We start from the raw sequence: 55,499 nt of genomic DNA, 5'->3' as shown, positions 1-55,499 counted from the left end.
GACGATCAAGAACTACGTGTCCAGTCTGCTGGCCAAGCTCGGCATGGAACGGCGCTCCCAGGCCGCGGCCTACGTCGCCAGGCGCCAGGCGGAACGCGGCCGGTAGCCGCGCGCGCCCGCGCGCGCCCGCGCCACTCCCGTCCCGGCGCGCCCCTGCCGTTCCGCCGGCGCGGGCCCGGCCTCAGTCGCAGAACGCGTCCCGCACCGCCGCCGCGTTCCGCGTCCACCACACCACCAGGGCCCCGGCGGCGGGGAACTGCGGATCGGGCCTGCGGTCGGCCCGTTCGTAGTGCCAGCGCAGCATCCAGAAGTCGTTCAGCCGCTCCCACCACACCCGGTGCACGGCGGCGGCCAGCTCCGCGGATGACGCCCCCACGGCCGCCCGGTAGGCGCGGGCGTAGGCGCGGATCTTCGGCAGTTCGAGGCGGCCGTCCGGGCAGAGGTAGAAGATCGCCGCCGCCCTGACCGCCTCCTCGGCGCGCGGGCGCACCGCCAGCCGGTCCCAGTCCACGATCGCGACCGGCTCCACCGGCGGCTCGGCCCGGTACAGCAGGTTCAGCGGGTGGAAGTCCCCGTGCACCCACCCCTCGGCGGGTATCTCCCGCGCCCCGGGCCGCAGGTGCGCGTGCGCGCGCAGCAGCACCCGCCGCTCCAGCAGGCGGTACTCGGCCAGCTCGTCGAACGCGGTCCTGCGGGCGCGCGAGCGCACCCGGCGGAGCAGCTGATCGATCAGCGCCTGCGTGTCGGCCGTGCGCGCCGCCTCGCGCTCCGGCGGGCGCCTCGGCGGCGAGCGCCTTATCACGCCTTCGAGCGCCCCGTGGACCCGGCCGAGCAGCGCGCCGAGCCGCCGGCTCTCGCCGCCGTCGAGCTGCCTGCCGTGCCGGTGCCTGCCCTCCACCCACGGGTGCAGCGCGTAGGCCCGGCCGCGCAGCACCGCGACCGTCCGCCCGTCCCGCGCGGGCACCGGCGGCACCGCGGGCAGGCCGAGCCGGGCGAGCGCGGCCGTCGCGCGGTGCCGGCCGGCCAGCGGCGTCACCGTCTGCGGGTCGCCGCCGATGTGGTGCTTCAGGAAGAACACGCCGCGCGTGGTCGCCAGCCGGTAGCCGTGGTTCAGCAGCCCCTCCGCGACCCGTTCGCAGGCGACGGGCTCCCCCGCGTCGTACCGGCGCAGCAGCGCCGCCAGGGTGCGTCCGGAGAGCCCCGCCGCGCGGTCAGGGACCGCCGACACCTGGCCCCGTCGGCGGCTCCTCGCCGCCGCCGCCCGGCGCTCCGGTGTTCGTCCCGCCGTCGTCCTCATCGCCGTCGCCGCCGCCGTCACCGGGGTCCCCGGGGTCGCCGGTCGGGGGCGGAGTGGGGTCGACGGGCTGCGTGGGCTCGACCGTCTCGTCGGGCGGCGTGGGATCGACCGTCTCCTCCTGGGTCGGCTCGCCCTCCCCCGAGCCGGGCGGCCGGCCGCCGGTGTCGGGCCGCGACCAGTCATCGTCGTCGTTCTCGTACTGCGGCGGGTCGTAGTCGTTATCCGGCGCGTCCTCGACGTCGTCCTCGGTCTCCGGCGGGGCCTCCGGCTCCGACTCCTCCTCGGTGGGCCCGGTCGTCTCGGCGGTCGGCGTCGGCGCCGGCGGGTTGTCCGCGGTGTCGTCGCCGCCGAGGTTGGCCGCCACGAGCACGCCCGTGCCGATGGCCACGACGGCGAGCAGCGCGACGAGGATCATCCGGCCGCGCCGCCCGTTCCCACCGGACCCGGCCGGGGTGTCGCCGTCGCCCGCGCCGCCCTGGTTGCCCATGAGCAGCGGCGCCGCGTACTGGCTGGTCGGCGTGTCCGCGTGGGCGGCCCGCGCCGGGGCGGCCGGCGTGCCCATCGGCGGGGTGGCCCCGCCGGTGACGGACCCCGTGTTCCACAGGCCGCCGGTGTGCCCGCCGTGCTCCTGGAGCATGCGCAGCGCGTACTGCACCAGGCCGCGCATCTCCTCGGCGGACTGGAAGCGGTCCTCGGGCTCCTTGGCCAGCGAACGCATCACCAGGCCGTCCAGCTCCGGCGGCGCGTTGGAGGACACCTCGGACGGCAGTTTGGGCATGTCCTGGACGTGCTGGTAGACCACCGCGAGCGGGCTCTCGCCGATGAACGGCGGGCGCAGCGTCAGCAGCTCGTACAGCAGGCAGCCGACCGCGTACAGGTCGGAGCGGGTGTCGATGGCCTTGCCGAGCGCCTGCTCGGGGGACAGGTACTGCGGGGTGCCCATGACCATGCCGGTCTGCGTCATGGTCTGCGCCGCGCCGTGCAGCGCGCGGGCGATGCCGAAGTCCATCACCTTGACGGCGCCGGACTCGGTGATGATGACGTTGGCCGGCTTGATGTCGCGGTGGACGATCCCGTGGTGGTGGCTGTAGGCCAGGGCTTCGAGCACGCCGGAGACGATGACGAGCGACTGCTCGACGGGCGGGCCCTCGGCGCTCATCAGGAGTTCCCTGATGGTCTGGCCGTGCACGACCTCCATCACGATGTAGGGCACCACGTGGCGGCCGACGGTCTCCTCGCCCGAGTCGTAGACGGCGACGACGGCGTGGTGGTTGAGCCCCGCGACGGACTGGGCCTCGCGCGTGAAGCGGGCCTTGGACACCGGGTCCTGCGCCAGGTCGGAGCGCAGCAGCTTGACGGCGACGGGCCGGCCGAGCCTGACGTCCTCGGCGGCGAACACCTCCGCCATGCCGCCCCGGCCCAGGCGGTACGTCAGCCGGTAACGCCCGTCGCCGACCAGCCCGTTGTCGCCCCACGACTCCGGGGAGTCGGGCACGTCGCTGCCGGCCGCTCCGGGCTCGTCCTCGCCTGAGCCCGCAGCGCCTTGCTCGTGTGCCATCAGCCCTCACCGTGGTAAGCCAGGTTCTCGCGGCCATCAAACCCGCTCGGGGGCCGCGCTGACAAGTTGGCTCCGGGGCGGCCGGGGACGGGGCAACGGGCCCGGCGCGCCTTGGGAGCGCCCCGGGGCTGAGGCAGACTTGGACCGCAGGAGCAGTCCGTATTATGCGCGGCGGAGGACTCCGCGCCCTGCCGGTGCGGGGGAGCGAATCCGCCAAGGGGGAACGACCAGATGAGTGACCACGCCAGGCCGCCGGGAAACCATAGAGGGCCCTCCGTGGGGGGCGGCCGCTACCAGCTGTTGGACGTCGTCGGCAGGGGCGGCATGGCGTCCGTGCATCTGGCCTGGGACACGGTCCTGGAGCGGCGGGTCGCGATCAAGACGATGCACGCGGAACTCGCACGTGAGGACGCCTTCCGCGAGCGCTTCAAACGCGAGGCGCAGTCCGTCGCGAAGCTCACCCACACCAACATCGTCTCCGTGTACGACACCGGCGAGGACCGGATCGACGGGGCGCTGGTGCCCTACATCGTCATGGAGTACGTCGAGGGCCGTTCGCTCGGCGCCGAGCTGGAGCGGGACGTCGAGCGGTACGGCGCGATGCCGGCCGACAAGGCCCTGCGCATCACCGCGGACGTGCTGGCCGCGCTCGACATCAGCCACGAGATGGAGCTGGTGCACCGGGACATCAAGCCGGGGAACGTCATGCTGACCCGCCGCGATGTGGTGAAGGTCATGGACTTCGGCATCGCGCGGGCCATGCAGTCCGGGGTCGCCGCGATGACGCAGACCGGCATGGTGGTCGGGACCCCGCACTACCTCTCGCCGGAACAGGCGCTCGGCCGCGGCGTGGACGCCAGGTCCGACCTGTACTCGGTGGGCGTCATGCTCTTCGAACTGCTCACCGGGCGGCTGGTGTTCGACGCGGAGTCCGCGCTCGCCATCGCCTACGCGCATGTGCAGGAGGAGCCGCAGGCGCCGTCCACCATCAACGCCTCGGTGCCCCCGGCCGTCGACGCGCTCGTGGCGCGCGCCCTCCAGAAGAACCCGAACGACCGCTTCCCCTCGGCCCAGGTGTTCGCCGACGAGTGCCGGCGCGTGGCCGGCGCCCTCACCGGCGCGGCCCCGAGCATCGTGCCGGGCGCGCAGGCCCCGTCCAACAGCGGGGCCGCCGTGTCGAACGCGGTGTTCCCGCAGTTCGGCAGCCCGACGCCGCCGCCCGGCGGCTACGCCACCCCCTACGCGCCGGCGCAGCCGCCCCCGGGCGGCTACGGCTACCCGCACCCGGCGCAGAACGCCGCGCCCCCCTACGGCGGCGCGCCGCACGGCGCGACGGGCGCCGTTCCCGAGACGCGGCTCACCTCGGGCGGCGGGGACGGGCGCCGCGGCGGCTCGTGGCTGGTGGCCACGGCGGCCGTGGTGGCGACCGCGCTGGTCGCGGCGGTCGCCGTGCTGGCACTGATGAACGGCGGGGACGACGGCGGCGGCGAGGACCAGGCGGGCGGCAGCGGCGGGAGCACGGGCCAGGGCGGGGACGCGGAAGGGGCCGAGGTCTCCCAGGAACCCACGGAACGCGAGCGCCGGTACACGCCGGGCGACCCGGAGCAGGCCATCCAGCCGTCGGCGTGCGTGAGCGCGGCGAACCACTACGACCAGGAGGAGCATCCCGGCGCGCTGACCGCCCCCGACTTCTACGACTTCCACATCGACTCGGTCAAGGCGTGCCTGCGCGCGGCGGGCTGGTCCTACGACGAGGAACTGCACTACGAGGACGAGGTCATCAAGGGCGAGGGCATGGTGCTGCGCCAGAACCCCGCGCCCGGCGAGCCGTACGACCCGGAGGAGGACGAGTTCGAGCTGACCGTGTCCACCGGCAACGAGCGCGTGAGCTGAGCCGGGGCCGGACCGGTCGGCGGGCGGCCGGCGGGTGGGCGGCGTCCTCGGCGCCCCGCGCCGTGCGGTGGCCGCGGCCGGAGCGTGCGGCGTGCGCGGACGGTTCAGTGCGTCGGCGCGAACCCGTTGACGATGCGCTCGGCGAGGTCCGTGTCGCCCTCGATCCTCAGCTTGTCCGCGACCTTCTTGGCGCGCACCCGGCCGCTGGTGAGCCGCACGAACGTCTCCCAGTCCGTCGTGAACGTCACGATCGGTCCGAGCGAGGGGCTGCTGTCCACCGTGCCGTTGCCGTGCTCGTCGACGCGCACGGTGCGCAGGAACTCCACCGGGCCGCCCACGTCGAAGACCACCGCGGACTTCTTCGGCGCGCCCGCGTCCTCGGCGATCACCTTGGGCAGCCGGCCGAGCAGCACGTCGCGGGCGACGTGCGCGGCGGCGGTGTCGAGGTTCCCCGGGCGGCGCAGCGCGCGGCGCAGGTCCTGCTCGTGCGTCCACACGTCGAACACCCGCCAGTCGAGGAAGTCCTGGAGCGGCATCTTGCCGTGCAGCGGGTGCGAGACGATGTCCTCGGGCTTGCGGCGCTCGTTCCGCAGCTGGCGCGACCTGCGGATGATGGTGTACTCCAGCTCGCTGGTCATCTCCGGGCCCGTGTGGTGCCGCCTGACGTCGACCTGCACCTCCATGTACCGCGTGGTCTCGTCGGTCACGTGGTAGAGGTCGCGCGGCAGGGTGTGGATGGGGCGCGGGTCGCCCAGCGCCTCGCACTCGCCGCCGATCACGTGCGACACGACGTCGCGCACCGACCAGCCGGGGCACTCGGTGGCCCGGTTCCACTCGCCGTCCACCAGTGACGAAGCCAGTTCGGATATCGCCTCGATGGATTGTGTCCAGGCGTCGATGGACGGCTGAAGGCTCGGGTGCACGGTCACGGGACCCCTCGTGGCGGTTCGTCGCTGGTCGGGTGTGCTCACACGGTACGCCGCGTCGGCGTGGCCGGTGAATGCTTCTCGGAGACGAATCCTAGGGGGCGGGCGCAGGGGGGAGCCACTTGCGGGACCGGGCGGACCGCAGTGCAGTGCGGTGCCGCCCGGCCCCGTGAACACCACGATGACGGGCGTGTTTCACGACTCGGTGACGAGCCGTCGTCAGGGCCGCGACGGCCGGGGGGCCGGCCGGGTCCCAGGAGCGCGCCGGCCGGCGGCCGGTCAGGGGCGCAGGAACGCGGCCATCGCGTTGGCCAGGAGGAACGGGTCGACGGCGGCGCACAGTTCGCGCGCGGAGTGCATGGACAGGATCGCGACGCCGACGTCGACGGTGGCGATGCCGTGCCGCGCGGCCGTGAGCGGGCCGATCGTGGTGCCGCAGGGCACGGAGTTGTTGGATACGAACGGCTGCCACGGCACGCCCGCGCGCTCGCACGCGGCGACGAACTCGGCCCGCCCCTCGCCGTCGGTGGCGTAGCGCTGGTTGACGTTGGTCTTGAGGATGGGGCCGCCCCCGGCGCGCGGGTGGTGCGTCGGGTCGTGCCGCTCGGGGTAGTTGGGGTGCACGGCGTGGCCGGTGTCGGAGGACAGGCAGAACGACCGGGCGAACGCGCGGGCGCGGTCGTCGTAGCCGCCGCCGCGCGCGGCGACCGACCGCTTCAGCACCCGGCCGAGCAGCGGGCCCTGGGCGCCGGTGTCGGAGGTGCTGCCGTTCTCCTCGTGGTCGAACGCGGCGAGCACCGGGATGTGGTCCAGGTCGCCGGCCGCCGCGGCGGCGATGAGCGCGGCGGTCGCGGCGTGCACGGAGAGCAGGTTGTCCAGGCGGGGCCCGGCCATCAGCTCGCGGTCGCGGCCGAGGTAGGCGGGCGGCTCCACGCTGTGGGCCATGAGGTCGAAGCCGAGGACGTCGCCCGGCGCGACGCCCGCCTCGGCGGCGAGGAACTCGATCAACTCGCCCTCGCGCGGGGCGCCGAGGCCCCACAGCGGCGTCATGTGCTGCTGCCGGTCGAGCTTGAGCCCGTCGTTCACGCCGCGGTCGAGGTGGACGGCCAGCTGCGGGACGCGCAGCAGCGGCCGGTCGGCGTTCACGAGCGTGCTGCCGCCGCCGCGCAGCGTCAGCCGTCCCGAGAGGCCGAGGTCGCGGTCGAGCCACGTGTTGAGCAGCGTGCCGCCGTAGATCTCGACGGCGATCTGCTTCCAGCCGGCGCGGCCGGTGTCGGGCACCGGCTTGACGCGCAGGTTCGGGGAGTCGGTGTGCGCCCCGATGATGCGGAAGCCCGTCGCGGGCCCCGCGGACTCGGGCACGAACCACGCGATGAGCGCCCCGCCGCGCTGCACGTAACGGCCGCCGGGCGCGCCGTCCCAGGCCGCGGTCTCCTCGACCCGCCGGAACCCCGACTTCTCCAGGCGCTCCACGGCACTCGCCACCGCGTGGTACGGGGACGGCGACGCGGCGAGGAAGCCCATGAGGTCGTCGGTGTGGGCGTGGTCGAACGGTGCAGTCATGACAGCAGCATACGAACCCGCGTCCGGTGCGCGGCACGGCCGTGCCGGGGGAAGGGCCCGGCGCGCGGGGGGTACGCGCCGGGCCCGGCCTCGGGGGCGCCCGCGGGCGCCGGGCGGCCCGGCGGCGGGCGGCTTCCCCGCGCGCCGGGCCCGCCGGTCAGAACGCCGACTCGTCCAGGTCCATCAGGGACAGGTCGGTGGTCTCCGCCGTCGCCCTGACCACGGCGACGCCGGGCAGGACGGTGGCGGCGAAGTGCCGGGCGGCGGCGATCTTGCCGGCGTAGAACGCGGCGTCGCGCCCGGTCGCCTCGGGCAGCTTCGCGGCGGCCACGGCGGCGCCGCGCAGCAGCAGGTAGCCGACGACGACGTCGCCCGCGGCCATGAGGAACGACGTGGTGTTCAGGCCGACCTTGTAGAGCGAGCGGACGTCCTTCTCGGTGGCGGCGAGGTCCGTCAGCAGCACGCCGACGGTGGCCTCCAGGTCGCCCACGGCGCGGCCGAGCAGCTCGCGGGCCGCGGTCAGCTCCTGGCCGCCGGAGTCCTCGGCGAGGAACTTCCTGATCTCCTCGGCGAGCGCGGACAGCGCGACGCCCTGGTTGCGGACGATCTTGCGGAAGAAGAAGTCCTGGCCCTGGATGGCGGTGGTGCCCTCGTACAGGGTGTCGATCTTGGCGTCCCTGATGTACTGCTCGATCGGGTAGTCCTGGAGGTAGCCGGAGCCGCCCAGGGTCTGGAGGGACTCGGCGAGCTGCGCGTAGGACCGCTCGGAGCCGTAGCCCTTGACGATGGGCAGCAGCAGGTCGTTGAGCGCCTCGTCGGCCGACGCGTCCTCGCCCGCGGCCTGCTTGACCAGGATGTCGTCCTGGACGCTCGCGGTGTACAGCATCAGGGCGCGCATGCCCTCGGCGTACGCCTTCTGCGTCATGAGCGAACGGCGCACGTCGGGGTGGTGCGTGATGGTGACGCGCGGCGCGGTCTTGTCCGCGAACTGCGTCAGGTCGGGGCCCTGCACGCGCTCCTTGGCGTAGGCCAGGGCGTTGAGGTAGCCCGTGGAGAGGGTCGCGATGGCCTTCGTGCCGACCATCATGCGCGCGAACTCGATGATCTTGAACATCTGGCGGATGCCGTCGTGCTTCTCGCCCAGCAGCCAGCCCTTGGCCGGGGTGCCGTGGGCGCCGAACGTCATCTCGCAGGTGTTGGAGACCTTCAGGCCCATCTTGTGCTCGACGTTGGTGGCGTACACGCCGTTGCGCGCCCCCAGTTCGCCGGTGTCCCAGTCGAAGTCGTACTTGGGCACGATGAACAGCGACAGGCCCTTGGTGCCGGGGCCGTGGCCCTCGGGCCTGGCGAGCACGAAGTGGACGATGTTCTCGCTGAGGTCGTGCTCACCCGAGGTGATGAAGCGCTTGACGCCCTCGATGTGCCAGGAGCCGTCGTCCTGCCGCACGGCCTTGGCCCGGCCGGCGCCGACGTCGGAGCCCGCGTCGGGCTCGGTGAGCACCATCGTGGAGCCCCAGCGGCGGTCCACCATCAGCTGGGCGATCTTCTTCTGCTCCTCGGTGGCCTCGTCGTACAGGACGCGGCCGAACGTCGGGCCCGAGGCGTACATCCAGATCGCCGGGTTGGCGCCCAGCACGTTCTCGCCCGCGGCCCACACCAGCGAGCGGGGGGCGGTGAGGCCGCCCAGCTCCTCGCCGATGCTCATGCGCCACCACTCGGCGTCCATGTAGGCGTGGTAGCTGCGCTTGAACGACTCCGGCAGCGGCGCGGTGTGGGTCGCGGGGTCGAAGACCGGCGGGTTGCGGTCGGCGTCCTCGTAGGAGGCGGCCAGTTCGTTCTCGGCGAGGCGGGTGATCTCGGCGAGCATGCTCCGCGCGGTCTCGGGGTCGGTCTCCTCGAACGGACCCGTCCCGTACACCGCGTCGCGGCCAAGGACCTCGAACAGGTTGAACTCGATGTCTCGGAGATTCGACGTGTAGTGCCCCATGGCGGCGACTCCGTTGCTGGCGTGTACCGGGTAGTAGCATCCATGATGCTACCCATCGGTAATAAGAAGCAAGCGGAACGCCCGCCGAAGCGGCCCGTACTCTTTCTCACATGTACGGCTACGACCAGCCGGGCTACGCCGGCCAGCAGCCCTACGGGGTGCAGCAGCCCCCCGCCGCCGCCGGGTACGGCGGCCAGCAGCTGTACCCCGAACAGCAGTCGTCGGCCCCCGCGGCGGCGGCGCCCGCGCCTCCCTCGCTGGTGGACGCGCTGCGGGCGTACACCTCTGGCGCGATGTCGAGCGAGGAGTTCCACGACATCTTCCTCAGCGCCAAGATCTACTGCCCGCGCGGCGAGAACCCCGGATTCCTCGCGCTGCACAACACGCGGCAGCCGGTGATCCCGCTGTTCACCTCGCTGAAGGAGCTGCGCCGCTACGCGGGCAAGGAGTCGCGCTACTTCACCGTCACCGGGGGCGAGGTGCTCGACCTGCTGCCCGGCGGCTACGGCTTCGCCCTCGACATGGAGGGCGAGCACCGCCTGGTGCTCGACGCGAAGTCCGTCGAGGAGATGGTCGACTACACGATGCGCCGCCTCTACGGCTGAGCCTCTGCGGCTTCCGGGGCCGTGACGTCTCGACAGAAGTTTACTGTTCAACTATTCTGATGGTGTTCCGACGGCAGACACGCCCAGGAGGTTGCCATGCCCGCGGTCACCGTGGAGAACCCGCTCACCCTGCCCCGCGTCACCACGCCCCCGCCGCAGGCCCGCCCGCGGCCCGTCCAGGCGGTGGCCACCGCCCCGGCCGGCTTCGAGGGCGAGGGCTTCCCCGTGCGCCGCGCGTTCGCCGGCATCAGCCACCGCAGGCTCGACCCGTTCATCCTCATGGACCAGATGGGCGAGGTCGAATACGCGGCGGGCGAGCCGAAGGGGACCCCGTGGCATCCGCACCGGGGCTTCGAGACCGTCACCTACCTGATCGACGGCACGTTCGTGCACCAGGACTCCGAGGGCGGCGGCGGCGTCATCAACGGCGGCGACACCCAGTGGATGACGGCGGGCTCCGGACTGCTGCACATCGAGGCGCCACCGGAGGAAATGGTGCTCGCCGGCGGCCTGTTCCACGGCATACAGCTGTGGGTCAACCTCCCGGCCAAGGACAAGATGACCACGCCGCGCTACCAGGACATCGGCGGCGGCAACGTGCGGCTGCTGACCTCGGGCGACGGCGGCGCGGTGCTGCGCCTGATCGCCGGGGAGCTCGACGGGCACCGGGGTCCCGGCGTCACCCACACCCCGATCACCCTCGTGCACGCCACGCTCGCCCCCGGCGCCGAGGTCACGCTGCCCTGGCGGCCCGACTTCAACGCCCTCGGCTACGTGCTCGCCGGCCGCGGCAGCGCGGGTCAGGACGGCAGGCCCGTCGAGATGGGCCAGGCGATCGTCTTCGGCTCGGGCGACACCGTCACCGTCCGCGCCGCCGCCGCGCAGGACGCGCGCACCCCCGCGCTCGACGTGGTGCTCCTCGGCGGCCTACCGATCCGGGAGCCGTTCGCGCACTACGGCCCGTTCGTGATGAACACCCACGCCGAACTGGCCCAGGCGTTCGACGACTTCCAGGCCGGCCGGCTGGGCCGCGTCCCCGCCGCGCGCGCGGAGGACTGACCCGCGCGCCCTCCCGGGCCGCCGGGCTCAGGCCGGCGGCTCGGGCGGCTCCTCGTGCAGCTCGAACCACGTCGTCTTGCCCGCGCCGCGCGGCGCGTAGCCCCAGGCGTCGGCAAGCGACTCCATCAGCATCAACCCCCGCCCCGACGAGGCCAGTTCGCCCGGCTCCCTCGGGTGCGGCGGCTCGTCGCTCGGGTCGCTGACCTCCACCCGCAGCAGCCGGTCGCCTGCCGGACCGCTCAACTCGGCCACCAGCAGCGCGTCGCCGTCGGTGTGCATCAGCACGTTCGTCACGACCTCGGACAGCATCAGCCGGGCGCCGAACACCCGGTCCGCGTCGCCCCAGTCGTGCAGCAGCTCCGCGAGCCGCCCGCGCGCCTGCGCGATCCTGGCCGGCTCGGCCTGCGCGATCGTCAGCACCACCCGGCGCACGGGCGCCGCCCACGCCGGGCCCTGCGCCCCGCCGCGCGGGCGGCGCAGCAGGAGCAGCGCGATGTCGTCCAGGTCCGGGCCGCCCATGCCGGGCGCCGACGGCTGCGGCGGCGCGTTCCCGTGCACCGCCTCGATCAGGCCGTCCGCCAGGTTCTCAAGACCGACGCCGCCCAGACCCGCCACCGCGCGGCGCAGCCGCGCCCACCCCGAGTCGAAGTCGTGCCTGCCGGTCTCGATCAGCCCGTCCGTGCACAGCAGCAGCGTCTCGCCCGGCTGGAGCACCAGGCGCGTCGTCGGGTAGTCGCCCTGCGGCACCACGCCGAGCGGCAGCCCGCCCGGGCTCGGCCGCGTCACCAGCGTGCCGTCCTCAAGGACCATCGCCGCGTCGGGGTGCCCGGCGCGCGCCACGTCGAGCGTGCCCGAGGGCGGGTCGACCTCCACGTACAGGCAGGTCGCGAACCGGGTCTCGCCGAACGCCGGATCGGGCTCGGCGGTCAGCGTGGACAGGAAACGGGAGGCCCGCGCGAGCACCGCGTCCGGACGGTGGCCCTCGGAGGCGTACGCGCGCAGCACGATCCGCAGCTGCGCCATCACCGCCGCCGCCCGCACGTCGTGCCCCTGCACGTCCCCGATGATCAGCGCCACCCGCCCCGAGGGCAGCGGGATCACGTCGTACCAGTCGCCGCCGACCGTCAGCCCGCCGCCGGCCGGCACGTAGCGGGCGGCCAGCTCCATGCCGGGCACGCCGGGCGCGGGCCCCGGGCGCATCGTGTGCTGGAGGTCGGCGGCCAGCTCGCGCTCGGTGTCCTGGAGGTAGGCGCGCGAGAGGGCCTGGGCGACCAGGCGGGCCACCGTGGACAGCAGCGACCTGTCCTCGATGGTGAAGCCGAGCGGGGCGCGGAACGCCACCAGCCACACCCCGATCGTGCGCCCGGCGACCACGAGCGGCAGGTAGGCCCAGGACTTGTGGCCGAAGCGTTCGATCAGGGGCCACAGGTCGGGGAAGTCCTTGCGGTACTCGTCCGGGGTCGCCAGGTACACCGCGCGCCCGGTGCGCAGCACCTGGGCCGCCGGGTAGTTCGCGGAGACCGGGACGGGGAAGCTCGCGCTCACCGCCTCGAAGTCCGCGCCGTGGTAGTCGGCCAGCTTGACCTGGTCGCCCTCCTGCACGAACACCGCGACGCCGTCGGGCGAGAAGCCCGGCATCGCCAGGGACGCGGTGACCCGCAGCACGTCCTCGGTGGTGTTCGCGCCGGACAGCGTCTGGCCCGCGTCGAGCAGGAACGCCTCCCGCGCGCGCCGCCAGTCCCACTCCACGGCGGAGGGGCGGCCCGGCGCCGCCGGCACCTCCACGACCGTGCCGACCACGCCCGAGGTGACGCCGGCGATCCCCGCGCCCGGCCCCTCGTCGACCGGGCGCAGCCGGCTGCGCAGGGTGCGCAGCACGTTCCCCTCGCCGTCGACGACCCTGATCCGCAGCTCCGCGACCCGGCCCTCGGCCTCGGCGGCGGCCATCACGCGCTGGATCTCGATCACGTCCTCGGAGGGCAGGCGGGCGCGGATCGCGGCCTCGGGGATGGTCACCTCGTCGGTGGGCAGGCCGAACAGCCGGGCGGCCGTCGCGTCCAGGGTGACCTGGCCGCGGGCCCCGTCCCACGCCCACAGCCCGGTCTCCGCGGCGCCCAGCACGTCCTCGGTGCGCATATCGCACCACCCTATGGTGTTATGCCGGGAACCGGCCACCAGGAGTGGGCCGGGACGGTGGTGACGGTGGGCGGCGGTAGTCTGAGATGCCGTCCGGCACACCCAACGGCGACGTCTGACGACGGCTTCCTGACGACTTGGATGAACGATGCATCGGTACCGGTCCCACACCTGCGGCGAGCTGCGCTCCGCGGACATCGGCAAGGACGTCCGGCTGTCCGGGTGGCTGCACAATCGCCGGAACCTGGGCGGCATCCTGTTCATCGACCTGCGCGACCACCACGGCATCGTGCAGCTCGTCGTGCACCCCGAGGCCCCGGGCGCCCAGGCCGTGGACGACACGCTCGGCGGCCTGGCCAAGGAGACGGTCATCCGCGTCGACGGCCGCGTGGTCGGCCGCGGCGCCGACAACGTCAACGCCGAGCTCGCCACCGGTGAGATCGAGGTCGAGGTGACCGAGGTCGAGGTGCTCGGCGCCGCCGACCAGGTGCCGTTCACGATCAACAGCGAGGACGGCGTCAACGAGGAACGCCGGCTCGAATACCGCTTCCTCGACCTGCGCCGCGAGCGCATGCACCGCAACATCATGCTGCGCTCCGCCGTGATCTCCGCGATCCGGCAGAAGATGACCGCCCAGGGCTTCAACGAGCTGGCCACGCCGATCCTGTCGGCCACCTCGCCCGAGGGCGCGCGCGACTTCCTGGTGCCCTCGCGGCTGCACCCCGGCACCTTCTACGCGCTGCCCCAGGCGCCCCAGCAGTTCAAGCAGCTGCTGATGGTCGCGGGCTTCGACCGGTACTTCCAGATCGCGCCGTGCTTCCGCGACGAGGACGCGCGCGCCGACCGCTCGCCCGGCGAGTTCTACCAGCTCGACATGGAGATGAGCTTCGTCGAGCAGGAGGACGTGTTCGGCGTCATCGAGCGCGTGATGACCGAGCTGTTCACGGAGTTCGGCGGCGGACGGCACGTCACCTCGCCGTTCCCGCGCATCCCCTACCGCGAGGCGATGCTGAAGTACGGCTCGGACAAGCCCGACCTGCGCGCGCGCCTTGAGCTGACGGACGTCTCCGACGTCTTCGCCGGCTCGGGCTTCAAGGCGTTCGCGGACCAGCACGTGCGCGCGCTCGCCGTGCCCGACACCGCGAAGCAGCCGCGCCGCTTCTTCGACCAGCTCGGCGAGTTCGCCGTGGAGCAGGGCGCCAAGGGCCTGGCCTGGGTGCGGGTCGGTGACGACGGGCAGCTGACCGGCCCCATCGCCAAGTTCCTCACCGAGGAGAACGTGGCGGCGCTGCGCGAGCGGCTGGACGCCGGTCCCGGCACGGCCGTGTTCTTCGGCGCGGGCGCGTTCGACGAGGTCTCCAAAATCATGGGCGCGGTGCGGGTCGAGGCCGCCAGGCGCGCCGGCCACTTCGAGGAGAACGTCTTCCGCTTCTGCTGGATCGTGGACTTCCCCATGTACGAGCGGAACGAGGACACCGGCGCGATCGAGTTCTCGCACAACCCGTTCTCCATGCCGCAGGGCGGCCTCGAAGCGCTGGAGACCAAGGACCCGCTGGACATCCTGGCCTGGCAGTACGACATCGTGTGCAACGGCATCGAGCTGTCCTCCGGCGCCATCAGGAACCACGAGCCCGACGTGATGATCAAGGCGTTCGGCATCGCCGGGTACAGCGCCGAGGAGGTCGAGCGCGAGTTCGGCGGCATGCTGCGCGCGTTCCGCTTCGGCGCCCCGCCGCACGGCGGGATCGCCCCGGGCATCGACCGCATCGTGATGCTGCTCGCCGACGAGCCGAACATCCGCGAGACGATCGCCTTCCCGCTCAACGGCAACGCGCAGGACCTGCTGATGGGCGCGCCGAGCCCGGTGGACGAGTCGCGGCTGCGGGAGTTGCACCTGAACGTGCGGCGGCCGTCCTGACCGCCGCACGTCCGCGCCGCGCGGCCGGGGGGCGTCAGCCCTCCGGCATCACCGAGGAGTGGTGGTTGACGATCAGCCACGTGCCGGTGCGCCGGTCGCGTTCGTAGACGAACGTGTAGCGGGCGCGCACGTCGCGGGGCTCGCCCGTGGCCGGGTCGGTCAGGTGGAAGGTGTAGGCGCCGCCGTCGACGGCCGCGTCGCGGCCCAGGATCTCGACGTAGGACTCGTCGATCTCGCCGGTCGGCCGCTGCGTGAGGAAGTGCTCGAAGTAGTCGACTATGCCGGCGCGGTCGGTGCGTATCCGGTTGGACTGGGTGGGTTCGAGGACGGCGTCGGCCGCGTAGCGGTCGGCCACGACCTCCGCGTCGCCGGTGGCGAGCGCGTCGTTCCACCGCGCGAACAGCGCGCGGATCTCGGCTTCGGTCGGCGGGCGGTGCCCGCCCGCCGCGGTCTGGGGCTCAGGTGAGGTGCGCATGCGGCAAGCCTCGCCCCCGATGGTCAAGCGCTCCATCGGAAACGGCAAAGGCAGCCCCGGACTCCGGCAACGGAACCCTTACCTCCGTTGTCCGGGGCTGCCGTCAGCTCCGTGTCGCACGTCGTGCGAGCCCGGCGCGTAAGGGAGTGCGTGCGCGGGCGCACGCGGGCGTCATCACATGTTGAACTCGCTGGGGGAGAGCCCGAGCGCGCCGCACACCTCCCGGATGACCTGCTGCTCGGCCTGCGCGAAGTAGCCGTCGGCGCCCGCGATCACGATGCCGGTCTGGACGACGGCCCGCGCCTCCATCGGCTTCTTCTGCACCTTGGCGATCTCCTGGAGCGCCGCGGCCCGCCCGGCCTGGAAGTTGCCCACGAGCTGGTCCACGTGCTTGTTGAACCGCTGCCGCAAGGAGTCGGCCGGGAAGTTCTGGAGGACGTCGTTGCTGACGATCAGCGACTCCACGTGCTGCCGCTCGTTGTGGTCGACCGAGCCGTCGGCGGCGGCGACCAGCGCGCACATCGCCATGCTGGCGTCGCGGTAGGCGCCGCTCTTGAGCTCCGTCTTCATCGAGGACAGCTGGTTCTTGAACATGCTCACCAGCTGCTGGCCGCCGCCGCTTCCGCCGCTCCCGCTCCCCCCGCTGCCGCCGGAGCCGGTCCGCCCCTTCGCCGAGTCCTTGATCCGGTCCCAGATGGCCATTGCCTGTCACCTCGGTTGTCGTCAGTCAGTACCCCGTCAACGTATCCGGTCGGCGGCCCGGTTCCACCCGATCACCGGGGGAAATGGGGGGCGCCCGCCGGGATTCACGCCCCGTTCACCCCACGGTTCACGCGCGTGTCCCGGCGTGTGCCCCGCCCCGCGTTCCGGCGCCTCGGCCCGGGCCCGGCGGGCGCTCAGGACGCGGCGCGGAACGTGCGCAGCCGCAGGCTGTTGGCGACCACGGACACCGAGGAGAACGCCATCGCCGCGCCCGCCAGCATGGGGTTGAGCAGACCGGCCGCCGCGAGCGGCAGCGCGGCGACGTTGTAGCCGAACGCCCACCACAGGTTGCCCTTGATCGTCCGCAGCGTCCGGCGCGAGAGCCGGATCGCGTCGGCCGCGGCCCGCAGGTCGCCGCGCACCAGGGTCAGGTCGCCCGCCTCGATCGCCGCGTCCGTCCCCGTGCCCATCGCGAGGCCGAGGTCGGCGGCGGCGAGCGCCGCCGCGTCGTTGACGCCGTCGCCCACCATGGCCACGGTGCGGCCCTCGTCCCGCAGCCGCCGCACGACGGCCACCTTCTCCTCGGGCAGCACCCCGGCGATCACCTCGTCGATGCCGACCTCGGCGGCGACGGCGCGCGCCACCGTCTCGTTGTCCCCGGTCAGCAGGACCGGCGTCAGGCCGAGCGCCCGCAGCCGCCGCACCGCCTCGGCGCTGCTGTCCTTGACCGCGTCGGCCACGGCGAGCACGGCGCGCGCCCGCCCGTCCCACGCGACGAGCACGGCCGTGCGGCCCGCGGCCTCCGCCCCGGCCGCCGCCTCGGCCAGCTCGGCGGGCAGCGTGACGCCGGCCCCGGTCAGCAGCCCGGCCCGGCCCGCGAGCACGGCGCGCCCCTCGACGAGGCCCCGCACCCCGAGCCCGGGCACGTTCGTGAACTCCCGCACCGGGGGCAGCTGCTCCGCCGTCGTGCCCGCGGCCTCGGCCGCGCCCGCGGCGACGGCCCGCGCGATCGGGTGCTCCGAAGCGTGTTCGAGCGCGCCGGCCAGCCGCAGCGCCTCCGCCTCGTCCTCGCCCGCCGCCGCGGTCACGCCGGTCAGCGCCATCCGGCCCGTGGTGACGGTGCCGGTCTTGTCGAGCAGCACGACATCGGCGCGCCGCGTGTTCTCCAGCACCTCGGGCCCCTTGATCAGGATGCCGAGCTGCGCGCCGCGCCCGGTGCCCACCAGCAGCGCCGTGGGCGTGGCGAGCCCGAGGGCGCAGGGGCACGCGATGATCAGCACGGCCACGGCCGCGGTGAACGCGGCGGTCGGCCCGCCCCCCGCCGCCAGCCACACGCCGAGCGTGGCCACGGCGATGGCGATGACGGCCGGCACGAACACGGCCGAGATCCGGTCCGCGAGGCGCTGCGCCGCGGCCTTCCCGTTCTGCGCGTCCTCCACGAGCTTCGCCATCCGCGCCAGCCGCGTGTCCGCGCCGACCCGCGTGGCCTCGACGACCAGCCGGCCGCCCGCGTTGATCGTGGCGCCGGTGACCTGGGCGCCCTCCGCGACCTCGACGGGCACGGACTCGCCGGTCAGCATGGAGGCGTCGACGGCCGAGCTGCCCTCGACGACGACGCCGTCGGTCGCGATCTTCTCGCCCGGCCGCACCACGAACCGGTCGCCCGGGCGCAGGTCCGCGACCGGCACGCGCCGCTCGGCGCCGCCGCGCAGCACGGTGACCTCCTTGGCGCCGAGGTCGAGCAGGGCGCGCAGCGCGGCGCCCGCGCGGCGCTTGGCGCGCGCCTCCAGGTAGCGGCCCGCGAGCAGGAACGCGGTGACGCCCGCGGCGGCCTCCAGGTAGATCGCGCCCGCGCCGTCCGTGCGTTCGATGGTCAGCTCGAACGGGTGGGTCATGCCGGGCATGCCCGCGTGCCCGAAGAACAGCGCCCACACCGACCAGGCGAGCGCGGCCAGCGTGCCGAGGGACACGAGCGTGTCCATGGTCGCGGCGCCGTGCCGCGCGTTCGTCCACGCGGCGCGGTGGAACTGCCAGCCGCCCCACACCACGGCGGGCGCGGCCAGGGTCAGCGACAGCCACTGCCAGTACTCGAACTGCCAGGCGGGCACCATCGCCAGGACGATCACCGGAACGGCCAGGGCCCAGGTCACCGCCGTGCGGTGGCGCAGGGCCGCCAGGTCGTCCGGCGGCTCCGCGCCGCCCTCGGGCGCGGGCGCGGCGGCCGGGCGCGGCTCCTCGGCGGTGTAGCCGGTGGCCTCGACGGTGGCGACGAGGTCGGCGACGGTGACGCCGTCGGCGTAGGAGACCTTCGCCTTCTCGGTGGCGTAGTTGACGGAGGCGGTGACGCCGTCCATCCGGTTGAGCTTCTTCTCGATCCGGGCGGCGCAGGACGCGCAGGTCATGCCGCCGATGGCCAGTTCGACCTCGGCGCTGTCGGATGCGGTGGCTGTCATGGGGTGGCTCCTCGGTTGCCCAGGATACCCGTGGGAGGTATGCGTTCGACCTCCTGTATACCCCACAGGGGTATGTTGGGCAAATACCCCCCAGGGGTAAGTGTCGCGCCCGTGTCGCGCGCCTTCCGGGGGGAAAGCGCCATCTGCGCCAAGCTGCCCCGTATGCGAATGAAGAACGCCGCCCTGCTCGTGAACCGGGCCAGCCTCTCCCACAAGATCCGTTACGCGGCGCGCAATCCGGCGCGCATCGCGCCGCACGCGCGGCGCGTGGCCCGTGACACCTGGCTGCGGCTGCGGCACCGCGACCACGTCTCCTACTACCGCGCGGTGATGGCCTCCGACACCGCCCGCGACCCCGACAAGGCCGTGGGCAGCGCGAGCCGGGCGCGCTGGCGGGCGCTGGGTGAGATGCAGTTCACCTACCTGACCGCGCACGGTCTCAGGCCGGAGCACCGCATGCTCGACATCGGCTGCGGCAACCTGCGCGCGGGCCGGTGGTTCATCGACTACCTGGGGCCCGGCGCCTACTACGGGATCGACATCTCGCCGGACATCCTCGTCAGCGCCAAGCACACCCTGGTCGCCTACGGCCTCCAGGACAAGGTGCCGCACCTGACGCCGACCCGCGACCTCACCCTCGACTTCCTGCCCGACGCGTATTTCGACGTCGTGCACGCGCACAGCGTGTTCTCGCACTCGCCCCTGTCCGTGATCGACGAATGCCTCGCGCACGTCGGCCGCGTCATGGCGCCGGGCGCGTTCTTCGACTTCACCTTCGACCGCACCGAGGGCCGCGAGCACCACGTGCTGCGCGAGGATTTCTACTACCGGACGGAAACGCTCGTCGCGCTCGCGGAGCGGCACGGACTGCGCGCCAGGTTCGAGGAGGACTGGGAGAAGCTGCCGCACGGCCAGTCCAGAATCCGCGTCACCGCTTCCTGATCCGGCCGCCCCCGCGCTCCCCCGCCGGGCCGCCGCGAGATCTCCTCTCGCGGCGGCCCGGCGGCGTCTCGCGCCCTCCCGGTGTGCGGAGAAAAGGAGCGGCGTCGCGGGAGGCGGCCGTTTACCATGGGCGCTTCCGCCTCCCGCCGGGGGCCGCCCGCCCGTGCCCGGGGGCGCGGGCCGTCCGCGCGACGGAGCCCGGCCGCCCGCAGGGAACGGATTCGGGAGAACCCGATGAGAAAAGTCACGCCGGCGGCGATGAGGAAGCGGCTCCGCCCGAGTCTTACGAACATACGAACGAATGCCACGTGGCTCACGCCTGCGGCTCGTGCGGCCACGAAGGCCGGCAAAACCACACGGACCACACGGACCACACGGACCACACGGACCACACGGAAAGGACAGTGATGGGCAACGGCACGGGCGAGCCCGCGATCGAGACCCGCGGACTCGTCAAGATATTCGGCGACAACCGGGCGGTCGACGGCGTCGATCTCACGGTGCCCGCGGGCACCGTCTACGGCGTCCTCGGCCCCAACGGCGCGGGCAAGACCACCACCGTCCGCATGCTGGCGACCCTCCTGCGGCCGGACGCGGGCGAGGCCAGGATCTTCGGTCTCGACGTCTTCACCCAGGCCGACGCCGTCCGCAGCCGCGTCAGCCTCACCGGGCAGTACGCCTCGGTCGACGAGGACCTGACCGGCACGGAGAACCTGGTGCTCCTCGCGCGCCTCCTCGGCCACCGCAAGCCGGCCGCGCGGGAACGGGCCGCCGCGCTGCTCGACGCGTTCGGGCTGACCGAGGCCGCCGACCGGCAGGCGAAGAACTACTCGGGCGGCATGCGGCGCCGCCTCGACATCGCCGCGAGCATCCTCAACACCCCCGACCTGCTCTTCCTCGACGAGCCCACCACGGGCCTCGACCCGCGCAGCCGCAACCAGGTCTGGGACATCGTGCGCGCCGTCGTCGCCCAGGGCACCACCGTGCTGCTCACCACCCAGTACCTGGAGGAGGCCGACCGGCTCGCCGGCCGGATCGCCGTCATCGACAAGGGCCGCGTGATCGCCGAGGGCACCCCGGGCCAGCTGAAGTCGTCCGTCGGCTCCGGCTCGATCCACCTCAGGCTGCGCGACGCCGACCGCCGCCCCGAGGCGCGCGAGCTGCTGGAACGCGTCCTCGGCACCACCGTCTCCGCCGACGCCGACCCGCTGGCCCTCACCGCGCGGCTCATGCAGGACGGCAACGCGTCGGGCCCCGCGGAACTGGCCTCGCACGCCCTGGCCCAGCTCGCCGCGGGCGGCATCGTCGTCGACGACTTCTCGCTCGGCCAGCCGAGCCTCGACGAGGTCTTCCTCGCCCTGACCGACGGCAAGGCCGACCGGTCCGCCACCGACACCACCGCCACGACGAGGGAAACGAAGCAGGAGGCCGTGGCATGACCACCGCGACCAGTGCCGACGCGGCACCCAAGCAGAGCGGCAAGGACGGCGACGAGGCGGAGGACACCTACACGCCCACCGCCGAGACGCTGGGCGCGGTGCTCGCCGGCGTGGAACGCCCGCAGCGGCCCAGCCCGCTGTCGGCGTCGCTCACGTTCGGCTGGCGCGCGATGCTGAAGATCAAGCACGTGCCCGAGCAGCTGTTCGACGTGACCGTCTTCCCGATCATGATGACGCTCATGTTCACGTACCTGTTCGGGGGCGCGCTCGCCGGGTCCACGAGCGAGTACCTTCAGTTCCTGCTGCCCGGGATCATGGTCATGAGCGTCGTGATGACCACCATGTACACCGGCGTCGCGGTCAACACCGACATCCAGAAGGGCGTCTTCGACCGCTTCAGGACCCTTCCCGTCTGGCGCCCCGCCGCGATGGTCGGCTACCTCTTCGGCGACATGCTCAGGTACGCCATGGCGTCCGTGGTGATCCTGATCGTCGGCCTGATCCTCGGCTACCGGCCCGAGGGCGGCGTGCTCGGCGTGGCGGGCGCGATCCTGCTGCTCATCGTCTTCTCGTTCGCGTTCTCGTGGATCTGGACGATGTTCGGGCTCATGCTGCGCTCCGAGAAGTCCGTGATGGGCATCAGCATGCTGGTGCTGATGCCGATGACCTTCCTCAGCAACATCCTGGTCGACCCGGGCACGATGCCCGGCTGGCTCCAGGCGTTCGTCGACGTCAGCCCCGTCGCCCACCTCGTCGAGGCCGCGCGCGGCCTGATGGACGGCAACGTCGACACCGGCGAGATCACCTGGGTGCTGGTGGCGAGCGCGGTGCTGATCGCCGTGTTCGGCACCCTGACGATGCGGCTGTACAACCGCAAGTGAGGGCGGACGACGGCCCGTTGCCCCGCGCGTCGCGCGAGGGTGACGGGCCGTTCCGCTGTCCGCGACCCGGTCAGGCGCCGAGTTCGGCGCCGCGCCCGCCGACCCCGCGCAGCAGCGTGTCGACCACGCGGGTCGCCAGCGCCTCCACGTCCCCGCCCTCGTCATCGGCCGCTTCCCCGCGGTCGTGGGCGGCCTCGTGGATGAGCGCGTAGTAGACGCGGCGGGCCCACTCCAGGTCGACCTCCCGGCGCAGCACGCCGGCCTCGGCGGCGCGCAGGAACAGGCGGTCGCACTGGGCGAGCACGTCGGCGTGCACCCGTGCCACCTCCGGGTCCTCCGGCGTTCCCCTGCTCATCGCGAAGCCCCAACTGGTCTTCACGCGAAGCACGTTGGCGGTCACCTGGTAGAGAGCCACGAGCGGCGGAACGCTGTCGGTGCGGGCGCTGGTCACCGCCTCGTGGAACTGCCGCGTGGCCCAGGCCGCCAGCGCCTCGACCAGCGCCTCGCGGCTGGTGAACCGGCGGTGCACGGTCGTCCGCGCGACACCTGCCGCCTCCGCGATCTGCTCCATGGTGGCCGCCGGATCGGCGCTGAGCACGCGTTCCGCGGCTTCGAGGATGGCCCGCACGGTCCGTTCCGCGTCCGCGCGCAACGGCCGCCCGCTTCTCTGGTCCATGAGGCTCCCTCCCTCTGAGGCACCGGAAACACTACGCCACGGTCGCGCTGCACCCCATACTTGCAACATCGATGTTGCAGCTTCTATGGTTCTCGCGTCGAACCTGACGCAATTGTGCGAGGAGTGCTCCATGGATCTGCACCTGGCAGGCAAGGCCGCCGTCGTGACCGGCGCGAGCCGGGGGATCGGCCTGGCCGTCGTTGCCGCGCTGGTGAACGAAGGAATGCGGGTGGTGGCCGGGGCGCGCACGACCACGCCGGAACTGGTGGCCACCGGCGCGATCTGCGTGCCCGTCGACCTCTCGACGGCCGAGGGACCCGCCCGGCTCATCGAGCGGGCAGAAGCCGAACTCGGCGGCCTCGACCTCCTGGTCAACAACGTCGGCGGCGGCGACTCGGGCGAAGGGCAGACGGGCGGCCTGCTCACCTTCACCGACGAGCAGTGGCAGCAGGCGTACGACCTGAACTTCCTCTCCGCCGTCCGCGCCACCCGGGCCGCGCTGCCCCGTCTCGTCGAGGACGGGGGCGGGGCCGTCGTCAACGTCTCCTCCGACGCCGCCAGGAGCCCGCACAGCAGTCCCATGCCCTACACCACCGCCAAGGCCGCGCTGACCGCGTTCGGCAAGGCGATCGCGGAGGAGTTCGGCCCCCAGGGCGTGCGGGTCAACACCGTGTCGCCCGGCGCGGTCCGCACCTCCCTGTGGGACGGGCCCGGCCGGTACGGCGTGGCGCTGGCCGAGAAGATGGGCATGGAGCACGCGCAGCTGCTCGACCAGATCCCGGCCGCCACCGGCATGCTCACCGGCCGGTTCATACGCCCCGACGAGGTCGCCGACCTCGTCGCCTACCTCGCCTCCCCGGCCGCCGCCAGCATCGTCGGCGTCGACTACGTCATCGACGGCGGCGCGACGAAGACCACCTGACCCACCCGCCAACCCCCAACCCCCCGCCCCGACCGGCCCGTTCCTCCCGCCGGGGTCTGCGGGGGAACGGGCCGTGGGCCGCCGAGTGACGCGCCATCTTCCTCGGCGGAGAGGTCAGGAGATGAGCAGGACGCTTTCCCACGGGGCGGCCCGTTGGCGGGCGAATAGTCCGGCGTCAGCGGCCAGGGCGAGGGCGGTACCGGCACGGCCGCCGAGGAGGCCCGGCGCGGCGGAGGGCGGAGACAACAGAGACAGGACGGTGTCGCGGGCACGGGCGGCGAGCCGGGAACCGCCGTGCCGGGCGCCGGCGAGTACGCCTGCCGCGCCATGGCAAAGACCAGGGCCTTCGGTGTCCCAGGTGGAGATGTCGGTCGCGAGGTGGTCGAGGGCCGCTGTGGCGGTGCGGAGGAAAGCGGGTTCACCGAGAGCGTGGCCGGCGTGCGTGAGGGCGGTGGCGATCCCCGGGGTGCCATAGCACCAGGCGGTTCTGCGGCCGGGGATGACGCCGGGAGGCGGGGTGGGCCCGGCGTCGAGGTCGGCACCGCTGACGTGGGGCGGCCAGGAGGGGCCGGGGTCTGCCCAGGTGAGGAGCCAGTGCGCGGCCCCGGCGATGGCGTCATGTTGACCGGGAGCGATATGGCCCGCGAGGTGGGCGAGGGCGAGGAAGGCGAGGGGACCGGCGATTCCGTGGGCCATGCCGGTGGTGGCGGCGCCCGATGGGGGGACAGGGACGCTCGGCGGATGAGCGTGGGCCGGGAGCCACCAGCCGGGACGAGTTCCCTGGTCGGTGAGGATCATTCTGATCAGGGTGGTCAATGCGGCGTGCAGACCAGGGGTTGCCTCGGCGCGGTGGCCGGTGGCATGGGAGACGAGGAGGATGCGACCGATGCCGCTCAAGCCCTTGATGGCGTCGTAGACGGCCCAGGGCGCCCACGATCCCGGACTCGTCCGCTGAAGCTGGGCGAGGGCCTGGGCACGAGCCGAGAGCCAGCTCGTCGCACGCGGGGCGAGGGCGTGGTGGGGGCCGCGCTCGGGCAGGTGGGCGGTGCCGATGATCAGGGAAGCGGCGAGGGCGCCCGGGCCGGTGTGGATGCCGTCGGCCGGTGCGTCACCGAGGACTTGGGAGGCTGCGTTCCAGTGGCGGACGGCGGTGGTCGCGTCGCCGAGGCAGGCGTGCAGCAGCGCAGTGCCGGCGAGTCCGTAGCAAAGCGTGTGGGCGGCGCGTGCGGAGACGGCGGCGGCGACAGCCCGGGTAGGCCCGAGGGCGAGGGCCAGCTCCTGGGACTTGGTGGCTGAGAGGGCGCGGTGCTCGTCGGTCATGAGCGATGAAGCAGATCGGCGGCGAGGGTGCGGGCGAGGCGTTCGTGGCTCGGGTCGGTGCTCAGAAGCCGGTTGTTGTGCATGTGGATCAGGTCGGATGCGCAGGGGGCGGCGAAAGCGGGGGCGAGGACGTCTCGGTAGGCGAGGAGGGCTTTCCGCCGTTGGGCGTGGACGGTGGCCAGAAAGGGCGGGATGAGAGCTGCGGCACCCCTGCGGGTGATGGCGCGGAGGGTGTCTCTGTGGCGACGCTGGTCCCGAGTCAGGCGGCCAGGGGCGAGGGCCCGTCGGGGCTGCTCGGGGGCGAGAGCTCCGGCGATCTCGGCGGATGAGGCGGCGGCGAGAAGGAGACGTTGGCTGTCGGTGAGGCGGAGGGCGCGGAGAGCAAGGGCGCTGTCCGCGTGGAAGAAGCACTCAGCGGAGGCCATGGCCTGCTCGCCGCCGTAGCGCTCGATTTCCTGCTCGTACGGCTCCAAGTGGAGGCCGCTGCACAGTCCTTGCCGACGCAGCCGAGCGGTAGCGGTGGCGAGTTGGGGTTGCACGCGGCTGTTCAGGGCGGTGGGATCGCCGTGGACGCGGAGGCGCAGGTGGGGACCGAGCGCCGGGGTGGTGTAGCGGAGCCAGAACCAGCGGTCGATGTCGGGCGCGGTGGTCAGCCGCTCAAGCAGTGGGCTGAGTTCGGTGAGCGTGGTGTCGTGGAGGTCGCTCGGCCCGGGAAGAGCAGCGGACAGCCAGCTACCGCCGGGAAGGTGGCGTCCTGCGTGCGCACCGCGGATGGCTCGGCGCGGGCTGGGCCGGGACGAGGGCGGGCTGTCGCGGCGGGTGAGTGCGACAACGAGTTCGAGGTGGTGGCGTTCACGGTCAGGGCCGGGAAGGACACGGAGGGCTTCGGGCGACCCGAGGGGTTCGTGGAGCGATCGGGTGCCTCGGTGAACGCTGCGGCGTAGCAGTTCGCGGTCGTCGGGGTCATGGAGGTCGAGCGGGAGACGGCGGTCGTTCTCCGCCACGACCACGGTGCCGGGCAGGGCGGGGTGAACAGTGCGCTGCCAAACTTCCAGCGTGCTGGTGAAGGCAGCACGGTTGCCTGCCGCGGTGGCCAGTTCCGCGGGCACCTGCCAGCGGGCCGGGCACAGAAGGATGCCGTGATAGCGCACACGCGGCGTGAAGGGGAAGGCGGACAGCGGGCCCCAGCTCCAGGGGTGCCAGGGGCGTGTGTTGGCATGGCCGAGAAGATGCAGGGCGCGGGCGGCCGGCGGTAGCAGACGGGGCGCGACGCGGCTCCGGAGGACCGGAGTGACGGGGCGGTCGTGACGGGTCGACCACAGCGCGAGATGAGTGCCGGAGACGACCAGCGCCAATTCCTCGGGGATCAGATCCTCCGGTCGCCGGGGAACGCCGAGGGGGATGCGCCAAGGCGCGGTGCCCGTCTCGGCGTTGAGCGTTCCGGTGGCAGCGGTGCGGGTGCGGCAGGCGATCTCCGCGACCATCGGTCCGGTGCCGTTGCCGGCGTGTTCGTCGGGGGCGAGTTCGGGGAGCCAGCGGGTCCAGCGGCCCGGTGCGGCACCCGCGTCCTGGGACCCCGTCCCGGGCACGACCGCGATGTCCGGGGCTTCGCTCTCGCTGTTGAGCAGCTGGATGTGGATTTCAGCGGTACGGGGCGGCGGCAGCGGGGACGGGTTGGCGAGCTGGGCGAGGTGGTGGTCCTGAAGAGCGATTTCGGGCGTACCGGTGCTGAGGGCACCGGCGAGCAGAGAGGCCAGTGCGGTCATACGGGACGGGCTGAGGCCCTCGTCGGTGCCGAGTGCGTCGTGAGCCGTGGGCGGGCCCAGGCCTGCTACGGGGTCGAGTGCTTCGAGCAGTGGTACCAATCGGTGGCGTCCGTAGCGGGCCAGGAAGCGGCGGTGGTAGTCGCCGAGCGGTGGGGTGCGGTGACCGATGCGCCAGAGGACGGAGGCGGCGAGCGCCGCGCTGTCGCCCACCGACCACGGCAGGGAGATCTGGGCGTCGGCAAGGGTGTCCGCGGTCAGTGGGCGGGGAGTGGGGCGGAGCGAGTTCGCGAGGTCCCTGGCCGCTGACAGGAGTGGTCGTCGGCGAGGTGACCCGGGAGTGTGCGCATCGGCTTCCCGGAGAACTGCGGCCAGGCGCCTCAGCGTGTGGGCGGACGGCGACTGCGCCGGGAGACGACCCAGCAGGTGCTGGAGCGGGTCGGCACGGAGGTCGTCAGGGAGCAGGTCGTCGAGCAGGGCCCCGGCCTTGACCATGTTCAGTACAGCACGCGCGATGGTGGCGGGGGCGACGTCGGGATGACGTTTGGAGAGGTCGGCGAGCAGGTCGGCGGCCGGGGCGCCGTCCGCGCAGGCACGGAGCAACCAGCGGGAGACTTCGGTGTTCCGCACGCTGCCGGTCTCCGCGCCGCGCTCTGTCGGGCGTTCGGCCACAAAGCGGTCGCCGCGCGAGGCGACCAGATTGCTCGTGGTCAGGGTGAGGGTGGGCAGCAGTTCCGGATGTTCGTCCAAAAGCTGGTCGGCGAGGGCGGTCAGCCAACGTGCGCTCGGCATGGTGATGGCACGGTGCGCCCGGCCCAGCCGCAGTGTGGTGGCACGGGCGGTCAGGGCTGCCGGTGCGACCGCGGCGAAGACACCGTGCGGAGTGGTGCGGCTGCGTGAACGAAGGTCGTAGGCGCGCAGGGTGGCCCTGGTGCGGGCGTCCCTCCGGGCCTTCGACAGGTCGATGCTCCCGGCGAGAAGGACCCCCTCGATCAGGAGGCCGTCAGCCTCATCGCCGACTCCCTGGTCGGGGCGGAGCGGAACGCGGGCCATGGCCACCGGATGAGCGGCGAACAGCCTGCGGGGCATCGCACCACCATTCGTCGGAAGCGTGGATGTGGGAACGGACCGGGGAGACGGCCGGGTGGACGAGCGCTCGGCCGCCCGCCATGCCGATGAGCGCTCAGCAGCCGGTGGTCGGGCCCTGGGGCGGGGACTCGCCACAGCCGTCGCCGGTGGTGTCGCCCTCCTCCTCCCCACCGCTCAGCCACACGTGGAGCCCGCTCACGGGCTGCTGCCTCAGGTCCAGGTCGAAGGCATCGGCAAGTTCAGGTGCCGGTGCCGGGGACGGTGCCGAGGATGGTGTCATGGGGCTCTCCTCCTGATGGGATCACTGGCGTTATGCCGGGAGAACGGTGTGCTGCCGATGGGGCGTGGGCAGCGCGGTCAGCTGATGGTCAGCTGATGGTCAGCCGGATGCTGGGCTTCTCGATGACGACGCCTGGGGGTGCGAGGTCGTCGAGCCGGTGGACACGGACCTCGGGCTCGCCCTGGTGGCGTGCAGTGGTGTTCCAGCGGATGACCTCGTCGGCGAGTGCGAGGCCGAGGTCTTCCCGGTCGGGGCCGTGCGCGACGACGCCGAGTTCGAACTGGTCGGCGTGTTCCGGTGCGGAGCGCAACGCGAGGTAGGCCAGGGAGCTGTCGGTCCAGATCGCCGCCGCGCCGGTGCCCAGGACCCAACCGACCAGCCCCCGTTCCGCGGCGGCCCGGCTCGCGCGCAGCCGGCCGTACGGGGCGACCACCCCGGCGAGCCACACATCGAGGTGAGGAAGGACCCCCTCAGAACCGGTCAGCCGTACCCCTGTCCACACCTCGTGGCCGACTGAGGAGAACGCCGCACGGAGCGCGGCTTCGTCACAGGGCTGTCGCTCGTCGACGGTCAGCCTGACATCCTCGTCGGCCAGCCGGACGATGCGCGGCGCGTCCGCGCTTTTCCCTCGCATGGCGAGAAAGCCGGAGACGATCGTGGTGTCGCTCCTCAGCTGGTCTCCGCGCCACGCGAAAGCGAACGTGCGGGACAGGCCACGGAAGCGTAGCGGGACGACCAGCCGTCCGCTGCCGGACAGCTGGTCGAGCCACGTTTCCGGTAGATCGGCCGACCCGGCGGTCACGATGATGCGGTCCCAACCGCCGGCAGGAGTATCGGGAACCGGCAACGCCCCGTCGCCCGTTCGCACCTGTACCCGCTGGTACCCGGCATCGTCCAGGAGCCGGCGTGCGCGGCCGGTGATGTCCGGATCGATGTCGAGGCTCGTGACGACGCCGGCAGGTCCGACGAGCTCGGCCAACAACGCGGCGTTGCAGCCCCCCGAGCCGATCTCCAGCACACGCATCCCCGGAGCCAACCGTGCCGCCTCCAGCATGCGCGCGTGCAGCCAGGGCGCCGAGACCGAGCTGACGACGCGCCCGTCGTCGGTGCGCTTGGTGAAGATCGCTTCGGGCGCTCCATAGACCTCCGCCGCAGGTACGTGCGGTGCGAAGCGGTGACGCGGGACGGCACGGAACGCCGCTTCCACCGCCGGATGCACGATGGCGCCGCTTCGCACCAACTCGTGCACCATGCGCTCGCGCAGCTCCCCGGCGCCTGCCGACGCCTCTGCTGTCATGCGGTGTTCGTTCATCGCGCTACGTGAATCCTCACTGGACCCTGGCCTGTCTCCCGCCGCTGCCCGAGCCCTCCGAAGTGAGCCGCCTGACAGGACCGATGGGACGACGCCGACGTGGAAAGCCGTGGCCGTGTGCCCCGAGAACTCGGCCACGTTCCAAGGACACCTCAGAATCCGACCGGCGGATCACTGCCGTGGCGGACAACTGGCATCACCTCAAAGCTCGGGGATGTGTCGCGTTCGGCGCGAGGGCGCATGGGCGGAGCACTTGGCGCGTATGGCGGCACGGCCGTCGCCCGTCTCGGCCGGTAGCAGGCCGTGGGGCGGTGTCGCTGAGTCGGGAGTCGTCAGCGTTCCCAAGCTGTGGATGTCGGACGTCCACCCGTGTGAGCGATGGTTCGCGAGGCGAGACGTTGACGCGCCGCCACCGGGCTCGGTCAGTCGGAGTGGATGACGGTGACCACGTACGACCACGTACATGGTCAGGACGCCTGTGCTGACCCAGTAGACGGTGATGGCGCCGGCCAGGGTCGCCTGCCGCCGGTCGCGGTTTCCGCCGAGTGCCTGTCCGTGGGCGTAGGAATCGACAGCGATCTCGGCCACGGCGGCCTCGAACCGCCGACGGCGCGGGCTGCTCATCTTCCGCAGGGCGTCGCGCGCCTCGTTGCTGTACTGGAGGCGGTACCGGCGGCTCACGCGTCCAAGTCCTCGGCAGCGACGAAACCTGTGGAGTCCCCGGCCTCCAGCCGTCGGAACACCGCTTCCTGGGCGGCCCGGAGGTCCGGGCGGGTCTCCTGCGCCCAGTGGCCGAGCAGCAGCTCCAGATCCCCGGCCGCAGCCGCGCCGACCGCCTCGTCGAACTGCTCGCGCCGCTCGGGCGGCAGAGCGGCCCTGATGCCGTTGATGCTGGCGGGCAGTTCGATCTCCTCACCGTCCAGCCACGTTCGCCACACCGGCCCGACAGGATCGCCGGTCGTCTCGCCCATTCCGTGCCTCCCGAAGTGCTCGCCGCCACGGTAAGCGCGGCGGGCCCGCAGCATGACCAGGCGCACGCCGTCGGCCCGTTCCTCCCGCCGGGGTCTGCGGGGGAACGGGCCGTGGGCCGGTGGGACCGCCGGTGGTGCCTCGGCCGCCCCTTGAGCCGTACGGCTACCAGGTCTTCCCGGCCTGCTCCCGGATGGTGTGGTTGACCCGGTTGAAGAAGTTGGTCATCGCGATGTGCAGAGTAAGGGAGGCGAGTTGCTTCTCGTCGAAGTGGGCGGTCGCCGCCTCCCAGACCGCGTCGGTCACCCCCGGCGCGCCGTCCTGGATGCGCGTGACCGCCTCCGCGAGCGCGAGCGCCGCGCGCTCCGGCTCGGAGAAGAACGGCGTCTCGCGCCACGCGGCCACCTGGTGCAGCCGTTCCTCCGTCTCCCCGCGCCGCTTCGCCGACGCAACCCCGGTGTGGACGCACGCGCTGCACCCGTTGATCTGGCTGGCCCGCAGATGGACCAGTTCGAGCACGAGCGGGTCCACACCACCGGCGTGCACCGCCTTGATGAGATGCTGCACAGCCGTCATCACGTCGGGACCCACCGGAGTCTCCATGCGCACTGCCATCGGTCCTGCTCCTTCGGCGTTCGTTCGTCGGTTACCCGGGACGCTCCCGGCCCGTCATCACCCATGACGGAACGCGCCGAAGAAAGGTGACACCATGGCCGAACCCCACCCCGCCGACTCTGTGGCCGAGGCGTTCGAGGCCCAACGCGACCGGCTGCGCGCGATCGCCCACCGCGTGCTCGGGTCGCACGCGGACGCCGAGGACGTGATCCAGGAGACCTGGTTGCGGCTGTCCCGCCAGGACCCGGCGACCATCCGCAACCTGCCCGGCTGGCTGACCACGGTGGTCGGCCGGATCAGCCTCGACGTCCTCAGGTCGCGGCGGGCCCACCCCGAGGCGTCCCTCGACGCCCGGCTGCCCGATCTCGTGGTGACCGTCGACGACGGACCGGGGCCAGAGGACGACGTGGCGCTCGCGGACACGGTCGGGCTCGCGCTCCTCGTCGTCGTCCAGTCCCTCGGGCCGAGCGAACGCATGGCGTTCGTGCTGCACGACCTGTTCGCGGTGCCGTTCCACGACATCGCGCAGATCCTCGGCAAGTCGACCGATGCCACGAAGATGCTGGCGAGCCGCGCGCGCAGGAAGGTGCGGGCGACCGAGCAGCCGACGTCCTCGGGGCGGGAGCGGCGCGAGGTCGTCGACGCCTTCCTGGCGGCAGCCAGGGAGGGCGACTTCGACGGCCTGCTGCGCGTGCTCGACCCCGACGTGCGGCTGACCGCGGAGACGCCGGGCGGGACGGTCGTCAGCCTCGGCGCCACCGAGGTCGCCACCGGTGCGCGGCTGGCCGCAGGCGCGGCGGCACGGGGGCGGGCCGTGCTGGTGAACGGCCTTCCGGGGTGGCTGGCCTGGCACGCGGACGGCAGCCCGCTCTCGGTCCTCGCGTTCAGCGTCACCGACGGCCGGATCACCGCCATCGTCGCCGTCAGCGACCCCGCCCGGCTCGCGGCCATGGACCTGCCGGAACCGCGATGAGCCACCCACCGGGCCGTCGGCCCGTTCCCGCCGGGGCGTGTGGGGGGAACGGGCCGTGGTCCGGGGGGTTACAGGGTGCCGTCGACGATGCCTTGGCGGAAGGCGTTCCACTGTGCGGCGGCCCAGCGGAGTGGGGTGCGGTGGGGGTTTTTGGAGTCGCGGATGGCGATGCCGCCGCCAGGGAGGTCGGTGGCCTCCACGCACTGCGCCGCGCCGTTGCTGCGGGACGATTTGCGCCAAGTGGCGTTGGTGAGGTCGACGGTGTGGAGGTCGTCCGTGCGGGCGTTCACTGCCGGTTCCTTTCGATAAGGGTCCTGATGAGCTGCCGCGAGTCGTCCACGGACAGGGCAGCGGCGACGACACGTTCGAAGGCGGACTCGAAAACCTTCACGTCTTCCGTTCCCTCCACGAAGTAACCGCCCTGAATATTCTCCAGGTTGACCACGGTGGCCCATGGATGTGGAAAGCGTACGATCTCGAAGAGACCGAGCATGCCGGGATTCGGGGTAGCGATCAGCGGCATGACCTGGATGGTGACGTTCGGCAGCTCGGTCATGTCCAGCAGGTGCTTCAGCTGCTGGCGCATGAGGAACGGCTGGCCGGCGAACCGCTGGTGCAGCCCGGCCTCGTGGACCACTGCCCACAGCTTCAATGGGCGCCCCTCCGGCCTGGTCGTGAGAATGGCCTGGCGCATCTTCCGGATCTCAGCGAGGGCGGCGACCTCCTCAGAGGTATGCGTGGTCGAGATCCCGGCGATGATTTCGCGTGCGTACGGGCCGGTCTGGAGCAGCCCTGGCACCAGGCCCGGTGTGTAGATGTGGACGCTCTCCGCGTCCGTCTCCAGCGTCAGGTAATCCTTGTAGTTCAGGGCGACGACATCCCCGTACGCCTGCCACCAGCCCTGTTTGCCCGCGTCCTTGGCCAGGCCCTCCAGTGCCGCGATCACCTGGGGGTCGGTGACGCCGTACTGGGACAGGAGCTTGGCGACGTCCTGCGGCAGCAGGCGGGCGACGGCCGTCTCGATGCGGGACAGCTTGCTGTCGTCCCAGCCCATGGCGGTGGCCGCCGTCACCAAGGTGACCCCGGCCTCGTGCCGGTACCTCCGCAGGGTCCCGCCGAGCCGACGCCTGCGCAATGTTGGGATGGCCCGAACATTCGGCATGGTGCTATTTCACACCCCTCCGGTGCTGGAAAAGAAGGTTTGGGTGCGCGGAGGTACCGCGCGGGTGCGGCAGACGCGGTGCGAGGTGCCCTTTCCCCTGTCAAAGGCGCTGCCAAGCTTGCCTGTTGACTTCCTGGTGCCGCATTCTTCCTTTCCCAACGCGTGATCGCAGGCCGTTCCCGCGCGATTACCCGGAGTCGAACGCCTTTCCGGCGACGAGGGGTCACCATGACCACGATCTGCCGCACGTTCCCGCCCACCCCGCCGCCCGCCTGGCTCGTGCCGGGGATCCGCGTCCGCGACGCCGCCTCCCGGGGGCTGGGCGTCGTTCTGCTGCTCCAGGACGCGCGGCGCGAGGTCAGCACCCGGTGGATAAGCCGTCCCGTGCGGGCGTTGCTCCGCGCCGACTGCTGGGGCGGCCCGCTGTGGTGGGCCCCGGCCGCCGGACTGTCCCCGGCCGACGAGTGCGTCCGCTGCCTCGGTCACTGCCCGTTGCCCGCCCTCGCGTGAGAAGGACGTGGATTGCTATGTCTGTTCGCTGTGCCCAAAGGTCCGCGCCGCCCTTGACCTGGGGCCGCACCAGCTGCCCGTTCCCCATGCCGCCGCGTGGAGCGCGGAACGGACCGCCGTCGCGGGCGCGTTGACCGTCAGGGCCGACGGGGCCGGGCTGGCCTACCGGGACGAGAGGCCGGGCGACCGGGACGGGCAGGGCGTGCTGTGGGCCCGGATCGGCCAGGCGCAGGGCCAGGGACGGCCCAACTTCCGCGCGCTGCACTCGGGTCGGCAGCGCGGCGCCATGCTGGACAAGCTGTGCCAGGTGTGCGGCGGGCAGGCGAGCAGGACCGGCCGGGGCTGGCTGTTCCTTCTGCAACGCCCGGCCCCGCCGCCGGAGGGCCGGGACTGGCCCGAGGGGCTGCTCTGCACGAAGCCCCCGGTCTGCCGCCCGTGCGCCGCGCTGGCCATGCGCCACTGCCCGCACCTGACCGACCCGGTGGTCGTGCGGTCGCGCAAGCCGAGGACGTGGGGGGTGTTCGGCGGCTTCTTCACGCCCGCGCCGGACGGCGGCCTCACCCCGCACGCCGACTCGGCCCTGCCCTACGGCGACGCGCGGGCGCCGTGGTTCCTCGCCTCCCAGCTCGTCGTCGAACTCACCCGCTGCACGGTCGAGTCCGCGCCCCGGCCCGTGCGGTGAACGGGCGCCCGCGCGGTCACAGGCGGAAGCGGGGGGCCTCGTCCGGTGGGGGGCGGTAGGCGCACATCGTGCCGGTGGAGACGGACGCGCGCAGGTGGGCGGCGAGTTCGGGGTGGCGGGTGTCGAGGCGGCGCAGCGTGTCGCGGATGCGCGCGGTGACCGTTTTGCGGGCGCGTTCCGCCTCGTCACCCAGGCGCCTGGTGCGCCCGCCGAGGCCGGCGGCCGTGCGCAACTCGGTGAGCAGCGCGGCGCGTTCGCGGTCGAGTTCCGCGGCGCGTGCCGCGTCGCCGCGCGCCGCCGCGCGGTCGACTTCGTCGTCCAGTTGTTCGAGGTGGCGCCGGTAGCGTGCCTTCGCCTCGTCGTCGAGCACGGGGTCGCCGCCGTACAGCGGCGCCTCGCCCGCCGGGTCGAGCAGCCGCCCGGCGGCGATGTCCTGGCCCGGCTGCCCGATGAGCCGCCACAGGTCGCGCAGCCCCTTGGCGTCCGGCAGGTGAACGGTGCGCCCCGCGTACCGCAGGGTCCACACCGAGCCGTCGAAGCGGAACTCGTCGGTGCGGCGCGGCTCGTGCGGTGCGGCCAGGGCGGTCGCCGCCTGCTCCTCGATGTGCCGCAGGCCCAGGCGCGCGGCCTCCTCCTCCGCCTCGCGCAGCAGCGCCCGCGCCGTGTCCGCGTCGCCCGGCCGCCCCCGGCCGAGCAGCGAACGGCCCAGGCCCAGGCGCGCCCTGACCGCCCACGGCCGGGCCAGCAGCCGGTCGGCCGACGTGGCCGCCTCGGTGAACCCGGCCACCGCCGCGTCCCACCGTTCCTCGGCCTGGTCGAGCAGCGCCGACCACAGGGCCCAGGGGCCGCCGATGTCGAAGCCGAACAGGCCCACCGCCCACTGCCCGGTCAGCGGCGCCAGCTCCGCGCGGGCCCGCGCGATCAGGTCCGCGTCGCCCGACAGGGCCGCGGTCTGCGCCTGGAAGCGCAGCCACAGCGCCTCGGCGTACCGGGGCCTCGGCACCGGCAGGGACGTTTCGTACTGCCGCAACGCCGCTGCCGCGTCGCCCTGTTCTGCGGCGGCGATGCCCGCGACCAGCTCGGGGTGCGCCTGGGGCTTGGCGGCCCCGGCCGCGTTCGCCTCGGCCAGTTCGGGGAAGCGGCCTTGCGCCAGCAGGAGGCCGCGGCGCATGTGGTCGCGGAACGCCCCCATGTGCTGGGCGTTCCCGGCGTGGCGGGTCAGCTCGACGAGTTCCGCGTGCAGGTCCTCGGCCTCGGTGAAGCGTCCGTGGAGCGCGGCGACGATGGCGCGGTCCACGGCGGCCGACAGCCGGTAGCGCGGTCGGCCGGTGTGTTCCGCCGACTTCAGGAACGCGTCCAGTTGGTGCAGATAGGCGGGATCGCCGCGTTCGAGGAGCGTCACCCAGCCGAGCGCCGTCGAGAAGTGTTGCAGGTCCCGGTTGCCCCCGCGGCGGGCCAGACCGGCCAACTCGGTGATCAGAGCCTCGCGTTCGGCCGCTGTGCCCGGGCCCCAGATGGCGTCGTGCAGGGACCACAGGCTGAACGCGAGCGCGTCGTCGTCACCGGTGCGCCGCGCCAGCACGGCGCAGCGGATGCTCAGCTCGCGCACGACGCGTTCCAGCGTCGCCGGGTCGTCGCCGGTCGGCAGCGGCCTGCCGGCGGGGGTGCCGACGAGCCGCCGGTGCGCGTCGTGCAGGAGGTCGGCGTGCGGTCGGTCGATGCCGCCGCGCGACGTCACGCCGTGCGAGTCGTGCAGGGACAGCGCGACGCGGGCCAGCAGTTCCGCGTCGTCGAGCGCGCGGGCCGCCTCGGCGCAGCGCGCGAAGGCGGCGGCTGCCCCCGCCGCGTCCCCGGTGTGGCGCAGTTCGGCGGCGAGGTCGAGGCCGACCAGGACGTGGCGGCGCGGGCCGAGTGCCTCGGCCAGGCGGAAGGCGTCGCGCATGTGCCCGAGCGATTCGTCGAACGCCATCCGCCCCTTGGCGTCCTCGGCGGCGGACCGCAGGAGTTCCACCGCGTGCGCGGGGTCCAACTCGTCGCCCGCGAGGCGCGCGTGCCGCGCCAGGTCGGCGGGCGGCACGAGGTCGGAGAGCGCGGGCTCGTCGGCCAGCGCGCGGACGACGGCGGCGTGCCGGCGCCGCCGCTCCCCGCCGTCCAGCGACTCGTGCAGCGTTTCGCGCACCAGGTCGTGGGCGAACGCGAACCGGTCGGGGCCGTCCCGCGCGACGAGCCGGGCCGCCTCCGCGTGCGCGAGCAGCCGGTCCACCTCCGTGCCGGTCCCCGGCGCGGTGGCCGCGAGCACCCGGCGGTGGAACGCGCGGCCGAGCACGGCGGCCCGGGTCAGCAGCGCCACGACCTGCTCGGGCAGCAGCCCGAGCCGCCGCCGCACCGCCTCGCGCACGCCGGGCGGCACGCCGGTGCCCTCGCCGCCGTGCCACAGGCGTGCGGTCTGCTCGACGAAGAACGGGTTGCCGCCGGTGTGCCGGTGCACCCGGGCGGCCAGGGCCGCGTCCGGGGCGGCGCCCGTGGTGCGGGCCATGAGCGCGCCGACCTCGTGCGGGGCGAGGCCGGTGAGCGCGAGGGTGGTGGCCCTGGACACCAGGGGCATCAGCAGCGCGTGCAGCGGGTGGTCCTCGGCGGCGACGTCCGTGTCGCGGTAGGTGCAGATCAGCAGGAGGCGTTCGAACCACGTGTGCCGGGCGGCGAAGTCGAGCAGCCGCAGCGATCCGGTGTCCGCCCAGTGCAGGTCTTCGAGCACGAGCGCGACGGGCCGCCGCTGCGACACGGTGACCAGCGCCGTCGTCACCGCGTCGTGCAGGGCGAAGCTCTCGGCCCCGCCGCCGTCCCCGCCGGTCGTCCAGCCCGCCAGGTCGGCGCCCGCCGCGTCTTCCGCCGCCGCCCACTCCTCGGCCGTCGCGGCCCGCCGCAGCCCGCGGACCACCTGGGTCCACGGCCAGTGGCCCGGGGCGTTCTCCGCGTGCCAGCAGGAGCCGCCGAGCACGAGGGCACCGCGCGCCCTCGCCTCCTCGGCGGCGCCCGTGACCAGCGTGGTCTTGCCGATGCCCGCCTCGCCCGTGACCAGGACGAGGCCGCCGTGGCTGGTCGTGGTGCGGGCGATCTCGGCGCGCAGCACTCCGGCGGCGTGCTGCCGCCCGATCATGGTGTCGAACACGTGGTCCCGTCGTGCTCGCGTCAGCCGGGCAGCGGGCCGGAACCGGTGTCCCGTTCGCTGTTGGGCGCCGTGCCGTTCGGCGCGGTGCGGGTGGTGCCGCGCACCTGGAGGTGGCCGAGCAGGTGCCGCGTCGCCTCCGCCACCTCGGCCACCGCGGCGTCGAACACCTCGCGGTTGTGCGCCGCGGGCGACCTGAATCCGGACACCTTGCGCACGTACTGGAGGGCCGCGGCGCGGATGTCGTCGTCGGTGACCTCGGGCGTGGCCGGCGGGCGCAACGTCTTGATGCTTCGGCACATGCCACCAGTGTGCACCCGTCCCGAACGCCCATCCGAGCGCAATAGTCCACACAGGGCCCGTCATCGTCCACAGGTACCGGCCTAGCATCGACCGCACGCCGCAGCCGGCCGGCACCGGTGCTCTCCTTCCGCGACCCACCCCACGGGTCGCTTCCCCCACAACCCCCACACCGGACGGAGAATCCCCATGCGCAGGACGAGCGCGCGATTCAAGCTGGCCAGTGCCATCGCCGTGACGGCCGCCGCGGCCACCCTCGGCGGCATCACCGCCGCCGGAGCGGCCGAGCCGGCCGCCGAGCCCGGCGTTCTCGCCGTCGGCACGCCCACCGGCTTCGGCGCCGCGACCACGGGCGGCGCGGGCGGCGACATCGTCACGGTCTCGGACGCGGACGCGTTCATCGAGGCCGCCGAGAGCGACGGGCCGCTCCAGATCGAGGTCGACGGCATGATCGAGCTTGACGACATGGCCGACGTGTCGTCCGACAAGACGATCATCGGCGTCGGGGCCGACAGCGGGTTCGACGGCAGCGGCCTCAACATCAGCGAGGCCGACAACGTGATCGTCCAGAACCTCACGTTCGCGAACTCCAACGACGACGGCATCAACGTCCAGTACGCGACGAACGTCTGGATCGACCACAACGGCTTCACCAACCCGAACGACGGCGCCCTCGACATCAAGCGCGCCTCGACGGACATCACCGTGTCGTGGAACCACACCTACGACTCGGACAAGAACATGCTCCTCGGGCACGACGACGACAACGCCTCCGAGGACGTCGGCAAGCTGAACGTCACCTACCACCACAACTGGTTCGACGGCGTCAACCAGCGCAACCCGCGCGTGCGCTTCGGCGACCCGGTGCACGTCTACAACAACTACTACAACGACATCGGCAGTTACGGTGTCGCGTCCACCGAGGACGCCGGCGTGCTCGTCGAGGCCAACTACTTCGAGAACACCGACGACCCGTTCCACCTCGGTGAGGGCGACTCCGGGCCCGGCAGCCTGGTGGCCGTCGACAACCACTTCGAGAACTCGGGCGAGGGCGAGACCGGCGGCTCCGTCGCCGACATCCCCTACAGCTACACGCCGGACGCCGCGGCGGACGTCAAGTCCATCGTGACCGGCGGTGCGGGCGTCGGAAACATCTGACCGACGCGGGGCGCGTCGGACTCCGACGCCGACGGGGGCGCCGCGGCCGACGGGCCGCGGCGCCCTCCCTTGTCGGCAGGTCCCCCTGCCGCTATCGTCCACGCCACCCCAGGCGTCGGGTGAGAAGCGAGGCCCCCCATGGCGGAACGCGGCCCCGGCCCGGACCGCCGGCCCACGGTCGGCCTGGTCACGGCCAACATCCACCTGGGCGTCGGCGCGACCCTGTGGTCCGGCGTACTGGAAGCCGCGGAACGAGCGGACGTCAACGTCGTCTGCTTCCCGGGCAACGCGCTGCGCCCCGGCGGCGGCGACCCGCGCAACGCCGTCTACGACCTCGTCGGCTCTGGCTGCCTCGACGGCGCGATCTGCTGGTCGTCCACGCTCGGCGTGCCCGACGCGGGGGAGGACGGCGCGGGCCCCGACAGCCCCGCGGCGCGGCTGGCGCGCCACCTCGCCGGCCTCGGCCACGTGGTCAGCCTCAACCGGGCCATCGGCGGGCACGAGACGTTGCGCCTCGACTCGCACGCCGGGATGCGCGAAGCCGTCGGCCACCTGGTCGACCACCACGGCCGCCGCCGCCTCGCGTGCCTGCGCGGCCCGCTGGCCAACCCCGTCTCGCGCGACCGGTTCCGCGCCTACGCGGACGCGCTCGCCCGCCACCGCGTCCCGCGCGACCCCGCCCTGGTCTCCGCCTCGCTCGACTACGCGGCGGGCGCGGGCGCCACCGCCATGGGCGTCCTGGTCGACGTGCGCGGCCTGCGCCCGGGGCGCGACTTCGACGCCGTCGTCGCGTGCAGCGACGTGCTCGCCGCCGACGCCGTGCGCTTCCTCGCCGCGCGCGGCATCCGCGTTCCCGACGACGTCGCGGTGGTCGGGTTCAACGACTCGCTCGAAGCCCGCGTCAGCGACCCGCCGCTGACGTCCGTGGCGCTGCCGTTCGACGAACTCGGCACGCTCGCCGTCGACACCCTCGTCGCCCGGCTGCGCGGCCACGCGCCGCCCGCGCGGCGCGTGCTGCCCGGCACCCTCGTCACCCGCCGCTCCTGCGGCTGCCGCTCCCCGCTGGTCGGCCAGGGCGAGCCGGACGCGCCCGCCCCCGAGGGGCCGCCGCTGGCCCCCGCGCTCGCCGCCGCGCTGCGCCGTCCTGGGCTCGCGTTCCTCGACGCGCTCGAACGGCACATCGCCGACCACGTGCACAACGCGGCCGACGCCGCCGCGCTCGACCGCGCGTTACTGGGCGCGCGCGCCCGCGCGGGCGCCGTCACCGAGGGGGGCGCGCGGTCCCCGGTCGACGTCGAGCGGCTGCTCGGGCAGGCGCGGCTCATGGTCGCGGACAAGGCGCACCGCCTCGTCGAGTACGCGCACTGGACGGAGGAGCAGCAGGCCAGGCGGCTGCGGGAGTTGGCCACCGCGCTGACCGCCGTCACCGACACGGCAGCGCTGCGCGACGTGCTCGACCGGCACCTGCCCGACCTCGGCGTCCCCGGCTGCCGCATCGCGCTCGCCGGCGAACGGCCCGGCGGGCCGGTGGCGGCCGGTGGAACGCCGCGACCGGCCGGGGCGCCGCTGCTCACCGCCGACCTGCTCCCGGCCGGCCGCCGGTTCACCGCCGTGCTCGAACCCCTGCACATCGGTGAAGAACGCCTCGGGTTCGCGGTGTTCGAGGCGGGCCCCCGGCACGCCGCCGCCCGGGACGGCGCCCTCTACCGCGCGCTCGGCGACCAGATCAGCGCGGCGCTCGGCGGAGTCCGCCTGTTCACCGAGGTGCGCAGGGCGCGCGACGTCGCGGAACGCGCCAGCCGTTTCAAGACCCGGCTGCTCGACAACGCCACCGACGAACTGCGCACACCCGTCGAGGCGATCCTCAGCCACACCCGGCCGGGCGACGCCGCGCACGAGGAGGCGGGCCGGCTGCTGCGCCTCATCGACGACCTGCTCGACCTCTCGCGTTCCGACGTCGACGCCCTCGCCCTCGACCGGAGCCTGACCGACCCGCGCCCGCTGCTCGCCGAGGCGCTCGGCCTGCTCGACCGCGCCGCGGACCGCCGCGCCGGGCGCGCGGCCGACCCCGCCGCCGCCGACCCCGCCGCCGGCGACCCCGCCGCCGGCGGGCACCGCCTGCCGCGCCGCCTGCCCCTCGTCCTGGCCGACCCGCGGCGGCTGCGGCAGCTCCTGCGGAACGTGCTGGCCGCCGCGGGCGGCGCACGCGCCCGCCTCGACGTCCTCGTCGGCCCCGCCGCGCTCGCCGTCCACGTCACCAACCCCGACCTCGTGCTGCCGCCGGACGACGACGTGCTGTTCCACCCGTTCGCGACCGGGGAGCCGGGCGCCCGCCTCGGCCTGGCCATCGCCCGCCGCCTCGCCGTGCTGCACGGCGGCGCCCTGACCGCCCACCGGGGCCCTGACGGCCGCGGCTTCCACCTCACGCTGCCGCTGCCCACACCCGCCGAGCCGCCGGCGCCGCGCCCCCCGGGCCGCACCCTGCTGGTCGCGGCCGACTCGGCCGTCTCCACCGAGGTCGCCGCCCTCGCCCGCGACCACGGGCTGCGCCCGCACCGGCTGCACCCGGACGACGACCTCGCGGCCCTCGTCGCCCCGCCGGGGCCCGCCGCCGTCGCGTGGGACACCACGCACGCGACCGCGCACGAGTGGTCGGCCGTGCGCCGCCTGCACGACCACCCGGCGCTGCGGCACACGCCGTTCCTGCTCTACGGCGAGGCCGGGGGCGACGGGCTCGACCAGGCACTGCGCGCCCTGCGCCCCTCGGGCCTCGCGGCGCCCGTCGTCGTCGCGACAGGCTCCGCCCAGCGCCGCGAGACGTTCCGCCGCCTGCTCCCCGGGCGGCAGGTGCGGGCCGCGGCCGACGGGACGGCGGCGCTCGCGCTCATCGCGGAGGAGGCGCCCGGGCTGCTGATCGTCGACCGGGTGCTGCCCGACATGGACGGGTTCGACCTCGTCGAACGGCTGCCAGGCACACCGGCGTTGATGATCGGCGACCAGGGCTTCACGGCGGCCGACGCCCGCCGCGCCGATCCGCACCCCGGCCTGGTGCTGCTCGGCCGCGACATCCTCACCGGGCCGGAGACGGCGCGGCTGCTCGCCGCGATGACCGACGGAACCCCGCGCACGGCCGACCCCGCGCCCGTGCGCAACGCCCTGGTCTGCATCGAGCAGCGCTACCGGCACCGCCTGACGCGCTGGCAGATCGCGCAGGCCGCCGGGGTGAGCGAGGACCACCTCGGGCGCCTCTTCCACCGCGAACTCGGGCTCACGCTCTGGGAGTACCTGACCCGGCTGCGCATCAGGCAGGCCAAGGAACGGCTCCAGCACAGCGACGACAGCGTGCAGACCGTGGCCCGCGCGGTCGGCTTCCACGACCGCGCCTACTTCAGCCGGGTGTTCCGGCGCCTGACCGGCGTCGCCCCGCACGCCTTCCGCGACGCGACCTGACGCCGAGGCCCCGGCCCACGCTCCGGGCCCGCGCGCTGAGTGGCGGGGTGGCGCGGTGCCGTTCCGAACGGGAACGCGCGCGGGGCGCGCGGGTCGCGTACTCCGGGCGCCATGCCGGGGTGATCTCGGGGAAGCCGCTGGACGAGGCGAGTCACCCCCCTCATGAGAGCCTTCGCGGGCATCTTCGAGGGCGAACTCGGCGTCGGCATCGGCGTCTCGTCGCCGCACGGAACGCCCCTCCCGTACCGGGTCACCGTCGAGGAGGAGCGCATCGCTGTCGACATCGCGCACGGCGGCCGGTGACCGGCAGCGCCGGTACGCGTGCGGCGCCGCGCCCCGCACCTCCCGCGGCCGTTCCGGCGGCCACGGAAGGTGCGCGAACGGGCGGCGTTCAGTCGGCGGGGGCCACGCGGATGTGGTTCCCGTCGGGATCGGCGACGACGAACGTGCGGCCGAAGACCTCGTCCCTGGGCTCCTGGACCACCTCCACGCCCTTGGCCACCCACGCCCGGTACCGCTCGTCGATCACCTCGGGCCCGCCGGGCAGCGCCACGCACACCTCGCTGGTACGCGGCGTGGACCGCGCGACCTCGACCGCGCCCGACCACACGGCCAGCTGGACGCGGTCGGCGAGGTCGAAGGCGATGAAACGGGGCGACGTGAACGCGGGGGAGACCCCGAGGAGGTCTCCGTAGAAGCGGGCCGACGCGGGCGCGTCGGTCACGTGGACGATGAACACGAACGGATCGGACATGAGTGCCCTACCTCTCTTCGGCGCTGCGGACGGGACAGATCATGGGCGGCAAACATGACAGGATCCGGCGCGTTTTCCGGGAGAGTTGGCGCATGACGCCCGACCGGTTCTTCTCCCTCCTCGTCGCCCTCAGGGCGAGCGCGACCACCACGACCGCCGACCTGGCGGCCCTGCTCGGCGTGTCGGTGCGGACGGTGCTCAGGGACCTGGCGTGGTTGCAGGAGGCCGGCTTCCCCGTCCTGGTCCGCCGGGGCCGCGCCGGCGGCGTGGCGCTGCTGCCCGGCGGGGCGCTCGACACCGGCAGGCTCACCCCGGCCGACCGGGACCAGCTCGCGCTGTACGGCCTGGACGACCGGCAACGCGACCTGCTCGGCGCGTCCGCCGACCACCGGCGCGTCCGGGCCAAGGTCGCGCCCCGGCGCACGATGGGGGACGACCTGCTTCCCCTGAGCGCCGTCGTGACCGCGGACAACGAGCCGTGGTGCGGCCGGCAGGCCGAGGGGGTCGCCCCGGCCGCGCTCGTGGCCGACCTGCGCCGGGGCGTCCGGCTGCGCGTGCGCTACCGGCGGTCCGAGGAGCCCGACGCCGCCTGGCGGCTGGTCGACCCCTACGGCCTGCTCGCCAAGGGCGGTCGCTGGTACCTCGTGGCCGACCGCGCGGGAGCCGCGCGGCTGTACGCGCTGGAACGCGTCACCGACTGGCGGCCCACGCGCGTGCCCCGGCGCCTGCGCCCCGGCGCGACCCTGCCCGGTGTCGCGGCCGAGCTGACCTCGCGCGCGCCCGAGGCGGCCGACGGCATCCGGGTCCGCGCGCTGCTCGATGTCCGGCAGCTCGACCGGGCCGCACGGATGCTCGGCGCCCGGCTCACGGTGCACGGGCGCACGGGGGCGGACGGGGCGCGGGCCGAGATCACGTTCGCCTGCCGCGTCCTGGACGACGTGCGCCAGCTCCTGCCGTTCGCCGGCGACCTCACCGTCACCCATCCGGCGCAGGCGCGCGACCACGTCCGCCGGCTCGCCGCCGAGCTCGTCAGGAACCACGCGTAGCGGCCGGGCGCACCGGCTCGGGGGCGCCCCCGGCGCGTCGGTTCAGGGGCGCGCGCATCGGGGCGCCGGGCGCGCTCCCCGGGCCGTGGGGGCGCCGGGGCGGGAGAGTGGCCGTGGCACCGATGAGTTCCGCCGGCCGGACCGGTCCCCCCTCGAAGGGGTGCCGGTCCGCCCTGCCGCACCGGTCGCGACCCGGCCGGGCGGTGCGTACGGCCCGGCCCGCGGGAACGCGGGCGCGGCACCGTTCACGGAGGTGGGAGAACACCATGGAAGCCACGACGGTCTCGACCGACGGCACCGGCATCGCGATCACCCGCACCGGCACGGGGCCGCCCGTCGTCCTGGTCGACGGCGCCATGTGCCACCGGGCGTTCGGCCCCTCCCCCGCGCTCGCCGAGCGCCTCGCGCGGGAGTTCACCGTGTTCACCTACGACCGGCGCGGCCGGGGCGGCAGCGGGGACGGGGCGCCCTACGCGGTGGAGCGCGAGGTCGACGACCTGCGCGCGGTGATCGCCGCGGCGGGCGGCGCGGCCTGCGTGCACGGCGTGTCGTCGGGCGGCATCATCGCGCTCGAAGCCGCGGTGCGCGGGGCGGCGATCGACCGGCTCTCGGTGTTCGAGCCGCCGCTGCCCGGGCCCGCGCGGGTGGGGCCGGTCGGCGAGGGCGCCGCGGAACTCACGCCGCGCCTGGCCTCGCTGGTCGCGGAGGGCCGCCGCGGCGAGGCCGTCGAGCTGTTCCAGACCTCCATCGGCGTGCCCCCCGGCATGGTCGCGGCGATGCGGGACGCGCCGTTCCGCCCGGCGCTCGAAGGCATCGCGCACACCCTGGTCTACGACCTGACGGTCACCGCCGCCGCGCTCATGAGCCGGTACGCCGCCGTCGCCGTTCCGACGCTCGTGCTGTCGAGCACCGACACCAGCGCCGGGCTCGACGCGTCGGCGCGGGCCCTGATCGACACCGTGCCGGGCGCACACCGGCGCACGCTGCCGGGGCACTTCCACGAGGTGGCGCCCGACGACCTCGCCCCGGCGCTCACGGCGTTCTTCCGGCCCTGATCCCGCCGCTCCGGCGTCATCTTCTTCGCGGTGCTGCGAGAGGGCCGCCCGCCCCGGGGCCCGGCACGGCTGCCTGTCGAGCGGATGACCGGGAAAGCGCCACTCTGACCCGCTCGCTCACCTCGCCGGGCACCGCGTCGGTGCGCTGTTCGCCATGCTCCGCGACGGCGGCTTCCACGAACGCGGAACCCCACGCCGCACGTGAGGCAGGACATGGAGGCGCCCTCGGACGCCGGCGACGCGGCGCCGCTCACCCCGGCCCGGGGGCCACCTGGGTCTCCGCGATGACGGCGCCCGCCGCGTCACGTGCCGTGACGGTGACCTGCTCGCCGGCCGGCCCCTCGCCGAGATCGGCGTGGTACCCGCCCCATCCGGGCCGCCCGTCGAGCGTCAGCAGGTACGCCTCGGCGGCCCGGCCGTCGGCCGCGCGGACGGTCACGCGGGCGGGTTCCGCACCGGTGTGCCACGTTCCCGTGCACACCAGCGCGCCGCCCGCCTCACGGCAGGAGAGGGTGAGGCCGCCGGGCGGCTCGGACGCCCCGCCCCGCGAGACACGGGACTCCGCGTCGGCGAGCTCCGCCTCGAACGCGGCCTCGGGGGCGACGACGTGCCCGTGATCCTCCTCGGGGAGCAGGCCCATGCGCAGGCCGCGGCCGATGTCCACCGGCTGGCGGGGCCGCACCTCCCGTGCCTCCCGCACCTCCCGTACGGCCGGCGGCCCCGCAGCTGGTGGGGTCGGCCCTCGCCCCTGGTCGGCGGACGGAAGCACGGCGGGGAGCAGGGGCAGGGCGGCAGCCGCTGCGACCGCCGCACCCAGCAGGGCCACGCGCCGCCGCCTGCGCATCACCCTTCCCCTGCGCACCACCGCGTCCACGGGCGGGGGAACGGCGCCCAGGGCGTCCAGAGCCCCTTCCTCCTGTTCCCCCTGTTCCCTCAGTCCTTCCAGCCCCTCCAGCCGCCTCAGCCGTTCGCCGAACCCGCCGAGCGCCTGGCCGTCATGGACATCCCGTGTCATCGGGTCACGACCTCCCTCGCGATGTTCTCGGACAGCGCGCTGTCCTCCCTGAGCCGGCGCAGACCGCGGGCGGAGTGCGTGCGCACCGTGCCCACCCCCATGCCGAGCAGCGCGGCGACCTCCGTCTCGCTGCGGTCCTCCAGATACCGCAGGACCACGACCGCGCGCTGCTTGGGGGAGAGCCGGCCGAGCGCCTGCATCAGCGCGCCGCGCACCACGACCCGCTCGCTGCCGTCGGCCGCCGCGCGTTCGGGGAGCCACGAGGTCAGCCACTCGCGGAGCTTGATGCCCCGCAGCCTGTCCCGATGGACGTTGATCATGATCCGCCAGACGTAGGCGTCCGGGTCGTCGGCCCGCCGCACGCGCTCCCACCCGCAGTACGCCTTGGTCAGCGCGGTCTGCGCCAGGTCCTCGGCGTCGTGATGGTTGCCCGCCAGCAAGTACGCCGTGCGCAGCAGCCTCGTCCAGCGGCTGGTCATGAACGAGCGGAAGTCCGCCTCGACGCTCTCTCGCACGCGCTGCCCCGCCGTCCTCTCCCTCGCCTGCCATCCCTGCCCTGTCCAGACGCCCACCGGCGCGGTGAGCTAGGACAGCGGGGCGGTGCTTCCTCCCGTTTCCCCTTCTTCCGGCCCTTCCGGCCCGCCGGGCTCGTCCTGCTCGCCGCGGAACTCCATCCGGTCGAGGACGCGCCCCTCGGCGTCGTAGGCCGTGACGACCAGGTCTCCGTTGCCCATCGACCTGACCCCGGGGTCGGCGTGGTAGGTGCCCCAGCCGGGACGGTTGGGCAGTCTGAGCAGCTCGGCCTCGTAGCTCCCGCCCTCGAACTCGATGGTGATGCGCGAGGGGCCGCAGTCGGCGCGCCAGGCACCGCTGAAGACGATGTTGGGCACCTCCTGCTCGGGGGTGTGCCACTTGAACGAGAAAGAGGCGCTGATCCGGCCGTCGGCGAGATCGGCACCCCCGTACTGGTACGCGTCCCGCACCGCACGCCGGAAGGACTCCCGCGTGTCGTCGGCCAGCACGTACTTCTGATCGCTTGAGGGGATCAGCGCCATCACCATGCCCTGGCCAACGCCCACCCTCTCGAACGGCCGCACCACCGTCGCCGCGCCCGGCGCGGCGCAGCGCTGGGCGTCTCGCCCGCCGTACGAGCCGACCTGGGCGCCCGCCTGCCCCGCCGTCCCTCCGAGCAGTACGAGTACCGCCACCGCGGCCCCCGCGGACCGCAGCCACGTTCTGGTCATGTCGCTTGCCTCTCTCCCATGTCGGGTGTTCGTCGTCCGTCAGACGGCGGAACAGTGGGGAACCTAGGACACGGCGGAGAAGTCATGAGCGTGACGGCTGACGCTCCTGTCGGCGGGAGCCGGTGCGCTGGCATGATGGCGCGGTGCGCGCATCCGCCGGCGTCCCCCGCGTCCCGCGCCCCTCCCGCAGGCGGGCGGGGCTGCTCCTCGCGCTCGCCTCCGCCGTGGCGTTCGGCGGCTCGGGCGCCACGGCCAAGCCGCTGATCGAGGCGGGACTCGGCCCCCTGCACGTGGTGTGGATCAGGGTGGCGGGCGCCGCGCTCGTGCTGCTGCCCGTCGCCTGGCGGCACCGGGCCCTGGCGCGGCGGCGGCCGGCGCTGCTCGCGGGGTTCGGCCTGCTGAGCGTCGCCGGCGTCCAGGCGTTCTACTTCGCCGCGATCGAGCGCGTCCCGGTCGGCGTGGCGATCCTCGTGGAGTTCCTCGGGCCCGCCCTGCTGCTGGGCTGGATACGGTTCGTGCAGCGGCGCCGGGTCAGCGGGGCCGCCGCGGTCGGCGTCGCGCTGGCCGTGGCGGGCATGGCCTCGGTGGTCGAGGTCTGGGCGGGGCTCGCGTTCGACGCGGTCGGCCTGCTGCTCGCGTTCTGCGCGGCCTGCTGCCAGGTCAGCTACTTCCTCCTCGCCGACCACGGCAGCGAAGGGGACGACCCGCCCGACCCGCTCGCCGTCATAGCCTTCGGCCTGCTGGCCGCCGCCGCCCTCCTCACCGTGCTCGCCAGGCCCTGGGCCATGGACTGGGCGGTGCTCGGCGGCTCGGCCGCGCTCGGCGAGCGGCAGGTCCCGGCGCTGCTGCTCGCCTGCTGGCTGGTGCTCGTCGGCACCGTGCTCGCCTACCTCACCGGCGTGCTCGCCGTACGCAGGCTGTCGCCGCAGGTCGCCGGCGTGGTCGCCTGCCTGGAGGCGGTGCTGGCGAGCGTCTTCGCCTGGGTGCTGCTCGGGGAGAACCTGGGCCTGTGGCAGATCCTCGGCGGCTCGCTCGTGCTCGTCGGCGCCGCCATCGCCCAGCGCGCGAAGCCGGGCGCCGCGCCCGCGGGGCCGGGGGCTGCCGCGCCCGGTGGGGCGGACGCGGCGGAGGAGGGCGGGGCCGCGCCCGTGCCGAGCGCCCCGCGCTGAGCGCTGCGGGCGGCGCCTCGCGCCGCGCCGGGCCCGATGCCGCACGGTGGGCGGGCGGCGAAAGACCCGGAGGTGCTCCAGGACCCGCTTCTGCTCACCCGCTCAGGGCACCGGCGTGCCGGACGGCGGGATGTTGTGGTTGACGCGGAAGACGTTCTCCGGATCGTAGGTGCGTTTCAGCTCGGTCAGGCGCGCGTAGTCCTCGGGCGCGAACGCGGTGGACAGCCGCGCCGCCTCCGCGTCCCCGACGCCGAGGAAGTTGACGAACGCGCCTCCCGTGCCCCACGGGCGCACCGCCTCGTGGAGCGCGTCGGCCGCCGCCCCCGCGGCCGGGGCCGCGCCCGTGTACAGGGAGAACCCGGCCGAACGGTGCCCCACCGCGTTCGGGACGCGCGGCGGACGGGCGTACGCGCCGCCGAAATGGCGCAGTTCGGCGACGAACGGCGCGCGCGCCGCCGGTCCCGCGCCGGCCAGGACGGCGTCGACCGCCGCCGGGGGCAGACCCGTCAGCAGGGAGCCCCGGTCCTGGGCCGCCGCCGCCTCGGTCGGCTCGTGGTGGATGGAGCCGACCTCCCGGTAGGGCAGCTCGGAGATGGTGTCGAGCAGCGGATGGCCGACCGCGCGCAGCGGCGCGAGCAGCGGTTCCGCCTCCGCCGGCGGCCCGGACCAGGCGACGCGCACGTGGGTGACGTGCCGGCCGCGCAGCGGCGCGGGCACCCCGGGCACGTCCGGGTAGGTCATCAGCAGGACCGACGAGGCCATCTCGTCGGGCAGGTCCCCGCTCCCCGCCCACGCGGCCCAGGCGTGCAGCGCGTCCGCGCACGCCTGCGCGGGGAAGTACAGGCCGCCGCCGTACAGCCGGGCGATGGGGAACAGGGCGATCTCCATCGCGGTGACCACGCCGAAGTTGCCCTTGCCCGCGCCGCGCAGCGCCCAGAACAGCGCGGGCGCGGTGTCGGCGGTCACCGTGCGCGGTCGCGCGTCGGCCGTGACGAGGTCGAGGCCGTGCACGTGGTCGGCGGCGAAACCGTAGCGGCGGCCGAGGAGCCCGGCGCCGCCGCCGAGGGTGTAGCCGACGGCGCCCACGTGCGGGCTCGACCCGCTCAGCGGCGCGAGGCCGTGGGGCGCGCACGCCTCGATGACGTGCTCCCAGCGGGCGCCCGCGCTCACGCGCGCGGTACGCGCGCCGGGGTCGACGGTCACGTCGGTCATCCGGCGCGTGGCGATCAGCACCGCGTCCGGTCCCGCGGCCACCGAGGCGCCGTGCCCGGTGGCGAGCACGCCCACGGCCAGCCCGCGGTCCACCGCCTGCCCGACGGCGCGCACGATGTCCTCGGAGCCCGCGGCGCTTACGACGTAGGCGGGTCGGTGGTCGACCGCGAGGTTGAAGCCGGTCCGCTCGGCGTCGTAGCCGTCCTCACCGGGGTGGAAAACGCGTCCGACCCGTGTCGTTCTGCCTCTCACGCCCGCCACGCTAGGCCCGCCGCACGGGCGAGGTCTTGAACGAAACGGTCGGCGGTCGGGTGGGTGTCAGCCGCGGGCCAGGCCGTCGAGCAGGTAGCGCAGCAGGCGGTCCGCCTGCTCGCCCGGCACCTGGCCGCGCAGCCAGGCCGCCGCGGCGATCAGGGCGAACACGTCGGAGGCCGTGACCTCGGCGCGGACGGCGCCGGCGGCCACGGCGCGGGCGACGAGGCGTTCCCCGTCCTCGCGCATCCGCAGGCAGGCCGCGTGCAACTCCGAGGTCTCGTCGTCGAGGCTGCCGAAGAACTGGGCGGCCAGGCCGTTGTACGTGGCACCGTGCGCGGCCAGGGCGGTGACCCACTCGCCGAGGGCGTCGCCGGGCGCGTCGTGGTCGCGCAGCCGCTCGCCGAGCCGGAACAGGGCGGCGTGGCGGTCCCGCAGCAGCGCTTCGAGCAGGGCCCTGCGGGTGGGGAAGTGGCCGTAGAGCGTGCCGATGGCGACCCCGGCGCGGCGGGCCACGGATTCGAGCGAGGCGTCCGTTCCGTGTGCGGAGAAGACCGCGTCGGCCTCGGTCAGCAGCCGTTCGTAGTTGCGGCGGGCATCGGCACGCATCGCGTTCTCCCAGGTCGGTGGCGTGGGCGGGGGGACGACTGCTAAGTCGAGGGGCCCTCGATATGGTGACCCCGTCTCCCGAGGGCCCCTCAGATTACGCGGAGTGCGACATGATCCTGGTCACCGGCGCCACCGGCTCCATCGGACGGCACCTGGTGCGGCGACTCGCCGCCGAGAACGCGGAGTTCACCGCGCTGGTGCGAACGGCCGCCGCGGGGCGCGCCCTCGGCTGCCCCTACGTCGTGGGCGATTTCGACGACCCCGGCTCGCTCGCCGCGGCCTTCGGGCCGCGGGGCCGCGTCAGCCGGCTGCTGCTGAACACCGCCGGAGCCGTTCCCGTGCCCGACGGCACGCCGCAGCCCATGGTCCGCAGGCAGCTCGCGGCGATCGACGCGGCCCGCGCGGCGGGCGTCGAGCGCGTCGTCAAAATCTCGGCGTTCGGTGCCGCGCCCGGCGGGAAGCTGTCCGTGGGGGCGCACGGGGAGATCGAGCGGTACCTGGAACGTTCTGGGCTGTCCTGGTCGATGCTGCGGCCGAACGGTTTCATGCAGAACTTCGCGACCGGCGACGGCGGTTACGTGCGGGACGGCGCGCTGGTCGGGACCTTCGGCGCCGGTCGGGTGGCCTACGTCGACGCGCGGGACGTCGCCGCGTGCGCGGCGGTGCTGCTGACGGGGGACCGCGGTGCCGGGGAGGTGTTCGTGCCGACCGGCCCCGAGGCGCTGACGCACCGGGAGATCGCGCGGCGGCTCGGCCTCGGCTTCCGCGACGTCCCGGCGGCCGAGGCCGCGGCGGAGCTGCGGGCGCGGGGGCTGCCTGACGGGTTCGTGGCCGACCTGGTGTGGCTGTGGGAGGACATGGCGGCGGGCGGCCTCTCGGTGCTGACCGAGGACGTCGGCGCGCTGACGGGCCGCGCGCCGCGGACGTTCGACGACTGGCTGGCGGACGGCCGCCCCTGACGTGTTGAACAGATCGTTCAACATTATCCGTTGTCTATATTTCGTTGACAACCAATTGTTGTGCTCCTCAGAATGGGCGGCATGACCGACCACGCGGCAGAGGCCGGGCGCGGCGCGCCCGGGGCCGACCCGTTCACCCCCGACCCCTTCGCGCTTCCCGACCCGGGCGAGGCGCGGGCGCACCGCGCCGCCGCCGCGCTGTTCCGCATCGCGGAGCGGCACGGCGGGACCCCGCGGCAGCGGGCGCGGCAGGTCAACCCGCACCTGCCGGCCCCGCACGAGGCGGTGCGGCTGGTGGCGTTCCTGCTCAGCGGCGCCGCCGCGCGCGAGGACGACGAGCCCGAGGTCGACCGCGCGGACATCACGGCGGCGCTGACCCTGCTGCCGCGCGTGCGGGCCGAGCTGGACGAGCTGGAGGCCGGGCTGCTCACCATGGCCAGGGGGCGCGGGCTGACGTGGCAGGAGATCGCGTTCGGCCTCGGCCTCGGCACCCCGCAGGCGGCCAGGCAGCGCCACGACCGCCTGAACGGCCGCCTCCCCGCCGCCCCGGACGCGACGGCCCCCGACGCGACGGCCTCCGACGCGCGGCACGGCACTCCGCGCGACGCCGGCCCGCGCGGTGACCGCGCGTCGGAATGACGGGCGGCGGTGCCGCGCGAGGCGTTCCGCCCGCGCGATGATTTCCGTCCGCGCGGCGGGTCCATTCCCGCGAGTACCCATCGCGTGGAAGGAGACGGAAGATGGCTTCGAGGGACAGCTTGACAGTGGGCATGTACTCCTTCGACTGCCGTGACGCGGCGCGGCTGGCGGCCTTCTGGTCGGGCGTGCTGATGCGGCCGGTCGACGAGGGGGCGACACCGGCGTACGCGACGATCGGCTTCGAGGGCGACGGGCCGACCTGGATGTTCCATCAGCCGACCGGTGGACTCGCCGCGGGGGACAACCGCCTGATGCTGGATCTGGCGGGCGGGGGCGGCTGGGCCGAGCAGGCCGATCGGGTCGAGGCGCTGGGCGCGGAGCGCGTCAGCGACAACGAGCAGGACGGCGTCCGCTGGGTCGTGTTCCGGGACCCGGAGGGCAACACCTTCCGGATCTTCGCGCCGCGCCCGCGGTGACGGCAGCGGGCCCGGCCCGCGCGGCCGGCCGGCGCCGGCGCCACGGGCACCCGTGGCGCCGGCACCGCGGCCGGCCGGCACCGCGGGCGACCGGCACGCCAGGCGACCGCCGCGCGCTATGCCGCGACCCGCACCACGTACTTGCCCCGCACGCCGCCCGCCTCCAGCGCCCGGTGCGCCGCCGCGACCTCCTCCAGCGGGAAGACGGTGTCCACCGCCGGGCGGAGCTTTCCCTCGGCCACGTGCCGGGCGAGATCGTCCAGGTGCTCCCGCTTGGGTTCGCCGCTGAAGAAGCGCACCCGGCCGCGCCCGTGGACCGCGCTGGCCGCGAGGTAGCCGAGCGACGCCGCGGGCCGTTCCAGGTCGAACGCGATGGTGACCATGCGCCCGCCGGGGTTCAGCAGCCGCCGGAAGGCCCGCAGCTCGGTCCCCACGGTGTCCAGGACCACGTCGAAACGGCCGAGATCCGCCGGCCGGACGCCCCGGTGGTCGACGGCCTCGTGCGCCCCGAGCCCCCGGACGAACGCGAGGTTGGCGGCGCGCGCGAGTGCCGTGACCTCGGCGCCGTACGCGCGTCCGAGCTGGACGGCCGCGTTGCCGACGCCCCCGGCCGCGCCCCGCACGAGGAGCCGTTCGCCGGGGCGCAGTCCCGCCTTGTCCCGCAGCGCGGTGACGGCCGTGGTGGCCACCGGCAGCGCGGCGGCTTCGACCAGGCCGAGGCCGTCGGGGACCCGGCCGACCCGTTCCGCGGGCACGGCCACGTACTCGGCGGCGCTGCCGAACCCCGCGCGGCGCCCCAGGACGCCCCATACCCGGTCGCCGGCCGCGAACCGCGTGACCCCGCTGCCCGCTGCGGCGACCTCGCCGGTGTAGTCAAGGCCGACGCGCTGGGGGAACCGCCGGCCGGTCACGAGGCGGAGGCGGCCGGCGCGGGCCGCCAGCTCGCCGCCGTTGACGCTGAACGCGTGCACCTTCACCAGCACCTCGCCCGCGGCCGGCTCGGGGCGCGGCACCCGGCCCAGGTACAGCACGTCGGGGCCGCCGTAGCGGTCGTGGAGCACTGCCTGCATCATGCGGTCGTCCACCGTTCTGCCTCTGTCGCCCGTGGCCGTGGCCGTGGAAGGAACAGGTACCGACGGTAGGCTCCAAACGGACGCGATCGTCCGTTTCGACGGGAAGCGAGAGACAGTGACGGTGGAATCCTCTCGGATCGCGCCCCGGGACGCGGGGCGGGCGGATGCCAGGCGCAACCGGGAACGCCTGCTCGCCGCCGCCCGCGCGGTCTTCGCCGAGCACGGGATCGACGCCCCGATGGCCACCGTCGCCCGCCGGGCCGGCGTCGGCGTGGCGACGCTGTACCGGCACTTCCCGAGCCGGGACGCGCTGGTGCGGGGCGCGTTCTCGCGCCAGATGGAGACCTGCGCGCGGGCGCTCACCGAGGCCCTGGCCGTCCCCGACCCGTGGCAGGGCTTCCAGCAGCTGGTCGAGACCGTATGCGAACTCCAGCGGGAGGAACGGGGGTTCCCGGCCGCGTTCCTCGCCGCCTTCCCCGAGACCACATCGGAGCACGCGCGGTCCAGGGAGCGCGCGGAGCGGGACATCATGACCCTGGTCCGCAGGGCCAAGGCCGCCGGCGCGCTGCGGGCCGACTTCCACCCCTCCGACCTCGCCGTGCTCCTGCTGGCGCACTGCGGACTCGTGACCGCCCTGCCGGACGACGGCGCCGCCTCCCGGCGCCTGGTGGCCTACCTGCTCCAGTCGTTCCGCGCCGACGCGGCGGGCGAACGGCTGCCCCCGCCGGCCGCTCTGCCGCTGAGCGATCTGCCGCTCGCGGCCGACGGCCCCAGGGGGCGGCGGGCTACACCACCCCGGTGAGCGCGGCGAGTTCCGCGGCGGGCAGCGAGCCGGCCGGGCGGCCGGTGCGCGCGAACTCGGCGGCGAGGCGCCGCAGCGTCTCGTTCACCGGCGTCGGCACGCCGAACCGCCGCCCGAGCAGCACGATCTCGCCGTTCAGGTAGTCGGCCTCGATCGAGCCGGCGCCGCGCCGCAGGCTCTGCCAGGACGAGCCGCCGACGCGCTCGGCACCGGCCACGGGGCGCACCCGCATGCGGTCGCCGCGCAGCTGCTCCTGCTCGTCCTCGCCGGCGAACGCGATGCCCGCCGCGTTCAGCGCGGCGACGCCCTCGGCGCGGGCCGCCGCGACCACGTCCGTCAGCGGCTGCCCCTCGATCGGGCCGGAGACGGCCTCGGCGGCGTTCGCCAGGTTCAGCAGCAGCTTGGCGTACTTCCAGCGCATCACGTCGGGCACGACGGGCGACAGGAAACGGGACGCCTCCAGGTCGGCCGAGATCCGCCGGGCGGTGTCGTCGACGCCGCCCGGGTGGGCGCCGAGGTGCAGCATGCCGGTCAGCGGCGCGCAGGGCGCGGTGATCCGGCCGGGACTCAGGTACTGGGACGGCAGCCACACGCACATGCCGTAGACGCGGGGGAAGCGGCGGAGCGCGAGATCCTCGTTGGCCACGCCGTTCTGCGCGCACACCACCGGCACGTCCCCCGCGACCGGCGCCCAGGCGTCGAGCGCGGCCACGGTGTCCTGGGTCTTGACCGCGAGCACCAGCACGTCGTCGGCGCGCGGCCGGTACCCGTCCGGCCCTTCGAGCACCGGCGGGCGCAGCGTCAGCGACGCGTCCGGGGTGTCGAGGCGCAACCCGTGCTCCCGCAGCGCGGCGCCGTGCGCCCCCCGCGCGACCAGGGCCACCTCGCGCCCGCTCTCGGCCAGCCGGCCGCCGATGGCGCCGCCGACGGCGCCCGCTCCGACGATCACATAACGCATGGGGTCATTGTCGCCGCGGGGGCGCGCGATACACCCGGGGGGCGCGGAAAACGCC

The 55,499-nt window shown here is 74.1% G+C and carries 50 protein-coding genes (1 of these 50 cut by a window edge); 22 read left to right on the top strand and 28 right to left on the bottom strand.

All coding sequences use genetic code 11. The features are described from left to right. Positions 1-106: the end of a response regulator gene (locus LC193_RS14250; protein WP_226074501.1), read on the top strand. 557 nt of this gene lie to the left of the window's left edge; 106 of the gene's 663 nt are visible here — the last part of the coding sequence; its start codon lies off the left edge, out of view; its stop codon occupies positions 104-106. A gap of 75 nt (positions 107-181) precedes the next feature. On the opposite strand, the gene LC193_RS14245 is transcribed toward LC193_RS14250, so the two are convergent. After that, the gene (locus tag LC193_RS14245; protein ID WP_226074499.1) at positions 182-1,228 is read right to left on the bottom strand and encodes a phosphotransferase; all 1,047 of its coding nucleotides are present in this window, start codon (positions 1,226-1,228) and stop codon (positions 182-184) included. Next, the gene (locus tag LC193_RS14240; RefSeq protein ID WP_226074497.1) at positions 1,212-2,855 is read right to left on the bottom strand and encodes a protein kinase domain-containing protein; all 1,644 of its coding nucleotides are present in this window, start codon (positions 2,853-2,855) and stop codon (positions 1,212-1,214) included. Before LC193_RS14240 ends, LC193_RS14245 begins: the two co-directional genes overlap by 17 nt. 231 nt (positions 2,856-3,086) lie before the next feature. Between LC193_RS14240 and LC193_RS14235 the strand changes: the two genes are divergently transcribed. After that, positions 3,087-4,748, top strand: coding sequence for a Stk1 family PASTA domain-containing Ser/Thr kinase (locus LC193_RS14235; RefSeq protein ID WP_226074495.1), 1,662 nt, complete (start codon positions 3,087-3,089; stop codon positions 4,746-4,748). Positions 4,749-4,852: 104 nt separating this feature from the next. Here LC193_RS14235 and LC193_RS14230 read toward each other — a convergent pair whose 3' ends face one another. The 3 genes from LC193_RS14230 to LC193_RS14220 form a co-directional block, all read right to left on the bottom strand. Continuing rightward, positions 4,853-5,677, bottom strand: a complete 825-nt coding sequence (locus tag LC193_RS14230; protein WP_226074494.1) for a maleylpyruvate isomerase family mycothiol-dependent enzyme — start codon at positions 5,675-5,677, stop codon at positions 4,853-4,855. 276 nt (positions 5,678-5,953) lie between these two features. Further along, on the bottom strand, positions 5,954-7,237 hold the full coding sequence (locus tag LC193_RS14225; protein WP_226074493.1) for a M18 family aminopeptidase: 1,284 nt from the start codon (positions 7,235-7,237) through the stop codon (positions 5,954-5,956). 157 nt (positions 7,238-7,394) lie between these two features. Then, a complete protein-coding gene (locus LC193_RS14220; protein WP_226074492.1) occupies positions 7,395-9,224 on the bottom strand; it encodes an acyl-CoA dehydrogenase in 1,830 nt (609 codons plus the stop codon). A gap of 110 nt (positions 9,225-9,334) precedes the next feature. Here LC193_RS14220 and LC193_RS14215 point away from each other — a divergent pair, with 110 nt between their 5' ends. Both LC193_RS14215 and LC193_RS14210 read left to right on the top strand, forming a co-directional pair. Continuing rightward, on the top strand, positions 9,335-9,829 hold the full coding sequence (locus tag LC193_RS14215; RefSeq protein ID WP_226074491.1) for an SseB family protein: 495 nt from the start codon (positions 9,335-9,337) through the stop codon (positions 9,827-9,829). Between the two features lie 96 nt (positions 9,830-9,925). Further along, complete coding sequence (locus LC193_RS14210) at positions 9,926-10,888, top strand: pirin family protein (RefSeq protein ID WP_226074490.1); 963 nt, start codon at positions 9,926-9,928, stop codon at positions 10,886-10,888. 27 nt (positions 10,889-10,915) lie between these two features. Here the strand turns inward: LC193_RS14210 and LC193_RS14205 are convergent, their stop codons facing one another. After that, positions 10,916-13,024 (bottom strand): ATP-binding SpoIIE family protein phosphatase, encoded by a 2,109-nt coding sequence (locus LC193_RS14205; protein ID WP_226074489.1) that lies wholly within the window; start codon positions 13,022-13,024, stop codon positions 10,916-10,918. Between the two features lie 148 nt (positions 13,025-13,172). On the opposite strand from LC193_RS14205, the gene aspS reads away from it, so the two are divergent. Beyond that, positions 13,173-14,942 (top strand): aspartate--tRNA ligase, encoded by a 1,770-nt coding sequence (gene aspS, locus LC193_RS14200; RefSeq protein WP_226074488.1) that lies wholly within the window; start codon positions 13,173-13,175, stop codon positions 14,940-14,942. A 34-nt stretch (positions 14,943-14,976) separates the two neighbouring features. Here aspS and LC193_RS14195 read toward each other — a convergent pair whose 3' ends face one another. From LC193_RS14195 to LC193_RS14185, 3 genes are all read right to left on the bottom strand, one after another. Next, on the bottom strand, positions 14,977-15,417 hold the full coding sequence (locus tag LC193_RS14195; protein ID WP_226074486.1) for an SgcJ/EcaC family oxidoreductase: 441 nt from the start codon (positions 15,415-15,417) through the stop codon (positions 14,977-14,979). 174 nt (positions 15,418-15,591) lie between these two features. Next, positions 15,592-16,119 (bottom strand): tellurite resistance TerB family protein, encoded by a 528-nt coding sequence (locus LC193_RS14190; RefSeq protein ID WP_226074484.1) that lies wholly within the window; start codon positions 16,117-16,119, stop codon positions 15,592-15,594. 194 nt (positions 16,120-16,313) lie between these two features. Then, complete coding sequence (locus tag LC193_RS14185) at positions 16,314-18,572, bottom strand: heavy metal translocating P-type ATPase (RefSeq protein WP_226074482.1); 2,259 nt, start codon at positions 18,570-18,572, stop codon at positions 16,314-16,316. Between the two features lie 168 nt (positions 18,573-18,740). On the opposite strand from LC193_RS14185, the gene LC193_RS14180 reads away from it, so the two are divergent. From LC193_RS14180 to LC193_RS14170, 3 genes are all read left to right on the top strand, one after another. Continuing rightward, positions 18,741-19,514 carry a class I SAM-dependent methyltransferase gene (locus tag LC193_RS14180; protein WP_226078597.1) on the top strand — a complete coding sequence of 258 codons (774 nt, stop codon included), beginning with the start codon at positions 18,741-18,743 and terminating at the stop codon, positions 19,512-19,514. Positions 19,515-19,921: 407 nt separating this feature from the next. Continuing rightward, entirely contained in the window at positions 19,922-20,953 is a 1,032-nt protein-coding gene (locus LC193_RS14175) for an ATP-binding cassette domain-containing protein (protein WP_226074480.1), read from the top strand. After that, positions 20,950-21,834, top strand: a complete 885-nt coding sequence (locus LC193_RS14170) for an ABC transporter permease (RefSeq protein WP_226074478.1) — start codon at positions 20,950-20,952, stop codon at positions 21,832-21,834. Before LC193_RS14175 ends, LC193_RS14170 begins: the two co-directional genes overlap by 4 nt. Before the next feature lie 70 nt (positions 21,835-21,904). Here LC193_RS14170 and LC193_RS14165 read toward each other — a convergent pair whose 3' ends face one another. Further along, positions 21,905-22,510, bottom strand: a complete 606-nt coding sequence (locus LC193_RS14165) for a TetR/AcrR family transcriptional regulator (protein ID WP_226074476.1) — start codon at positions 22,508-22,510, stop codon at positions 21,905-21,907. A 130-nt stretch (positions 22,511-22,640) separates the two neighbouring features. Between LC193_RS14165 and LC193_RS14160 the strand changes: the two genes are divergently transcribed. Next, complete coding sequence (locus tag LC193_RS14160; RefSeq protein WP_226074474.1) at positions 22,641-23,432, top strand: oxidoreductase; 792 nt, start codon at positions 22,641-22,643, stop codon at positions 23,430-23,432. 114 nt (positions 23,433-23,546) lie between these two features. Here the strand turns inward: LC193_RS14160 and LC193_RS14155 are convergent, their stop codons facing one another. The 6 genes from LC193_RS14155 to LC193_RS14130 all read right to left on the bottom strand — a co-directional run bounded on the left by LC193_RS14155 (position 23,547) and on the right by LC193_RS14130 (position 30,780). Continuing rightward, positions 23,547-24,752, bottom strand: coding sequence for a lanthionine synthetase LanC family protein (locus LC193_RS14155; protein WP_226074472.1), 1,206 nt, complete (start codon positions 24,750-24,752; stop codon positions 23,547-23,549). Beyond that, positions 24,749-27,604: a lantibiotic dehydratase gene (locus tag LC193_RS14150; protein WP_226074470.1), complete on the bottom strand. Its 2,856-nt coding sequence runs from the start codon at positions 27,602-27,604 to the stop codon at positions 24,749-24,751. Before LC193_RS14150 ends, LC193_RS14155 begins: the two co-directional genes overlap by 4 nt. A gap of 94 nt (positions 27,605-27,698) precedes the next feature. After that, complete coding sequence (locus LC193_RS14145) at positions 27,699-27,884, bottom strand: hypothetical protein (protein WP_086159721.1); 186 nt, start codon at positions 27,882-27,884, stop codon at positions 27,699-27,701. Positions 27,885-27,972: 88 nt separating this feature from the next. Then, positions 27,973-29,196, bottom strand: a complete 1,224-nt coding sequence (gene fxlM, locus LC193_RS14140) for a methyltransferase, FxLD system (RefSeq protein ID WP_226074468.1) — start codon at positions 29,194-29,196, stop codon at positions 27,973-27,975. 677 nt (positions 29,197-29,873) lie between these two features. After that, positions 29,874-30,167 carry a hypothetical protein gene (locus LC193_RS14135; RefSeq protein ID WP_226074466.1) on the bottom strand — a complete coding sequence of 98 codons (294 nt, stop codon included), beginning with the start codon at positions 30,165-30,167 and terminating at the stop codon, positions 29,874-29,876. Positions 30,168-30,330: 163 nt separating this feature from the next. Next, positions 30,331-30,780, bottom strand: coding sequence for a carboxymuconolactone decarboxylase family protein (locus LC193_RS14130; RefSeq protein ID WP_226074465.1), 450 nt, complete (start codon positions 30,778-30,780; stop codon positions 30,331-30,333). Between the two features lie 94 nt (positions 30,781-30,874). Between LC193_RS14130 and LC193_RS14125 the strand changes: the two genes are divergently transcribed. Then, a complete protein-coding gene (locus LC193_RS14125) occupies positions 30,875-31,753 on the top strand; it encodes a sigma-70 family RNA polymerase sigma factor (protein WP_226074464.1) in 879 nt (292 codons plus the stop codon). A gap of 68 nt (positions 31,754-31,821) precedes the next feature. Here the strand turns inward: LC193_RS14125 and LC193_RS14120 are convergent, their stop codons facing one another. Together LC193_RS14120 and LC193_RS14115 are read right to left on the bottom strand one after the other, a co-directional pair. Then, the gene (locus tag LC193_RS14120) at positions 31,822-32,043 is read right to left on the bottom strand and encodes a DUF397 domain-containing protein (protein WP_226074463.1); all 222 of its coding nucleotides are present in this window, start codon (positions 32,041-32,043) and stop codon (positions 31,822-31,824) included. Next, positions 32,040-32,915, bottom strand: coding sequence for a helix-turn-helix domain-containing protein (locus LC193_RS14115; RefSeq protein ID WP_226074462.1), 876 nt, complete (start codon positions 32,913-32,915; stop codon positions 32,040-32,042). The genes LC193_RS14120 and LC193_RS14115 overlap by 4 nt, the downstream gene beginning before the upstream one ends. A 228-nt stretch (positions 32,916-33,143) precedes the next feature. Here LC193_RS14115 and LC193_RS14110 point away from each other — a divergent pair, with 228 nt between their 5' ends. Both LC193_RS14110 and LC193_RS14105 read left to right on the top strand, forming a co-directional pair. Then, on the top strand, positions 33,144-33,425 hold the full coding sequence (locus LC193_RS14110) for a hypothetical protein (protein WP_086159728.1): 282 nt from the start codon (positions 33,144-33,146) through the stop codon (positions 33,423-33,425). A gap of 7 nt (positions 33,426-33,432) precedes the next feature. Then, positions 33,433-34,107 (top strand): hypothetical protein, encoded by a 675-nt coding sequence (locus LC193_RS14105; protein WP_226074461.1) that lies wholly within the window; start codon positions 33,433-33,435, stop codon positions 34,105-34,107. A 16-nt stretch (positions 34,108-34,123) separates the two neighbouring features. Here the strand turns inward: LC193_RS14105 and LC193_RS14100 are convergent, their stop codons facing one another. Together LC193_RS14100 and LC193_RS14095 are read right to left on the bottom strand one after the other, a co-directional pair. Further along, the gene (locus tag LC193_RS14100) at positions 34,124-37,264 is read right to left on the bottom strand and encodes an ATP-binding protein (protein ID WP_450264593.1); all 3,141 of its coding nucleotides are present in this window, start codon (positions 37,262-37,264) and stop codon (positions 34,124-34,126) included. Positions 37,265-37,296: 32 nt separating this feature from the next. Further along, on the bottom strand, positions 37,297-37,575 hold the full coding sequence (locus LC193_RS14095; RefSeq protein WP_226074458.1) for a DUF2277 domain-containing protein: 279 nt from the start codon (positions 37,573-37,575) through the stop codon (positions 37,297-37,299). A 187-nt stretch (positions 37,576-37,762) separates the two neighbouring features. Here LC193_RS14095 and LC193_RS14090 point away from each other — a divergent pair, with 187 nt between their 5' ends. From LC193_RS14090 to LC193_RS14080, 3 genes are all read left to right on the top strand, one after another. Further along, entirely contained in the window at positions 37,763-38,731 is a 969-nt protein-coding gene (locus LC193_RS14090; RefSeq protein WP_226074456.1) for a pectate lyase family protein, read from the top strand. 138 nt (positions 38,732-38,869) lie between these two features. After that, positions 38,870-42,181 (top strand): substrate-binding domain-containing protein, encoded by a 3,312-nt coding sequence (locus LC193_RS14085; protein ID WP_226074455.1) that lies wholly within the window; start codon positions 38,870-38,872, stop codon positions 42,179-42,181. Between the two features lie 162 nt (positions 42,182-42,343). Then, on the top strand, positions 42,344-42,484 hold the full coding sequence (locus LC193_RS14080; protein ID WP_226074454.1) for a hypothetical protein: 141 nt from the start codon (positions 42,344-42,346) through the stop codon (positions 42,482-42,484). Positions 42,485-42,572: 88 nt separating this feature from the next. Here LC193_RS14080 and LC193_RS14075 read toward each other — a convergent pair whose 3' ends face one another. Beyond that, positions 42,573-42,935: a VOC family protein gene (locus LC193_RS14075; protein WP_226074453.1), complete on the bottom strand. Its 363-nt coding sequence runs from the start codon at positions 42,933-42,935 to the stop codon at positions 42,573-42,575. 92 nt (positions 42,936-43,027) lie between these two features. Here LC193_RS14075 and LC193_RS14070 point away from each other — a divergent pair, with 92 nt between their 5' ends. Both LC193_RS14070 and LC193_RS14065 read left to right on the top strand, forming a co-directional pair. Beyond that, on the top strand, positions 43,028-43,981 hold the full coding sequence (locus LC193_RS14070) for a helix-turn-helix transcriptional regulator (protein WP_226074452.1): 954 nt from the start codon (positions 43,028-43,030) through the stop codon (positions 43,979-43,981). A gap of 266 nt (positions 43,982-44,247) precedes the next feature. Further along, complete coding sequence (locus LC193_RS14065) at positions 44,248-45,036, top strand: alpha/beta fold hydrolase (protein ID WP_226074451.1); 789 nt, start codon at positions 44,248-44,250, stop codon at positions 45,034-45,036. Between the two features lie 250 nt (positions 45,037-45,286). Here LC193_RS14065 and LC193_RS14060 read toward each other — a convergent pair whose 3' ends face one another. The 3 genes from LC193_RS14060 to LC193_RS14050 all read right to left on the bottom strand — a co-directional run bounded on the left by LC193_RS14060 (position 45,287) and on the right by LC193_RS14050 (position 47,295). Next, positions 45,287-46,051 carry a hypothetical protein gene (locus LC193_RS14060; protein ID WP_226074450.1) on the bottom strand — a complete coding sequence of 255 codons (765 nt, stop codon included), beginning with the start codon at positions 46,049-46,051 and terminating at the stop codon, positions 45,287-45,289. Then, entirely contained in the window at positions 46,048-46,566 is a 519-nt protein-coding gene (locus tag LC193_RS14055; protein ID WP_086159737.1) for a SigE family RNA polymerase sigma factor, read from the bottom strand. Before LC193_RS14055 ends, LC193_RS14060 begins: the two co-directional genes overlap by 4 nt. Positions 46,567-46,635: 69 nt before the next feature. Next, positions 46,636-47,295, bottom strand: coding sequence for a hypothetical protein (locus LC193_RS14050; RefSeq protein ID WP_226074448.1), 660 nt, complete (start codon positions 47,293-47,295; stop codon positions 46,636-46,638). A 143-nt stretch (positions 47,296-47,438) separates the two neighbouring features. Here LC193_RS14050 and LC193_RS14045 point away from each other — a divergent pair, with 143 nt between their 5' ends. Beyond that, entirely contained in the window at positions 47,439-48,464 is a 1,026-nt protein-coding gene (locus tag LC193_RS14045) for an EamA family transporter (RefSeq protein ID WP_226074446.1), read from the top strand. 102 nt (positions 48,465-48,566) lie between these two features. Here the strand turns inward: LC193_RS14045 and LC193_RS14040 are convergent, their stop codons facing one another. Together LC193_RS14040 and LC193_RS14035 are read right to left on the bottom strand one after the other, a co-directional pair. Further along, positions 48,567-49,928, bottom strand: a complete 1,362-nt coding sequence (locus LC193_RS14040; protein ID WP_226074443.1) for an FAD-binding oxidoreductase — start codon at positions 49,926-49,928, stop codon at positions 48,567-48,569. Between the two features lie 66 nt (positions 49,929-49,994). After that, entirely contained in the window at positions 49,995-50,537 is a 543-nt protein-coding gene (locus tag LC193_RS14035; protein WP_226074441.1) for a TetR/AcrR family transcriptional regulator, read from the bottom strand. Between the two features lie 62 nt (positions 50,538-50,599). On the opposite strand from LC193_RS14035, the gene LC193_RS14030 reads away from it, so the two are divergent. From LC193_RS14030 to LC193_RS14020, 3 genes are all read left to right on the top strand, one after another. Beyond that, entirely contained in the window at positions 50,600-51,496 is an 897-nt protein-coding gene (locus tag LC193_RS14030; RefSeq protein WP_226074439.1) for an NAD(P)H-binding protein, read from the top strand. An 81-nt stretch (positions 51,497-51,577) separates the two neighbouring features. Continuing rightward, positions 51,578-52,135 (top strand): DNA-binding protein, encoded by a 558-nt coding sequence (locus tag LC193_RS14025; RefSeq protein ID WP_226074438.1) that lies wholly within the window; start codon positions 51,578-51,580, stop codon positions 52,133-52,135. Positions 52,136-52,236: 101 nt separating this feature from the next. After that, entirely contained in the window at positions 52,237-52,611 is a 375-nt protein-coding gene (locus LC193_RS14020) for a VOC family protein (protein ID WP_226074437.1), read from the top strand. Between the two features lie 116 nt (positions 52,612-52,727). Here LC193_RS14020 and LC193_RS14015 read toward each other — a convergent pair whose 3' ends face one another. Further along, positions 52,728-53,684 carry an NAD(P)-dependent alcohol dehydrogenase gene (locus LC193_RS14015; protein ID WP_226074436.1) on the bottom strand — a complete coding sequence of 319 codons (957 nt, stop codon included), beginning with the start codon at positions 53,682-53,684 and terminating at the stop codon, positions 52,728-52,730. A gap of 115 nt (positions 53,685-53,799) precedes the next feature. Here LC193_RS14015 and LC193_RS14010 point away from each other — a divergent pair, with 115 nt between their 5' ends. Beyond that, positions 53,800-54,486, top strand: coding sequence for a TetR/AcrR family transcriptional regulator (locus LC193_RS14010; protein WP_404819414.1), 687 nt, complete (start codon positions 53,800-53,802; stop codon positions 54,484-54,486). On the opposite strand, the gene LC193_RS14005 is transcribed toward LC193_RS14010, so the two are convergent. Next, positions 54,470-55,444 (bottom strand): ketopantoate reductase family protein, encoded by a 975-nt coding sequence (locus LC193_RS14005; protein ID WP_226074434.1) that lies wholly within the window; start codon positions 55,442-55,444, stop codon positions 54,470-54,472. The genes LC193_RS14010 and LC193_RS14005 overlap by 17 nt on opposite strands. Positions 55,445-55,499: the final 55 nt, after the last annotated feature.

Source organism: Streptomyces marincola (genome assembly GCF_020410765.1).
GTDB classification, from domain to species: domain Bacteria; phylum Actinomycetota; class Actinomycetes; order Streptomycetales; family Streptomycetaceae; genus Streptomyces; species Streptomyces marincola.
Note: the sequence above shows the minus strand (reverse complement) of the source record. Positions and strands in the feature narration are given on the sequence as shown.

Excerpts from the sequence above, each read along its gene's own strand:
- LC193_RS14005 (WP_226074434.1), bottom strand. The coding sequence starts at position 55,444 with ATGCGTTATGTGATCGTCGGAGCGGGCGCCGTCGGCGGCGCCATCGGC.
- LC193_RS14155 (WP_226074472.1), bottom strand. The coding sequence starts at position 24,752 with ATGACCGACGAGCACCGCGCCCTCTCAGCCACCAAGTCCCAGGAGCTG.
- LC193_RS14165 (WP_226074476.1), bottom strand. The coding sequence starts at position 22,510 with ATGGACCAGAGAAGCGGGCGGCCGTTGCGCGCGGACGCGGAACGGACC.
- LC193_RS14145 (WP_086159721.1), bottom strand. The coding sequence starts at position 27,884 with ATGACACCATCCTCGGCACCGTCCCCGGCACCGGCACCTGAACTTGCC.
- LC193_RS14125 (WP_226074464.1), top strand. The coding sequence starts at position 30,875 with ATGGCCGAACCCCACCCCGCCGACTCTGTGGCCGAGGCGTTCGAGGCC.
- LC193_RS14235 (WP_226074495.1), top strand. The coding sequence starts at position 3,087 with ATGAGTGACCACGCCAGGCCGCCGGGAAACCATAGAGGGCCCTCCGTG.
- LC193_RS14110 (WP_086159728.1), top strand. The coding sequence starts at position 33,144 with ATGACCACGATCTGCCGCACGTTCCCGCCCACCCCGCCGCCCGCCTGG.
- aspS (WP_226074488.1), top strand. The coding sequence starts at position 13,173 with ATGCATCGGTACCGGTCCCACACCTGCGGCGAGCTGCGCTCCGCGGAC.
- LC193_RS14115 (WP_226074462.1), bottom strand. The coding sequence starts at position 32,915 with ATGCCGAATGTTCGGGCCATCCCAACATTGCGCAGGCGTCGGCTCGGC.
- LC193_RS14135 (WP_226074466.1), bottom strand. The coding sequence starts at position 30,167 with ATGGGCGAGACGACCGGCGATCCTGTCGGGCCGGTGTGGCGAACGTGG.
- LC193_RS14035 (WP_226074441.1), bottom strand. The coding sequence starts at position 50,537 with ATGCGTGCCGATGCCCGCCGCAACTACGAACGGCTGCTGACCGAGGCC.
- LC193_RS14090 (WP_226074456.1), top strand. The coding sequence starts at position 37,763 with ATGCGCAGGACGAGCGCGCGATTCAAGCTGGCCAGTGCCATCGCCGTG.
- LC193_RS14210 (WP_226074490.1), top strand. The coding sequence starts at position 9,926 with ATGCCCGCGGTCACCGTGGAGAACCCGCTCACCCTGCCCCGCGTCACC.
- fxlM (WP_226074468.1), bottom strand. The coding sequence starts at position 29,196 with ATGAACGAACACCGCATGACAGCAGAGGCGTCGGCAGGCGCCGGGGAG.
- LC193_RS14150 (WP_226074470.1), bottom strand. The coding sequence starts at position 27,604 with ATGCCCCGCAGGCTGTTCGCCGCTCATCCGGTGGCCATGGCCCGCGTT.
- LC193_RS14075 (WP_226074453.1), bottom strand. The coding sequence starts at position 42,935 with ATGTCCGATCCGTTCGTGTTCATCGTCCACGTGACCGACGCGCCCGCG.
- LC193_RS14060 (WP_226074450.1), bottom strand. The coding sequence starts at position 46,051 with ATGACACGGGATGTCCATGACGGCCAGGCGCTCGGCGGGTTCGGCGAA.
- LC193_RS14020 (WP_226074437.1), top strand. The coding sequence starts at position 52,237 with ATGGCTTCGAGGGACAGCTTGACAGTGGGCATGTACTCCTTCGACTGC.
- LC193_RS14240 (WP_226074497.1), bottom strand. The coding sequence starts at position 2,855 with ATGGCACACGAGCAAGGCGCTGCGGGCTCAGGCGAGGACGAGCCCGGA.
- LC193_RS14195 (WP_226074486.1), bottom strand. The coding sequence starts at position 15,417 with ATGCGCACCTCACCTGAGCCCCAGACCGCGGCGGGCGGGCACCGCCCG.
- LC193_RS14170 (WP_226074478.1), top strand. The coding sequence starts at position 20,950 with ATGACCACCGCGACCAGTGCCGACGCGGCACCCAAGCAGAGCGGCAAG.
- LC193_RS14015 (WP_226074436.1), bottom strand. The coding sequence starts at position 53,684 with ATGATGCAGGCAGTGCTCCACGACCGCTACGGCGGCCCCGACGTGCTG.
- LC193_RS14100 (WP_450264593.1), bottom strand. The coding sequence starts at position 37,264 with ATGATCGGGCGGCAGCACGCCGCCGGAGTGCTGCGCGCCGAGATCGCC.
- LC193_RS14070 (WP_226074452.1), top strand. The coding sequence starts at position 43,028 with ATGACGCCCGACCGGTTCTTCTCCCTCCTCGTCGCCCTCAGGGCGAGC.
- LC193_RS14080 (WP_226074454.1), top strand. The coding sequence starts at position 42,344 with ATGAGAGCCTTCGCGGGCATCTTCGAGGGCGAACTCGGCGTCGGCATC.
- LC193_RS14190 (WP_226074484.1), bottom strand. The coding sequence starts at position 16,119 with ATGGCCATCTGGGACCGGATCAAGGACTCGGCGAAGGGGCGGACCGGC.
- LC193_RS14030 (WP_226074439.1), top strand. The coding sequence starts at position 50,600 with ATGGTGACCCCGTCTCCCGAGGGCCCCTCAGATTACGCGGAGTGCGAC.
- LC193_RS14025 (WP_226074438.1), top strand. The coding sequence starts at position 51,578 with ATGACCGACCACGCGGCAGAGGCCGGGCGCGGCGCGCCCGGGGCCGAC.
- LC193_RS14220 (WP_226074492.1), bottom strand. The coding sequence starts at position 9,224 with ATGGGGCACTACACGTCGAATCTCCGAGACATCGAGTTCAACCTGTTC.
- LC193_RS14215 (WP_226074491.1), top strand. The coding sequence starts at position 9,335 with ATGTACGGCTACGACCAGCCGGGCTACGCCGGCCAGCAGCCCTACGGG.
- LC193_RS14085 (WP_226074455.1), top strand. The coding sequence starts at position 38,870 with ATGGCGGAACGCGGCCCCGGCCCGGACCGCCGGCCCACGGTCGGCCTG.
- LC193_RS14225 (WP_226074493.1), bottom strand. The coding sequence starts at position 7,237 with ATGACTGCACCGTTCGACCACGCCCACACCGACGACCTCATGGGCTTC.
- LC193_RS14095 (WP_226074458.1), bottom strand. The coding sequence starts at position 37,575 with ATGTGCCGAAGCATCAAGACGTTGCGCCCGCCGGCCACGCCCGAGGTC.
- LC193_RS14175 (WP_226074480.1), top strand. The coding sequence starts at position 19,922 with ATGGGCAACGGCACGGGCGAGCCCGCGATCGAGACCCGCGGACTCGTC.
- LC193_RS14180 (WP_226078597.1), top strand. The coding sequence starts at position 18,741 with ATGAAGAACGCCGCCCTGCTCGTGAACCGGGCCAGCCTCTCCCACAAG.
- LC193_RS14065 (WP_226074451.1), top strand. The coding sequence starts at position 44,248 with ATGGAAGCCACGACGGTCTCGACCGACGGCACCGGCATCGCGATCACC.
- LC193_RS14050 (WP_226074448.1), bottom strand. The coding sequence starts at position 47,295 with ATGACCAGAACGTGGCTGCGGTCCGCGGGGGCCGCGGTGGCGGTACTC.
- LC193_RS14205 (WP_226074489.1), bottom strand. The coding sequence starts at position 13,024 with ATGCGCACCGAGGACGTGCTGGGCGCCGCGGAGACCGGGCTGTGGGCG.
- LC193_RS14160 (WP_226074474.1), top strand. The coding sequence starts at position 22,641 with ATGGATCTGCACCTGGCAGGCAAGGCCGCCGTCGTGACCGGCGCGAGC.
- LC193_RS14185 (WP_226074482.1), bottom strand. The coding sequence starts at position 18,572 with ATGACAGCCACCGCATCCGACAGCGCCGAGGTCGAACTGGCCATCGGC.
- LC193_RS14130 (WP_226074465.1), bottom strand. The coding sequence starts at position 30,780 with ATGGCAGTGCGCATGGAGACTCCGGTGGGTCCCGACGTGATGACGGCT.